Source organism: Maridesulfovibrio bastinii DSM 16055 (genome assembly GCF_000429985.1).
Taxonomy (GTDB): domain Bacteria; phylum Desulfobacterota; class Desulfovibrionia; order Desulfovibrionales; family Desulfovibrionaceae; genus Maridesulfovibrio; species Maridesulfovibrio bastinii.
Map to the genome: position 1 here is coordinate 57,672 of NZ_AUCX01000013.1, position 57,671 is coordinate 115,342.

Here is a 57,671-nt window from a genome sequence, read left to right on the forward strand (position 1 = left end):
AGAGTTAATCATATTAACAAGTTCTTCAGCAGTTGTTCCTGCTGCAATATCAAGGGAGAGACTTTCCCCTGCGTATGAAAGTGTTATAGATGTAGCGTTTGATGCGATAATGTCATCTTCAGATGAAAATGAAATGTCTTCAGCTATCCAGACGTCTTTGCGCGCAAGCTGGCCAATTACTATAGTGTGGGTTCCGGTTTTAGCTCCATCACCTGCTGTTGCGGTTATCTCATCACTTGAAGTTGTCTCTTTGTATGAAAGAAACTCGTCAACTTCATCCATTTCCTGAAGAGTTCCAGAAAGGGTAACCATATTTTCATTAAGAGTTGCAAGAACATCTTTCGCTGTTTCTGCATATTCAAGATCTTCCTCATATGCTTCCTTTTTGTATTCCTGAAGCTCCATGGTCGCATCTATAATGTCATCAAAGTCAGTTCCATTCCCAAGGCCGGAGAAGGTTATTGATCCGGAACTGGTATTGGATGAATATGATAAAACGTCTGAAGAAAGAGAAGAAACTGCCATATTATAAACCTCCTATATATAATCCAGAATACTTTGACTCATAGATTTGGATGCTGAACTTAGCACTGCTTCATATACATATTCAGCCTGATTCAGCTCAATTGACAGTTGCGCTGCATTTATGTCTTCTTCTGAACTGATAGCAGATGCCGTTCTCTCCCTTGCAAGACCAAGACTGCTGACCATGTAATCAACCCTGTTTTCGCGCGCTCCTATTGTCGCAGCTATAGTGTTCAGCTTTTCATTTCCTGAACTGAGTTTTTCAAGATTTTCTTCAACTTTGTCAGTATTGCCTGTCTGCAGGTAAGCAATGGTTTCGCAAATAGATTCAAATAAATTGGGTTCACCATACGAATTTCCATCACTATCCTGACCACCAAAAGCTTCATATCCAACGGTCGTTGCATCTATTGAATAATTTTCAGCAATATTTACAGACATGGCATCATCAGAGCCCTGATATATCATTGTAGTTCTAACTATGAAGGAGCTTCCGGTATCCTCATCTGCTGTAGTGACAACAGTTCCAGAGGCAATCTCAATTGTTGCATCTTCAATCGTTATTGTCGTTTCAGGCGGGACTGAAGTTCCATCTAAGATTCCAGTTTCCCAGGTTGTTCCGCCGTCTGTCGAATATTTATAGTCTAGTGAGTCCGTTCCTACTGTTCCGTCAGAGGTAAATTCTACCATGATCGCACTGTCTATTTCTCCACTCAGGCTAAGCTCACTTGAAGATGGGGAGTCACCAGTAACAGTCACACCGAGACCATATGTGTATGGAGAACTATCAATTGCATCACCTGAAAATATGTATTGATCTCCAGATTTTGTAGCTGATATCGCTACCAGAGAGTCAAGGTATGCCTCCATTTCTTCAGCAATCATATTAAGTTGTGTGTCGCTATAAGTCCCGGTAGAACCTTGTTCAGCTTGTTCCATTAAGGATGTCATAATTTCGCTTGCTTCTATTATCTGGTCGTCAGCTGTACCTAGAAGAGCACTTACTGAGTTTCCGTTATCAATATATCCTGCCAGAGATTCATCATAGCTTCTGAGTTTCATGACTAATCCCATACCCGAAGGGTCGTCAGATGGGGTATTAAGTTTTTTCTGTGAGCTGGATTGTTCGTTAAGATTGTTTAACCGGACCAATGATGAATTCACATTGTTGAGAGACGTTGCGTAAACCTGATTAGTACTTATCCGCATAAGATTTCTCCTTGTCACATCATGTCTAAAATACTGTCGAACATGGTCTGGGTAACGGTGATAATCTGGCATGCAGCCTGATACTGTTGCTGATATTTAGTTAGATTTACGACTTCTTCTTCAACATTAACTCCACTTACAGATTCCTGTTGGTCGTAGTACAGCTGCGCAGCACTGGTATCGCAAGCTATCTGGGTATCGATATTCTGTGCTGACGCACCAACTTTTGAGACGATACTTGATAGATATGAGGACAATGTTTGTGTCGTAGACGATGTTTCAGTATTAATATTAACGGAATTATTAAGCAGAGAACTGATTGATTCAGCTGAAGAGTTGCTGCCGGCCGAGACTGTTCCGTTGTCACCGACTTCTCCACAATTTATGTGGGAAGAATTTTCTTGTATGTATGAATTTACGGTTATATCTGCTGCATTAGATCCTTCGAAGAAGGTATTTATTCCTGCAGCGGCTAAAAAACCGGTAGAATCTGACCCGAATTCAAATGAATAATCGCCTTGGGCCTGAATTTTAAGGGTCCCGTCAGATGTTATTGATGCTGATAAAATTCCTGAAAAATCAGAGTTGATCTGGGATATAATATCATTAAGTGAATCCGTTGAAGCATCAATTGATATAGATGAATTAGAAATTACGGCTCCATCTGAATCATAGGCGTAAATTTCAAATGATCCGTCTTCTATATTTTTATCGTATATAAGCCCGCTGTCAGATAATGCTGCCGTTTGATCTTCAATTGTGTATGTCCCAGTCACAGAAGTGTGGGATTCAAGACCTGCTCCTTGTGAGTGTGCTGAATTGACTTCGTAAATGAGGCCCGATGATAGCGCATCCAGTTCATCTAAAGTTGGCAGTAGATCATCATCCCTGACTTTAAATAGTCCTGCAATACTACCGCCGGTAACCCTGTTGGAGGTATCGTCTCCATTTGAATCAGTAAGCGGAGTACAGTTAACTAATGCCCCTGAGCTTTTTTCCCAGTATAGGCCGGTTTTGGGAACTATAGTGTAGCGGTCTCCGGTTTCATGGTCAGTTGTTCCTCCTGAGAAATAAATTTCAACTCCATCTATCTCTACAGGGGAAGATGAATCTGAGGCAGTGTAGAGAATAGTGTTCCCGTTATCATCTTCCGCCCAGCTGTTTCCTCCATCAAAAGAAACTTTGAATTGAGCTGTTCCGTCTGTTCCGGATGAAACAAACTCGATCATAATTTCTTCACTTGAACTTCCGGAATAATTTATTTCTCCATCATAATCAGAATCAGGCATCAATGAATCATTACTCTGGGATGAAGAATAAGCCAGATGATGGGTTGTTGTTCCGTCTACAAGAGGGAGGCCGTTATCAGTATAAACTGATGTCTGCCCGTTGCTGTTTGTTTCTGTTTCGATGCCAATAAGTTCATCAAGTTCTCTTATTATCTGGGCGCGGCTGGAAACTAGGTCGGTATTGTCTGGGTCTGCAGATATTTGTTTATTCAAACTGGCAAGGGTATCTATGTATTCATTTGCTTCATCGACCTGTGATTGTATCTCATCCTCAATGGTGCTTTTCATTGTTAAGAGTTCGCTGGAAGTAGAGTTCAAAGCATAAACCAACGATTCGGCTTCTCCCAGAAGTGCTTCACGTTCAGCTGTCGAATCAGGATCAGTTGAAAGGTCACTCCATGCATCCAGAAATGCATCAAGTTGTGTTCCTAATCCATCTTCGTCTGATTCGTTTAAAAGTTCTTCCATTTGGGCGAGATAGTCTGCGACAGCTTCATTTCCTGAAAGTGAAGCTGCCGCTGTCAGATATTGTGCTTCCACAAAAGAATCCCAATTAGCTGTTATAGAGCTTATCTCAGCTCCGGTGCCTATGCTGCTTCCTGAAACAGTAATGTTTCCTGTGGAAGAATAATTGGTATCTGTTCTTTGGTATCCGCTTGTCTCTGCATTTGCGATATTGTTGGATGTATTGTTAATAGAAACTTGAGCATTTGCTATTGCCCTTGAACCTATTGTGAAGAGGTTGCTGATCATTTCTTCCTCCAGTCAGTAGCTATCGTTTCAGATTTATTGCTGTCTGGAGAAGGGTGTCAGCTGTCGTTACGACTTTGCTGTTAGCCTGATACGCTGCTTGAATGATAATCAGTCTGGTCATTTCTGATGCCAGATCAACATTTGAAGATTCGAGGGCATTTGATACAACTGAGCCGAATCCGCCTGTCCCTGCTGTCCCTATTATTGCCTGTCCTGATTCCGTCGTTGAGGTGAATAGGTTGCTCCCGTTTGCGACGAGCCCTTCTTTATTTGTAAAATCGGCAAGGGCCAGCTGATAAAGTTCAATTGTCTGACTGTTTGAATAGTTTCCACTGATAATTCCGTTCTCATCTACAGAGACTGAAAGAAGCGATCCTGTTGAATAACCATCCTGAGTTGTACTGTAGGTGGCTGAAGAACTGTCACTATAACTTGTAGTGGCTCCGGTTGTTAGGCTTGAACTGTTGAATGTCGGCAGATCGGAATAGCTGGTTGCAGAAGTGATATCACCGAGAGTTGTCACCCCTGAAGTGGTCGTCCAGCCATCACCGATTGTTGAGCCGGTGTTTGTCATTCCGAAATCTATTGAAATGTCCTGACCGGAAGTGCTTCCGGTAAAGTTGGCATTTACTTCCGTTAGTCCAGCATCGCTGAAATCAGCCAGAACCCAGTTGTCAAGGTCTTTAGGATCGGATGATACCGGTGAGTCCGTAAGAGTGTATGCCGTCTGTGAGATTAACTGTCCCTCTGAATCAAAGGTCAGTGTTCCGGTCATAAGCATACCTGCGGCACTGGTCGTGTTGAGGTCCGTTCCTCCGAATGAACGCATATCTTCTTCCGGATTGCAGGAAACCACGTATTCCCAGACAATATTACCATCAGCATCAACATCCACAGGGTCCATGTAATAGGTAAGATCATGGGAAGTACCATTTTCATCATAAATGGTAATGGTGCTTGAGTAGCTGTATCTTGAGTCGTCAAGTGGAGGATCATCGGTTCCGTCATAAAGCTCAAATTCAGAAGTATACGGATTGGTTGTAACGGCATTGTCGGTACTCTGAGAATTAAGATTCATAGAAACGAAAACTTCACTTGTCGCATTCGGCGGAGATTGGGACTGGTCAAGCTGAATTGTAGTCAATGCTCCAGAAGCAGAACCGTTTTCAACTTCCCATCCCTGAACCTGATTTCCGTATGGATCAACAAGATAACCATCCTTATCAAAATCGAAGTTGCCGGCTCGGGTATAGTATGTTGTCCCCAGATCTGGGTCATAAACTACAAAGTATCCGTCCCCGTTAAGTGCTACATTTGTAGCTGTGCTGGAGTCTTCGTAAGAACCTTGGGTGTAATCAGTGTTTACGGAAGCAACACCTGCTCCGTTACCAACCTGATCGCCACCGCTTCCTGTACTGATTGAAGAGTAAAAAACATCTTCGAATGTTGTGTACGAAGCTTTGAAACCTACAGTGCTTGAGTTTGCAAGATTGTTACTGACGACTGAAGTTGCCTGACTATTGACATTAATTCCGGAAATTCCTGTATATAATGTACTTGTGATACCCATGATAGTTTCCTTATTAAGAGGCTAGAAGGGTTACATCGGTTAGGTTCACTTCCCTGCCGTCTTCAAGAGTGAAGACCACTCCATCATCTTCCTGACTTATCGCGGCAACTGTTCCCTCAGACTCCATCGAAACGTCGACTTCCGCTCCATTGGAGTCGTATGCGAAAGCTTGAAGCGTATAATATCCGTCACTGGTCAAAGCTCCGCTTGCATTTATTTCATCTCCATCAATGGTGAATGTTCCGGAGGAAACGTCCTCGTAATAGTTTGTGGCAACAATATTTCCGTCTGAGTCGTAAATATTTATTCCAAGATTTGCCGCATCTTCACTTAGGGTGATGGTTACGGTTGAATCGATTTCACCATCACTTACTTCTGCTACGCCGCCTTCAGCGGAAACTTTCTGGCCGAGATAACTGGAGCTGTTGATCTTGGACATTGATTGAATTTCAGAAAGTATGGTGTCTAATTTATCGTTAGTACTGGTTTGCTGCTCCAGCATTGAATATTGTGTCATTTGGGAAACCATCTCAGAATTATCAACTGGATCTGTCGGGTCTTGATATTCCATTTGTGTTGTAAGCAAAGTCAGAAAGTCGAGCTGGCTTAAAGTTGTATTGCTGGAAGAATCGGTCGTAGTGGTTGTTGATGAATTGACAGCTTCTACACTCATGATTTTTTCCTCCTTTTGGTGTGAATATCTAGATATTTCCTCAGCTTATTTATTGATTGATGCTTTATGCTTCTGACAGTCCCGGATTTGATTTTTAGCTTGTCTGCTATTTCCACGGATTTAAGGCCTTCAACAAAAGACATCTCAAGAATTTGCGTTTGACGTTGTGTTAGTACACCAGGAGGTATTTTTAGTTTAATATTGTCAGTTTCAACATTTTTATCGATGTATAATTCGTAATATTTGTAGTTATAATTTTTTATTTTACGTAGATAGTCTATTGTTACGGTCCTACTTATTATTGAAATCCAAGTTTTTATTGAACTTTTTTTGTAAGAAAATTTTTTTATGTAATTATTTTTTATAATTTTGAAAGCTATATCTTGAAAAATATCATCAATATCTGATTGATTTAATTTGTATGTATTGTTCTTTAAAAAATAATTAATACAATTTTTAATTGTATATTCATATTTTTTGAAAAATATATTTAAATCGTGACTTATATTTTGATTATCTAATTCTTTATTAATTGTTTTCATAAAGCCTCCTATGCTGTTTAAAAAGCAACAGGCGTGCCTTATAAAGTTTACAACTATAAATTTATAATTAATTTTTCAAAATATAATATTAAATAATATTAATTATAAATTTATATTTTAATTTTTAGTTTGTTTTTTTAACAAAAATTAATGTTGAATATCTTTGAATTGCACAATCAGTGATTTTGAAAATGAGGTTTTGGGTGAAGAGGAATTTTTTTCCTTAGTAATAAAAACTGGACGGAATTTTTTTCAGAATATAAAAAGCCCGCATCAGAATTCACTGATGCGGGCATAAGTTGTTTGTTTAATGGGGTGGATTATCCACCTATCAGAGAGAGAGCCATTTGAGGCAAAGAGTTTGCCTGAGCCAGCATGGACGTTGCAGATTGTGTTATTATCTGCTGTCTTGAGTATTCAGTCATTTCTGTTGCCACGTCGACATCAGATATTTGCGATTCTGCTGAGGATAGGTTTTCGGATTGTATCTGAAGGTTTGAGATAGTTGCATCAAGCCTGTTCTGGAGGGCTCCAAGATTGGCTCTTATCTTATCCTTGGAGACAATAGCCTTGTCGAGAGCAGCCAGAGATTCCTGAGCTGCTTCCTGAGTTGATACAGAGTATCCTGCATTTTCGGTTGACTGATTTCCAACGCCCAAGGCAGAAGCAGTGCACTTCCCGATTTCCACGTCATACTTGTCTTCAGCCGAGTCATTGCCTGTGCCGAAATGGATAGTCAGCGCATTGTCTCCACTTATATTGCCGTTTAAAAGGTAAATGCCGTTAAAGTCAGTTGCGCTTGCTATTCTGGTGATTTCAGATGCCATGGCTTGATATTCTTCATCGATCAAAGCTCGCTGGTCTGAAGTGTATGTTCCGGTAGCAGCCTGCTCAGCAAGTTCCTTCATTCTGATCAGCTTTTCGTCAACTACGGAGAGAGCTCCGTCAGCTGTCTGAATCATTGAAATGCCATCATTAGCATTACGCACACCCTGATTAAGGGTGGATACGTCGGAACGCATAAGTTCTCTGACAGCCAGACCTGCGGCATCGTCAGAAGCACTGTTAATACGAAGTCCGGATGACAGTCTTTCTGTTGAAGTTCCTAATGCGTTGTAGGCATCATTTAGATGTCTTGCTGCCGAATTTGCAATTGAGTTGTTGTTTACTACTAATGCCATAAAAACCTCCATGTAAATGCGTACATCCTTGCACACGAAGAAGAATGACCAATTCAATCCTTCTTTCATCTATTTATACGAAGGTAGTTGTGAAAACGTTTATGTTGATTTTCTATTTTTTATGCGCAGTATTTTTTCCTCTTAACTGTTTTGCGTGATTTCTTAATGTTTCTTAATGTTATTAACCTTTTTTTATATTAAACAGTTTTGCTTATTCCTTCTGAACATATATAGGTCATATAGGAGATTAAACTATGAATAAAATCTTATTGATTGATGATGACCCGGAACTGGGTGAACTTCTGAGTTCTTACCTTGGTGATGAGGGATATGACCTTGAATCATGTTGTACTGCCCAGAGTGGATTGAAAGCTTTTAAAAAGGGAGACCATGATCTTGTGATACTGGATATTATTCTTCCTGACTTAAGTGGACTGAATGTTCTTGGTAAAATTAGGGCGGAATCAAGTGTTCCAGTATTAATGTTAACCGGAAAAGGTGAAGAGGTTGACCGTGTTGTCGGGCTTGAAATGGGAGCCGATGACTATATCTGCAAACCTTTCCCCTTGCGTGAATTGTTAGCCCGAATGAGAGCAGCGCTTCGCAGGGCATTTCCACCACCATTAACTGAAGATCCTTCAGTCCCACCTTTGAAAGGGCAGTTGAGAATCGGAAATATTATCGTAAATCTCGATACTCGCAGTGTTCTTGTTAATGGTGAACCAACTCATTTTACTGCAGCGGAGTATTGTATAATAGAATTGCTTGCCACTAATTGCGGTAAACTTGTTGAAAGAGAAAAATTGATGGAATCAGCACTTGGTCGAAGTGCTGACTTTGACGACTATGTTCTCAATGTCCATATGAGCAACTTAAGAAGAAAGGCCGGTAGTTCTGTAAGTATTAAAACTATCAGAGGACGCGGATATATGATGACCGCCAGAAATCAGGCTGAAGCATGATTAATATGTTCAAGTTTGGATTAGTAATAACTATTCTTATTTATTTAAGTTTTGCTGCAATACCTTGCCGGGCAGCAGGTTCAGATTCTGATTCCAGACTTGAAGATCTTAATCTTGAAGAACTGATGGATGTTGAGGTGGTTTCGCCTTCCAGAAGAAAACAGTCACTTGAAAATATTGCCGGATCTTACACTATCCTCACGGAAGAGGATATCCGGCGTAGTGGAGCGAAAAGTATTCCCGAAGCTTTGCAAACAGTTCCTGGAGTGATTGTAACAAGAACAGATACTGACAAATGGGCAATTGGAATACGTGGATTTAAAGGTGTTTTTAATAGTAAGCAATTAATATTAATTGATAACCGCCCAATAACTTCACCATATTTTGCAGAGGTCCTATGGGGAACTCAAGGTCTGCCTATAGAGATGGTAAAGCAGATAGAGGTGATTCGCGGTCCATGGACGAGCTTATGGGGAGCTGAATCATTCAATGGAGTCATCAATATTATTACTAAGCATGCCAAAGAGCTTGAAGGACTAAAGAGTGTAACTACTGTAGGTTCAGATGGAGTCTCTGAACTTCTAATTGGCGGCAGTAAAATCTCAGATAATGGAAATTTTGCGGTATACGGAAAGGGTGGATATGAAGCAGGAAAAAATTATACTGTTTTTGGACATCCGGAAAAAGGATCAAGAGACTGGACTACAGGGACTGTAGGAGTTCGCGGTGATTGGGAGAATGCCTTTACAGATGAACTTTCTTTTCAGGGTGCAATTTCACATTCCAAAATAACCGAGCAATCTCCTCCCGGCAATCCCTTTTCAGCAGATAGAGATAAAAATGATGTTAATGGGTTTGCCCAGTTTGTCTGGGATAGATCCACAGGAGTTAATTCTGGAATCCAATTTCGTTCCTCATATTCAAGAACTATAGTTACTTTGCAGGATCTTGAAGGCAATTTAAACACATTTGATGGAGAATTGGTATATTCCGGCGTTCAGACAGGAGCTCATCTGATAACCGCCGGTGCCGGAGGCAGATATTTTTGGGAAGAGTTTGAGCAGGGAAAATTTGTTTCTGTCAGGAATGCGAATTTCAGCCGTTTTGATGTCAGTTCATTTTTGCAAGACCGTATAACGCTTATTGAAGATGAACTTTTTCTTACTCTTGGAATGAAGTTGGATTACGTTGAGGATGGTGAAGTTTCACCCCAACCCACCGCCAGATTATTATATACCAAAGATAAGCAGGAATACTGGCTGGCTCTGTCTTATGCCAATAGATATCCTAGTGACTGGGTACATCAGGGACATTATGATGTCATGTATAATGGTTACAGGTATTTTTTAGATTCAACTGCTGATCTTGAAAATGAAGAGCTTACTTCTGTTGAAGCTGGTTACCGAAGAATTTTTGATGACGATCTTAAGATCGATTTGTCAGTTTTCTTTAATAATTATGATCAGATGGTAACAATGTCGTTTGATCCTTCAACAAGAACGGCCAGCCCCGTCAGTTCTTTAGAAGGGATTACTTACGGTTCTGAATTCGCTTTGGACTGGCAGGCTTTGGAATGGTTGATTCTAAGGCCCTCTGTATCCGTTACCTTGCAGGATTTTCCTTCAGTCCCGGGTGATGGGCCTGGTTTCTCACCTCCCCTCAACAGTCCTGTCTACAGTTACAAGCTGCAAGCCATAGCTGCTCTTTCAGATTCATTGGAGTTGGATTTATTTTCTTCATATCTCAATAGCTTGGATGACCGGGATCTTTCAACAGGCTTTGACTTAAGTGCACGTCTCGAATGGAAAGCTTCTGACAAAATATCTTTAGAATTAATAGGCTCAGGACTCCTTAATGGAGTTAATGATGCTAACTATGTAATTACTGAACCTGCTGTCTCAATGAGGCTCACATGGGATTTCTAAGAGGTAGATTAAACCTGCTTGTTTTTCCCGCCGCAGTGGCAGTTTTACTGCTTGTTTCTTTACCGGTATTCGCTGGTATGAACGCTTCTGAAGCTCAATTAAGAGTGCTGTTTATTAAGAAGATAACAAAATATATAAAGTGGCCGGGTGATGAATCTTATTCTAAAAGAAATATGATAACTATTGCCGCTGTCAGAAAAAGTGAGATTGCTAATTATTTTAAGGAAAAAGAACCATTTAAGGTTGTTAGCTGGCCATCAGATAAATGTCAGGTGTTGTTTTTTAATACTGAAAGTTCAAGAGATATAGCTGCTGTTTTAAAAAGAATCTCAGATAGACCTATTTTGACAATCGGTAAAAGTTCACAATTTTTGAAAATGGGTGGGATTATAAATCTAAAAGAATCTGATGGCAGGATTAAATTGCAAGTGAATATATGTGCCGCGCAGAAAGCAGGGTTAAACATCAGCTCAAAATTGTTGAGTTTATCAGAAATTTTTTGTGGAGCTGATCCCAGATGAAAATTTTTAAAGCCAGCATTGGGCGTAAAATAACTGCTGCAATTTTTGGTACAGCTCTTTTTGCCCTTTTGGTCTCAATGATTTTAAGCATTTTGCTTTTATTTATTTCTTATCGGCAGGATAACATTAATAAAGCTAAAATGCTGGCCGATTTGGTGGCAAATTCAGTAAGTCCGGCTTTGGATTTTAAAGATCCCGAAGCAGCTGAGGAAGTTCTGGGGTCACTGGGAATTGTTCCTCATGTCAAATCTGCAGTTGTTTTTACTTCAAATAAGAAAGTATTTGCCAGTTTTGGACATAGACAAGAAAAGCCAATTCGGTTTGAAAGTGCCGTAAAAATTGGTCTTTATGATTTTAGGATAATAAAAACGATTACATCTCAGGGAGAGAACCTTGGCTGGCTTGTAATTAATGCTGATTTTATGGACCAAAACAGCTGGCTTGTTCACACTATTGGGGTCTCTTTTCTTATTTTACTTGTTGTTTCAGCTTCAAGCTATTTATTGGCTTCGTATTTTCGTAAAAAAATAGCCGATCCCATAGGACAGTTGACTGAAACGGTAAAAGAAATTTCGAGTCGTAAAGATTATTCTCAGCGTGTTAATTATATCAGTGACGATGAAATAGGTTTATTGGTTGCGGAATTTAATTTGATGTTTGAAAGAGTTCAGGAGCGTGATGACTGGCTCATAAAGCATAGAGAAATGCTCGAATTAATGGTTGCAAACAGGACAAGAGAAGTTCGCAACAAACATAAAGAGCTTGAAAAAAAGAATGCTCAGCTGGAATTGCAGATAAAGGAGCGAAAAACAGCTGAAATGATAAGAGATGAGGTAGAAAGAATAAATCGTCATGATCTTAAATCTTCACTTAATCTTGTTATCGGGTATCCAGAGTTAATGTTAACTAAAGGTGGAATGACTGCTGAGCAGGAGAAGTATATAAAAAGAATCGCTGCAGCCGGTTACCGTATGCTGGATATGATTCAGTCGCATCTTGATATGTTTAAAATGGAGCAGGGGATTTATTCATTGAAGCTTGCAGGTATTGATCTTGTTGAGCTTCTCTGTTCTCTTGAAGAAGAGATGGCTCTTTTACTGCGCCGTGAACAGACATTTATGAAAATTACCCTGAATGGAAGCGATGTTGATGGGACTGAATTTGTCGAGATTCTCGGTGAGCATATGCTTATGAGGACAATGTTTCGAAATCTTATAAAAAATGCCATTGAAGCAAGCCTGCCGGATCATCCTGTATTGGTAAATATTACCAGAAGTCATTTTATAACTGTTGCTATATCTAACTGTAAGCCTGTTCCAAATGAGATCCGTTCAAGATTTTTCCAAAAATATGTTACACATGGCAAAGAAGACGGTTCAGGTCTTGGGACATACTCTGCGATGCTTATTGCAAAAACACATAATCTGGATATCAGTATGGCCACCTCTGAATCTGACGGTACTGTGATAACTATACAATTTCCTTCCTGCTGACGTTTTTTAGTAAATATTAATAAAAATATACAATATGTTAATATTTTATGGGATATAATTTGCTGCCTTTTTTGCTGAAGCTTGAAGCGGTAATTTTTGCCGCTGAAATTTTAACTTCTCGGCAAGGAGCATTTTATGAGTATATCAGCACTAGGCAGTTTTTCTTCGGGATCAGGACAGTTTATGGAACTGGTAGGCAAGAAGGATAACAATGATAATACCAACTCAATTGAATCTTTTTTAAGTCAGAATGATAGTGATGGTGATAGTCTGCTGACACTTGAAGAATCAGGATTGTTAGATGAGCATTTTGAAAATCTTGATAGCGATGAGGATGGTTATCTTTCTATTGATGAACTTGAACAGTCTGCAGCAGGTGAAAATTCTCAATTAAGTATGTTGGGCCAGCTGAGTGTCTTTTTGCAATCCGGTTCTGATGAGATCGCAGGGTCTATTATTAGTGAGAGTGATTCTGATGGAGATGGAGAAATTTCTTTCGAAGAAAGTGGATTGAGTGAAGATTTATTCAGTATGTTTGATTCAGATTCAGACGGGTCAATTACAAGTGAGGAAATAATTTCAGCAATTCAGGGAGAAGCTACGGATCCAGCTTCTAACATAAGTGCTGATTCATTTTCAGGTGTCTCTTCAGTCTCAACTGCTGATGAAGATTATGACTCTTACGATTTTAATAAAGACGGTGTTGTTACTGCTGACGAACTGAGACAGGCTTTTGAAGCCGGAGATCAATCTCTTTCGGGAGTTTTTGATGATTTAGAAAATGAAAAATCTAAATTGGGAACTCAAAAACAGGATACATTTGCTCAAACAGTTATCAATGCCTATTCAGGACAAAATCAGGATGTGTTTTCCTCCACTAAATCTCTTCTCGTTTGAGAAAGAGCATAGCATTAATTAATGGATACAATTTGATATCAGCTAGATGAAATTCTAGAGATGTAAAAAATGGCTGCTCCCATATTGAGATGGGCAGTCATTTTTTATTAATTATTAATTGACATTGATTCTCATATTCATTAATTTAAATTTCAACAAGTTGATATGAATTTTGAAAGAAGGGAGACTAAAATGTGCGGAATCAGTAAAGTTTTTAAGATTAATAGGTCTGCAATGGAAGCTGCGAATAATGGAAACTACAATTTGGCTATAGAAAGATTGAATGAAGCTTTGAATCTTATACGTTGTGAGTCAAAAAAAGCCCACAGGGCAAAGTTATATATGAATCTGGCTTTGGTACATAATATGTTCGGTGAAATTGAAGAAGCCAGATCAAGTTACCAATTGGCAATTAAGAATCTGAACCCTTTTAACAAGGGGCAGGCCATTTTGATTGGAAGAATCCGTGATCGCATCGACAACATTGCTGCTTAAGTTGTAATTGGTTTATAGTTGTTTATGTAAGATATTAAAGATAAATCAAAATAAAATAATGACGAAAAGAATACATTGTATTTTTTTCGTCATTTGTTTTTTATTCGATGTCATGTCAGATAACTTATTGAAAAAATATATTTTAATTTACATTTTCTTTCATCCTTGTTCTTTAAGGGACTTGACTTTCATGTCAAACTGCCTAAATAATCCCAATTCTTTTGTGGGAAATGAGAACCGATCAAGTTTCCCGCCTAAAATACGAAAGCAATCGCAGCTAGTCGGACTGCGAATATATTTGAGGAGGATGCTTGAATGGATTTTAATATTGAGGAAATTTCTGCCGTCGAAAGGAAAATTGATGTCAGTGTCCCTGCTGAAGAAGTTAACGCAGCATTAGATGCAACTATTGCATTATACAAAGCCCAGACTTCCGTTAAAGGTTTTCGTAAGGGTAAAGTACCAGCTTCTGTTATTCAGTCCAAATACAAAAAACAGATTGTAGATGAAGCAACAACTGACCTTGTAAACTATCATATCAATGACATTATGAATGGTCAGTCTCTTGTTCCTGTTTCAAAGATTGACGTTGATTCAGCTCAGCTCGTACGCGATGAGGATTTTAATTACTCAATCAAGTTTGAAGTTGTTCCTGAGTTTGATACACCTGTGTATCTTGGTCTTGATGTAGAAGAAGAGCGTGCTGAAGTTTCCGATGAGGAACTTAAAGAAGTTGAAAACCGTATGTTGCAGAGCATGGCTGAAATCAAGCCTATTGAAGAAGATCGTCCTGCAAAGGATGACGAACTTGCAAGCATAACTTTCTCTGCTGAAATCGATGGTGAGCCTATTCCCGGTATTCAGGCAGACAATTTTGACCTGCCTCTCGGAGAGGGGCATGCTCTTCCAGAATTTGAAGAGCTTGTAAAGACTCTTAAGCCTGGTGAAAAAGGTGAGAAATTAATTACTTTCCCCGAAGATTTCATCAACACTGATCTTGCCGGTAAAGAAGTTAACATGAAAGTTACCGTGCATGCCGTAAAAGAACGTAAGATGCCGGAATTAACCGATGATATCGTTAAAAAAGCCGGTGGTTTCGAATCTGTTGAAAAAATGCGTGAAATTATTTCCAAAAGCTATCTTGCCAACCGCAAACAGCTCAATAAAAATAACGCATTGACCAAGCTTGTAAAGGGTATCGTTTCAGAGCTTGATTTCCCTCTTCCTCCTTCTCTTTATGAAGATCGCCTCCAGCGTATGGTTGCCGACTATGTTGGACAGATTGAACGTTCCGGACGCAGCCTGGAGTCAACCGGAAAGACTATTGAGGCTCTCAAAGAAGAGTTTCACTCAGAAGCTGAAGAAGCAGTTCGTACTGAGATTTTCCTGCTTTCAGTTGCTAAACGTGAAGAGCTTGCAGTTGAACCTCAGGAAGTTGAAGCAACTCTTCAGAAAATCGCAGCTCAGACCAGACAGGATTTCTCTTCAGTTAAATCTTATTATGAAGAGCATAACCTCCTTATTCCGCTTAGAGACAGACTGCTTGCTGATAAAGCCGGCGAGTTTATCTATGAAAATGCCAATGTTAAAGAAGTTGAACCCGCTCCGGAAGAAAAAGCCGATTAATAGCAGGGGACAAGATTGTATATGCGGCGGCAGGGTTATTATGGCTCTGCCGCCTTTTTGAATTTTTAGGTAGTTTAATAATCTGTTCTTTTTTTATTTTGTATTAAAATCGTTGCAAGCCCTTATTATAAGGCTTGCCTAATCAACTTTTATCTGTTTTTTTTATTCAGAAGGATATTAATTGACAATTTACCCTTGTCGTCTATCATTCTAATGATTAAATTAAATAAAGTTGTTTTATTTTGATGATGTCCGGTCCATCGTGAAAGGTTAATCAGGACCGAATTTTATTTTTTTGTAATAATTATTGCCGGGAGAGATAAATGTCAGGAGCAGTTCCTATTGTTATCGAGACCACTGGACGCACAGAGCGCGCGTACGATATTTATTCACGCCTTCTTAAAGATAGAATCATTCTTCTCGGAAGCGAAATTAATGACTATGTTGCCAGTCTGATTTGCGCGCAGCTTCTCTTTTTAGAATCAGAAGACCCGGAAAAAGAAATTTATATGTATATAAACTCACCCGGCGGGGTTGTTACAGCGGGAATGGCTATATATGATACTATGCAGTACATTTCAGCTCCTGTCTCAACTCTTTGCATGGGACAGGCTGCCAGCATGGCCGCTTTTCTACTCTCCGCAGGTGAAAAAGGTAAGCGTTTTGCATTGCCTAACAGCCGTATCCTGATCCACCAGCCTCTCGGAGGGGCTCAGGGTCAAGCCACTGATATAAACATTCAGGCTCAGGAAATCATGAGACTGAAAAAGACTCTCAATGGTATCATGGCTCAGAATACAGGCAAAAGCATTGAGGAAATTGAAAAGGATACTGACCGTGATCATTTCATGTCTTCTCAGGAAGCCGTGGATTACGGTTTGATTGACGAAATCCTCACCTCGCGCAAAACTCCAGCCAAGGAAGGTTAATTACTGATGAGTAAAGAACATCGGGGTTCTGGACGGGACCTTCATTGCTCTTTCTGCTCCAAGTCTCAGGACGAGGTTCAGCGTCTCATAGCAGGACCGGATGTCTACATTTGTGATGAATGTGTGCAGCTTTGCAATGAGATTATGGCTCAGGAAGCTGTGAGCGAGGAGTTTGATGAAGGAAAACTTCTTCCACCGCAGCAGATTAAAGAGCTTTTAGACGAATATGTTATCGGTCAGGAATATGCCAAAAAGATTTTGGCTGTGGCCGTTCACAATCATTATAAACGTGTATTTTACTCTCTTTCCAATTCTGAAGATCTGGAGATTGATAAAAGTAACATTTTAATGATCGGACCAACTGGTTCCGGTAAGACTCTGCTTGCACAGACTCTTGCCAGAATCCTTAAAGTTCCTTTTGCAATTGCTGACGCTACGACTTTAACCGAGGCAGGTTATGTCGGAGAGGATGTTGAAAATATTCTTGTCCAGTTATTGCAGAATGCAGATTATGATATTGACGCAGCTTCGCGTGGAATTATTTACATCGATGAAATTGATAAAGTTGCCCGCAAGGGAGACAGCCCGTCAATTACAAGAGATGTTTCAGGTGAAGGTGTTCAACAGGCTCTGCTGAAAATTATTGAAGGAACAGAAGCCAATATCCCTCCCAAGGGTGGTAGAAAGCATCCCCAGCAGGAATTTATCAGGATTGATACTTCCAATATCCTTTTTATTCTAGGTGGTGCTTTTATTGGTCTGGATTCAATCGTGCAGCAGCGTATGCAGGGTTCTTCAATAGGCTTTGGTGCCAAAGTTGAATCTAAAAAAGAATCCTCGGCAAGTGATCTTTTCCGTGAAGCCGAGCCTTCTGATTTAGTCAAATTTGGTCTGATTCCGGAGTTTGTAGGACGTATTCCTATTCAGACTTCACTTGAAGAATTGCGCGAAGAAGATCTGGTTAGGATTCTTCAGGAACCTAAAAATGCTTTAGTTAAGCAGTATAAAAAGCTTTTTGAGCTTGATGAAGTTAACCTGACTTTTACTGCTAATTCTCTTAAAGCAATTGCTAAACTCGCAGTTAAGCGCAAAACAGGAGCCAGGGGTCTTAGAAACGTTCTTGAATCTATCATGCTGGATATAATGTACAAACTGCCTTCTCTTGAAGGAGTTAAAGAGTGCGTAATAAATACCAGTGTAGTAGAAAATGGAATGGAGCCTTTGCTTTTCTATCATAACGAAGTTAAAAGCGCATAAGTTTACAACAGGGGTACCCTTTGACTTTAGGGTACCCCTGTTTATTTTTTACGGGTTAGCTCTCCGATTTTGATCAGTGTTCGAATGTGAGTCGTTGCACCAAACTGATATTTGACTGATTGACTTTGTATAAAATAAATTTTTATATATAATAAGACTCTGCGGATTTTCACTTCTTAATGAACGCCTGCACCTGTTCTTCACTAAAAAAATGTTTGTTGTGTTTGACAAAAACGCAAGGAGCTTTATCTATAATATCCTTAGCGGTCTTTTAATTTATGAAGACTGTTACCTACTGAAAAGACAGGAGGATAAATGTCATCCATAGTTTTTGATAGCAACAGCTCACCTGCTGAAAAAAATACCTTCCCTATGATGTCACTCAGGGAAGTCGTCATGTTCCCGCGTTCAATTGTTCCTTTATTTGTAGGTCGTGAATCTTCAATAAAAGCTATTGAGCAGGCCATATCTGATTATGATAAAAAGATTTTTCTAGTAACTCAGAAAACTCCTGAGAAAGAAAAGCCAAATCCTGAAGACTTATACACTACGGGTACTGTAAGTAAAATTCTTCAAATGCTGAGGCTTCCTGACGGGACAATAAAAGTCTTATTTGAAGGCTTGTATCGTGGCTCATGGAATCCTGAGAAAGAAGAAGGTGAATTTGAGGAAAGTTTCCCTCAAGTTGAAGTTGAAAGAGTTGATGATCTGCCAATAGATGATTCTGAGGGAGAGGGACTTGTTCGTGCGGTTCATGAATCTCTAGATGAATTTGGCAAGATAAATAAAAAAATAGCCCCGGAAACAATCTTAGCTATTTCTTCCATTCGCTCTCCCGGTAAACTTGCTGATTCGTTGATGCCCCATCTTAAGGTTGATTATCAGCAAAAGCAGGAAATACTTGAAGAGCTTGTTTCAACTAAGCGTCTGGAAGCTGTATATCAGCTTCTCCTTGGTGAAATAGAGATAGTTTCCATTGAAAAACGCGTTAAAAATCGTGTTAAAGGGCAAATGGAAAAAAATCAGAGAGAATACTATTTGAATGAGCAGCTGAAAGCCATCAATAAGGAGATGGGCCGAGAGGATGATCCTCAGGCTGAAGCTGTCGAACTCGAAAAAGCTCTTGATGAGAAAAAAATTAATGAAGAAGCCAAGGGAAGAATTCTTAAGGAAATAAAAAAACTTCGCCAGATGGCTCCTTCTTCCGCTGAGTACACAGTAGTAAGAAATTATGTTGACTGGGTACTTGATCTTCCGTGGGAGTCCTACAAAGAATCAAAGATCAATATAGCTGAAGCACGCAAAATTCTTGATGAAGATCATTATGGTCTCAAAAAAGCTAAAGAACGGATTCTGGAATATATAGCGGTTGAATCTATAGTTGAAACTTTGAAAGGACCTATACTTTGTTTTGCAGGCCCTCCCGGAGTTGGTAAGACTTCTATTGCCCGTTCTATAGCAAGGGCTATGGATCGTGAATTTGTGCGTATTTCACTTGGTGGCGTTCGCGATGAAGCTGAGATTCGTGGTCATAGAAGGACTTATGTTGGTGCTTTGCCCGGTAAAATTATTCATTCTTTGAGACGCTGCGAACACAGCAATCCAGTTATTTGTCTGGATGAAGTTGATAAAATGAGCACAGATTTCAGGGGTGATCCATCAGCAGCTCTACTTGAAGTTCTTGATCCTGAGCAAAATAGTACTTTTAATGATCATTATCTTGATCTTGATTATGATTTGTCCAAAGTTTTCTTTATAACTACTGCAAATAATTTGCATTCTATCCCATTGCCATTGCAGGATAGAATGGAGATTATTGAACTTCCGGGTTATCTGGAAACTGAAAAGTTGCAGATTGCTAAAAGTTTTCTGCTGCCAAAGCAGGTCGGTGAGCACGGACTTGTACAGGACAATCTCTCTGTATCTGATAATGCAATGCTGGAAATTATCAGGACTTATACCAGAGAAGCGGGCGTTAGAAATCTCGAACGTGAACTTGCCAAGGTTTGTCGTAAGACTGCAATGAAAATGGTTGAGGCTGACGATAAAACCAAGGAATTCCATTTAACGTGTTCTAATTTGACTTCTGTTCTCGGAGTAAAGAAATTCCGTCATGGGGCCAGTGAAGAAAAATCACTGGTAGGTGTGGCTACAGGTCTTGCATACACTCAGGTCGGCGGAGAGATGCTCATGGTTGAAGTATCTTTAATGCCTGGCAAGGGTAATGTAGTGATAACAGGTAAATTGGGTGATGTTATGCAGGAGTCGGCAAGAGCTGCTCTTTCATATATCAGATCACGTTCGGACCTTTTCGGTTTGCGTCCTGATTTTAATGAAAAGATTGATGTGCATGTGCATGTACCGGAAGGAGCTACTCCAAAAGATGGTCCCTCTGCTGGTATTACTCTTTGTACAGCTATTGCTTCTGCTGTTTTGAATATCCCGGTTCGTCACGATCTTGCCATGACCGGTGAAATCACTTTGCGGGGAAGAGTTCTTCCTATCGGTGGTCTGAGAGAAAAACTTCTTGCTGCACATAGAGGTCTCTCAAAAACAGTTCTTATTCCGGCTGACAATGAAAGAGATCTTAAAGAAGTTCCTGATGAAATCTTAAAAGATCTTGAGATCATACCGGTTGAAAATATGGATGAAGTTTTAAGTCATGCTTTATCCGGTGTATCTGAAGAACAATTGTTCCGTGGAAGAGATAAAATTACTCCGATTGCAATGGATTTAATTAAAGAGGAGTTTCAAGTTCCTGCTCATTAGTTAGAATTAATTACGCTAAAAGGCCCGAAATTTTAAAATTTCGGGCCTTTTTTATTATTTGCAGAATGCGTTTTATAGGATGCTAATTAAGTTTACTGGATATATTGTTTATGATCCAGTTTCTATCCCACCATTCTAAGGGGTTGACGGGTAGGCCCGAGCAGAGAACTCCGAAATGCAGGTGATCGCCTCCAGCCATTCCGGTTGCACCGGTTTTTGCTATAATTTGGCCTTTTTTAACAGTATCACCAACTTTGACTTTAAACTGGCTTAAGTGCGCATAAAGGGTTTGTAATCCTAATCCATGGTCAAGAATGATGACATTTCCATATATGCCGAAATCTTCAGCTAGAACAACTTTACCATTGTTAGCTGCAGGAACATCAGCATGTGCTATGCTCGCCAAATCAATTCCAAGATGAGTCTGAAAGTCAATTTTTTTGCCATTGTATATGTAGCTGCGTTGATCTCCGAATCCAGCCCTTGTGGCAGCATTCGGCAGCCTTAAAAAGACTCCGTCAAACAAAAATTCAGGGGAAGTATCAAGACCTATTGTCTTAAGCCTTTCTCTATTAATTTTACGGATGGTTCTGTTAACTTTTAGGAAAGTTTCCAGTGGTGAACTTTTTTCAGGGAAATTGTCTTCAAACTGAGGCATTTTTCTATTTAAGAATCTATCTGATATCCTGATATTATCGTGGCGGTAAATTTTAGGATTAGCGTGGAAATAGAATGAACGGGTCCTTTCGTTTCCAGCTTTATCAGTCGCAATTACAACAGGATTGAAATCCTTTGGAGCTATGTAAAAAGGTATTGCAAAAAGTGAGGCGTACATTCCATCCGGCTGTTTGTATCCTTTGAAAAATAAATCTCCTACCTTAACTCCAGTTTGATCCGGTGTTTCGTTTAACGAATAGAGTATAAGGGAACAGCCGCCTTGAGTAAGGTTGTGAGTAGTTGTCTGGATAGTTATTTTGGGGGCCACAGTATCTAAGGTGTAGTTCCCCTTTGCTATGAATGAATTGCCGCCACCAAAATTAGCAAGAGAAGTATCAACTGCCCAAACAGCTAACTCAAAATTACCCTGTTTGATTTTATCTTTGCCTATTTTGTATGTTTTTTCCCAATTTTTATTTCCCGGTCTTAGTTCTTCAGATGTTAATTGAATTTTTTTATCATTCTGAATGAGTACCACTTTAACGGCTTTAATGTCAGAAATTTTTTCATTCACAGTTACTGATATAGGGGTTTCTGCATTAATATCACCGCTCTCCGGGGAGATGGCAATTTCTGGTGGTACGGTGTCCTTATATAAAAAGTATGCCCCTGTTCCGACTATTCCTAGTATAATTATCAGTAGCAGGAGTGGTACAAATCTGTTTTTCTTTTTAGCCATCATATTTCCTTGTATTTTAATTAGTTATAGAGTTCTAGCAAGTGACTTGAAATAGTCTAGCAAAATTATAGACCATTGTTCAATGGGGTAAAGTAAAACTATCTACTAATACTATAATTAGTATAGATATAATTAATAGAAAGTGGTGTTACATATCGAAAAGGTTGACGCAAGTTGCCCCAGAGTGTACTTCCTGCAGCTAAGTCCATTGTCGTTGTGACTTTAGGATTTCATGTAAGGACAGAGCCTTACCAGCGCCGGCAACAACCAAGGAGGTAGGTATGAGTTTGACCAGGCGTGATTTCGTGAAATTGTGCACAGGTACTGTGGCTGGATTTGGTATTTCCCAAATGTTCAATCCGGAAATTGTGCATGCGCTGAAAAAGTTTGTACCGAATTGTTTCTGGTTGCAGGGACAGGGCTGCACCGGATGTTCTGTATCAATTCTTAACAGCGTCCATCCCTCTATTGCAGAGGTTCTTTTAGAAGCGATCAATCTTGATTTCCATCCCACAATTATGGGGTGTGAGGGCGAACAGGCTTTCTCATATATGTTCGACCAGGCCAAAGAGCAGGCTGGAAAATATGTTCTTATTATTGAAGGCGCAGTACCGGTGGCAGAAGACGGCCACTTTTGTGTACTGGGAGAAATTGAGCATAAAGACTACACAATGCTCGAAACTACCATAAAAATGGCAAAAGACGCCGCTCTGGTTGTTAATGTAGGCACTTGTTCTGCCTACGGTGGTATTCCCGCGGCAAAGGGCAACCTGACTGAATCTAAATCAGTAGGACAGGTGCTTGCTGAAAATGGAGTTAAGACTCCGGTTGTTAATATTCCCGGATGTCCTCCGCATCCTGACTGGATGGTCGGAACTCTTGTAGTTGCCATCAATGCCATTGAGCAGCATGGACTTGAAAAGGGGCTTGCTGAAGTAGTCAAGCTTCTGGACGATGAAGGCCGTCCTGTTCCTTTCTACGGGAAGAATATCCATGACAACTGTCCTTACCTCGATCAGTTCGATCAGGACAATTATGCAGATGTTTTCACCGATAAATCCAAATGTCGCTATGAACTTGGCTGTAAAGGTCCATTGAGCAATTCTGACTGCTTTAAGCGCAAATGGAATGGCGGTGTAAACTGGTGTGTTGAAAACTCTGTTTGTCTAGGCTGTGTTGAACCGGGATTTCCAGATGAGATGTCTCCGTTCTATGAGCCGTGTTAGCTTTTTGGGCTATTGATCGAAAGCAGGAGGAATGCTGCAAATGTCTCAGGCAAGTGATGCAACAAAAGGTAAATTAAAAATTGCCATCGATCCGGTGACCAGAATTGAAGGTCATTTAAAGGCGGAAGTGCTGGTTGAAGGCGGAAAGGTCGTTGACGCATGGCTGTCAGGCGGAATGTATAGAGGGTTTGAAAACATTCTGGTCGGACGTGATCCCCGTGATGCCGCCCAGTTGACACAGAGGTTGTGCGGGGTTTGTCCTACAGCCCATTCAACCGCTTCATGTCGCGCGCTGGATGATGCTTTTGAAGTTAAAGTAACAACTAACGGAAGGGTGACCAGAAATTTAATTTTTGGTGCCAACTATCTGCAATCTCATATACTGCATTTTTATCATCTTGCAGCTCTTGATTTTGTAAGGGGCCCAAGTAAAGCTCCATTTGTTCCTCGTTTTCCGCATCCTGACTTACGTCTGGACGAAAAAACAAATGCTGCAGCAGTTGACCAGTATGTCAAAGCTCTTGAAATCCGTCGAATATGCCATGAAATGGTAGCTATGTTCGGTGGAAAGATGCCACATATCTCCGGTCAGGTGGCAGGTGGAACAACTGAGATTCCTACTGAGGAAAAGCTTAAAGAATATGCCAGCCGTTTTAAAGTTGTGCAGAAGTTTGTTTCTGAAGTTTATGTGCCCACGGTCTATCTTATAGGATCTGTATATAAAGATCTTTTTGATGTCGGTCGCGGTTATAAAAACTGCATGGCTTATGGCGTTTTTCCACTGGATGATGAAGAAAGTGAATTCCTGCTTAAATCAGGTGTTTATATTGACGGTAAAGATGAAAAATTCGATTCGGACTTAATCCGTGAATATGTAAAATACTCCTGGTTTGATGAATCCTGTACTGATCTTCATCCTTCAAAGGGTAAGACAATCCCTCAGGTGCATAAAGACGGCGCATACAGTTTTGTTAAGTCTTCACGGTATAATAAAAAGCCAGTTGAAGTTGGACCTCTTGCCCGTATGTGGGTTCAGAATCCTGACCTCAGCCCTATGGGCAGAAAGCAGCTTAAAGAGCTGTTTGGTATTGAGGCAACTAAGTTCCGCGACCTTGGAGATATGGCATTTTCAATAATGGGACGTCATATCGCAAGAGCTGAAGAAGCGTATATTGTTGCCAATGCAATTGGTGACATCTGGTTGAAAGAAGTGAAACCCGGTGAAGAGACTTATGTTAAGACCAATATCCCGGTTTCTGCCGAAGGACTTGGGCTGACAGAGGCTCCCAGAGGATCGCTTTTACATTATATCAACATCAAGAATTCAGTTACCGCAAATTATCAGTTGATGCCCGCAACATTGTGGAACACAAATCCACGCGATGATATGGGGCAGAGAGGGCCTGTTGAGCAAGCGCTTATAGGGTGCCCGGTTCCCGATGAGAGTAATCCGGTCAACGTGTCCAGGATCATTAGATCCTTTGACCCGTGACTGGGCTGTGCCGTGCACGTGCTGCACGCAGAGACTGGTAAGGAAACTGTAACTATCATAAATGATGGATGTTAAAATTCTATTATCAGAATTTTAGTTTCATAATTTGAATTATCTGACCGTGTTTAACGGCTGGATTGATAAAATTTCTCCCGGATTTAGGTGTTTGGCCGGTTCGGGAGATTTTTTATCCATACTGACTATCAATTCTTTCTGTGAATATATAAAAAGTGATTTATTATAATCATGACCATAAAATTCAGAAGCAGTCAGGGATTTTTTAAATGAAAAAAATTTTAGTTATGGGAGTCGGCAATATCCTTCTGATGGATGAAGGTGCGGGGGTTCATGCCGTTCAAAAATTACAATGTGAGGACTGGCCTGAGAATGTTGAAATTGTTGATGGGGGAACTTTCACTCAGGATATATTCCACATTCTTGAAGGGTACGATTATCTTTTAGTGCTTGATATTGTTCATGCCGGAGGAAATCCGGGGGACATATACGTCTTTTCAGAAGAAGATCTGGTTCAAAATGAAGATCAGAGGCTTTCATTGCACGATGTCGACTTGATTGATTCTTTGAATATGGCTGAAATGGTCGGCAACAGGCCTGTTATGAGGGTGGTTGGTATTGAACCTAAAAAATATACAGACTGGGGCATGGAATTAACACCGGAAGTTCAAAGCAGATTTGATCTTTTTTTGGAAACTGCGCGTAATGAGATAAAAAAATATCTTGATCAGTGTTGATTTTTTGTGCCGACTGGACAGCCATGAACAGCCGGCACTTATTTATTCACTTTGTTCAAGAGCTTCCATAAGATTCAGGGTTAGTTTTAAAAAATCAGCCTCAGTTATAATTCCAACTAGATTTTCACCATTCTCAATTACCGGTAGACATCCATATTTATGGTGCAGCAGTAAATAAGCACATTCTTTTAGTGGTGTGTTCGGTGTAATTGTTTTTACGTCCCTATTCATGATTTCACCGACAGGTATTCCCGCGTCGATTTCTCCCTGAGTTTTTGAATCAATATCCGCAAGTTTAGAAATAGTTGCGGAAAGGAGGTCTCTGTGGGTAAGAAGACCTACGAAAGAGTTCTCTCCCGTAATAATCGGAATATGGCGGATTCTTTTCAGATCCATTATAGACCGTGCTGTTTTTAGCGAATCATTACGGCGGAGGGTAAATAATTCCGTTGACATAAGATCACTGACTTTAAGCATTTTTTCCTCCTTTTTATCATGTTTAAATTTTGCCTTTTGCTGTAGCTATGTCAAGCAATAAGGTTAATCCATATTTTGTAATATTTTTTTTAACAGTAAAAATGTTAAATATGATTTAATTTTTTATTGATTGTGATTTTTTAATGCCTTCACATACATGGATGGAGGTTGACTTGGCTTGTAAAATCTGATTTTCAACTGCTTAAAATATTTCAAAGTACAACTTTCATATTTTGATTGTTGAAGAGCGTTTGTGCTCCGACTGGAATCTAAAAGGGGGTACTGTGCGGATAGATCCAAAGATCCGCAGAGAAAAAATGGTTAAGGAACAGGTTGAGGCCAGAGGTGTGAGTGACCCTGCTGTTCTGGATGCCATGAAAAGAGTTCCGAGGCATTTATTTGTTGAGGAGGCTCTTGCTGCGCGTGCTTATGACGACAATTCGTTGCCTATTGGTGAAGGACAGACTATTTCCCAGCCTTTTATAGTCGGATTTATGACTGAGTTACTACAAATTTCACCGGAACATAAAATTTTGGAAATAGGAACCGGTTCCGGTTATCAGGCGGCAGTTCTGGCCGAGCTTGGTGCTGATGTTTATACAATAGAACGAATTAAAAAACTTTTTATGCGTACCAGAAAGCTCCTGTTTGAAATGAGATATTTCAATATCAGAGTTAAGCTTGATGATGGCACAACCGGTTGGCCAGATGAAGGACCGTTTGACAGAATAATTGTTACTGCTGGAGGCCCTGAGGTTCCACAGAGTCTGATAGATCAGCTTGCTGATCCAGGCAGGATGATTATCCCCGTCGGCTCGGAAAAGCGCAAACAGCGACTCATACTGGTTATAAAAGCAAACGGAGAAGTAATTGAAGAAGACATGGGCGGATGTGCTTTTGTTGATCTTGTGGGAAAACAGGGCTGGTAACAGGATTCAGTGTAAAAAATGTTAAAAAAAGTTTCGCAGGCCTGGAATAGTGGACCTGGACCCAAGTCAGCTAAAGAATATCTGGTTCTTATTCTTAAAGGGTTATGCATGGGAATGGCCGATATTATCCCCGGTGTTTCTGGTGGAACTATGGCCTTTATAACAGGTATTTACGGACAACTGATTGATTCAATTCGTTCCTTTGATTTTGTCTTTTTTAAAAAAGTCCTAACCTTTGATTTTTCCGGAGCCATTGAGAGAGCTCATTTAAAATTTATAATTCCACTGCTTTTTGGAATCTTACTGGCAATGGTTTCCGTTGCTAATATTATTCATTATTTTCTGGTTCAGCATCCTGTTCCGCTCTGGTCCCTCTTTTTCGGGTTGATAGCTGCTTCAATATTTGTCGTTGGTCGCAGGACAGGGACCTTTTCTTATTCCAATTTTTTTATAGGAATGCTTGGTGCTGTTGGAAGCTACTATCTTGTTGGAATGATTCCTGTTACGACCCCGAATGATTTATGGTTTGTTTTTCTTTGCGCCACAGTAGCTATCTGTGCAATGATTTTGCCAGGAATCAGTGGGGCTTTCATATTGCTTTTGCTTGGGAAGTACGAATACATTACCGGGGCTCTTAGAAATCCGGCCTTACCAGGTAATATTACTGTTCTTCTGGTTTTTATTGTCGGCTGTGCCGTTGGAATTTCTTTGTTCTCAAGGGTCCTCCATTATTTTCTGGAAAGATACCATAATGCTACAATAAGTTTGCTTACCGGATTTATGGCTGGGGCTATGCGTAAAGTCTGGCCCTGGAAAGAAGTGTTGGATTCTGTGACGATTCGTGGCAAAGTCCACGTGCTCAGTGAGACAAATGTATTGCCTCCTGCTTTTGACAGTACTTTTTGGTTGGCGGTATTTCTTGCTTTAGTCGGGTTTGCCGCAGTACTATTTCTGGAATGGATGTCATCAGCCAGAAATGGCTGATATATACGGGGTAAATTTTCCCGGATTTGTTTAATCGTTAAAAAGGCAGATTAGAATGAGTTCATGCGGATCATGTTCGAGCGGCAAGGACAATAATGGAGAAAGTGCAGCTCATGCTCTTCAAAATGAGCTGATTTCGTCCACTCTTGCCAAAATCAAATATAAGATTTTTGTAATGAGCGGAAAAGGTGGTGTCGGTAAGAGTTCAGTAGCCGTAAACATTGCTGCAGCTCTTGCTGATAAGAGGTACAAGGTTGGAATACTAGATGTAGATATTCATGGACCCAGCGTACCTCATCTGCTTGGAATAACCGGCCAGCTTGATGTTGAGCGTGGGAATCTGGTTGTCCCTAAAAAGGTTAATGACAATCTTTCGGCAGTTTCTATGGAGTCATTGCTAAAAGACCCAGATCAGGCTGTTTTATGGCGCGGACCCATGAAAACTTCGGCTATCAGACAGTTTATTTCTGATGTACAGTGGGGCGAGCTTGATTTTCTGGTTATTGATTCCCCTCCGGGAACCGGTGACGAGCCTATGACTGTTTTAAAAACAGTTCCTGAATCTCTGGCAGTTGTAGTTACAACTCCTCAGGAAGTTTCATTGGCTGATGTACGTAAGGCTATTAATTTTCTGCAGTATGCAAAAGCAAATATACTTGGTGTCGTAGAAAATATGAGTGGTCTTATCTGTCCTCATTGTAAAGAACGTATTGACCTCTTTAAGAGTGGCGGAGGTAAAGATCTCGCTGAGAAATATGGTCTTCCGTTTTTAGGTGCTGTTCCACTTGATCCCACAACAGTAGTTGCCGGAGATCTTGGACGTCCTGTTGTTATGCTTGAAGAAGCTTCACCAGCTAAAGATGCTTTCAGGGCATTGGCTGATAAAGTCGCTGAAGCAGCAGAAAGCAGCCTTGAGATTGCTTCCAGCTCTCATACATAAAAAAAAGATTCCTGCGGCGGCTGGTTTGCCGCAGGAATCATGTTATAAGGGGTTGACTTTATAAAGCTCAACCATTTATCCCCTTTGGAAATTTGTTTTTGATTTTTACATACATTATAAATTTTTACTGACCGGATTTTAAGATGTTCAACCTTGCCAATTCGCTTACTTTGGGTCGTGTCCTGACAGTACCGGTTATTGTCCTGTTAATGTATTTTCCGAACCATTTTACTGCCTTTCTAGCGGCAGTATTATTTTTTATTGCGTCTGTAACTGATGTTATGGATGGAATAGTTGCCCGTAGACAGAATCAGGTAACAAATTTAGGTAAATTTCTTGATCCGCTCGCAGACAAACTGCTAATCGGGTCTGTGCTTATTATGCTGGTAGAGCTGGGCTGGGTTCCTGCATGGATTACCATCATAATTATATGTAGGGAATTGGCTGTTACCGGTTTGCGTGCAATAGCAATGGAAAAAGGACTTGTACTTGCCGCAGATAAATTCGGTAAAATGAAAACAGTCTGTCAAAGTTTTGCCTTAGGCCCACTTCTCCTTAATTATCAGTATTTTGGGGTAGATTGGCATCGTGTTGGAACATATATACTTTATGTTGCATTGTTTTTGACTGTTTTTTCCGGAGCTAATTATATGTACAACCTTTATAAAATTTGGTTAAGTAATGACCAATAATTAACCAGACCATGAGGTGTTTTAGTTTGGAATGCAGCAAAAACTTATCTGAGCAGGGTCTTATGATCAGGGTGAGCAATTGCCTTGAAACTATCCTTGAGCTTGAAAGTGAGCTAAAGAGACTTGATATGGGAAAAAGTCTTGTGGATGAATTTGATATTCTCAAGGACTTTTTGACCCGTATGAATAATCTCGAAGTCTGTGAAGATGACGTGGTTAGGATTGAGGCTGCAACAGCCAATTTTCTGGAAGAGCTTAAAGAACCACTTTACAGCATTGATATTCCTCAGACTTCATTTATCAGATTGCAGTAGGAGAATTTGTGTTAGGCCGCAGAATCCTGCTTGGTATCTTGATAGTAGTAAACCTTATTCTGATTATTCGCCTTGCCGTAAGCGATCAGGGTATTTTCGGATATAACGATCTTGATGATCGGGTTGATACTCTTCAAGAAAAAATAGAAAAAACAGATGCTCGCAGTCTTGAGTTGAGCAGGGAAATCAGGCGTCTTAAGACCGATAGATCATATCAGGAAAAAGTTATTCGCAGTCGTATGAATTACGTTAAGGATAACGAAATACTATATATTTTCCCAGATTCAGTGGAAAATAACTCTCCGGGAGTCAACTCTGATGCAAAGTAAAATAGAGTGGTATCAGGAAGTACTGGCACTTGAGCCTAGTTCAAAAGTTTTTTTCCCTCTCGCCAGATTATTTGTAGAAATTGGAAGTCTGGAAAAAGCTGTAACCACTCTCAGGATGGGCCTCGATCGTCATCCTGATTATCTTGAAGCCCGGCTTTTACTCGTTGAAACTCTGGTAAGACTGGATCGTGAAGAAGAAGCCAAGGCTGCTATAGATCCACTGACCAGACTTTTTACTACTTATCCTGAATTCTGGAAGCTTTGGGGAGACAGTATTTCCGGCGGTAACAGAGATGTAGCTGCTGCAATTGCTTTTGCCTTCTCAGGACTTCATGGCTCTTCCATGACTTGGTCTGATGTTATGGCTGCCGGAATGGAGTCTTTGACTGGTTTTGATGCCAGCAAAACAGCAAGTAGTAAATGCGATGATTCGAAGCTTGCTGAATTTGAGTCCGGTGACGAAATAGAGCGTGAAATTGAGAATGCTGTTGAAAGCATAAATTGCGGTTGTGATTATGATGATGCAGAGGATTCAGTTGAAATAGATACCTTGAAAACCAGAACGATGGCTGAGGTTCTGGCTTCTCAGGGAGATATTGAAGGCTCCCTTGAAATTTATCGTGATCTTGCATCTCATTGTTCTGATGAAAAGGAGTGCAAGGAGTTACGGACAATAATTTCAAATATTTCTGCGCGACTGGACATTCCTGCTGAAAGCTATACCGATCCTGCATGCTCACCAGAAGATAAAGATGACCCTTATTGTAAGCATGCTAAAAGTAAATTAATGAATACTCTTGAAATTCTTGCCAGCAGGCTTGAAGCTAGAGCTTCAAAATAATTTATAATTTAAGCTGTATATTACATAGTTTTTTAGTTCCTTTTATTTTTATTAATGAGCTGAAACTTAAGTTAAATTTGTTCGGAAATAATATGAAATTCAACTTCCGTGCACGGGTTATCGCTATCACCGTGCTTTGTTTTACGGTTCTTTGTTCTGGCTGTGAATACGGTTCCAAGATCTGGCAGTCTGCTCAGGATTCCGTGGACCCGAATCCTGAAATAACATTAAGTCATGAAGGACTGCAAAATCCGAATGATAATAAGCTTGCCCTGCTGTTTACTCCGGTAGACGAGCAGTTGCTAAAGCTATCTTCGTTTTTGTCTATTGTTGACACTCATCCTGATCAGGAATGGTTCAAATTACTTTTTATGAGGTATCCATGGATCAGCGGAGTCATGACTCTTAATTCTGAAGCAATGGTTTTAATGAAACTTCCTGAAGACGGTATTAAACCTTTTAAGGCCGGCCCACTCATTGAATACGAGGGAGACTGGTCAGAAGTTCGTTTAAAATCATTTATTAATTATACTAAATTCGGTCCTGAACTTTATATGGCAACTCCTTTCTTTAAGGATGCCGAATTCAAGGGACTGGTAGTTGTTCATTTTGATCCACGTGTTCTTTTAAATTTTTGTCCTCGCCCGCAGGATTTGATCATATTTCATCCCGATGGAGGTGGAATATGGACCGGAATGAAAAATCTCGATCGCAAATCATTGTTAAAAATCAAATGGGAAAACCTTCTTGATGAACATGTGCGAGGTATTATTAAAATTGGTAATGATGATTTTGTCTGGTTTTCACGGTATATAGGTGAAACTCAGATTGTTTATCTTACCAAAGCTGTTTCGAAAGAAGATGATGATGAATTCTGGTTTTTTTAATCGGTCTTTTATTGATATCAATTAATTTTAAATTATGCCTTCAATGATTAGTCTGGGATCTTATTTAGACTGAAGGAGGATTAATGACCCAGCAGATAACAGTCACCGAGCACCTGCTTCTACATCAGACACAGATACCCGGTGCGACCGGACGTTTTACTCACTTATTCAACGAGCTTGTCCTGTCCGCCAAAATTATTTCGCGTGAAGTTAACAAGGCCGGGCTGGTTGATGTCCTGGGTTTTACGGGAGAGATAAACGTTCAAGGTGAGGAAGTTAAAAAGCTGGATGAATACGCGAACCGTATTCTCATCCACCGTATGGCCAGATCAGGGGTTCTTTGCGCAATGGCCTCTGAAGAGAACGCTGATATAATAGATATCCCTCATGGCCTCCCTCAGGGTGGTTATATCATTATCTTTGATCCTCTGGATGGATCTTCCAATATTGATGTTAACGTTAACATCGGGACTATTTTTTCTATTCACAGGCGCCTGAGCAAGGAAGGGACTCCCGTTCAATCATCTGATGTTCTTCAGGCTGGAACAGAGCAGGTTGCAGCAGGTTATATCCTTTATGGCTCCTCAACTATGCTTGTTTTTACAACAGGTGATGGTGTTCATGGATTCACATTGGACCCCGGCGTTGGAGAATTCCTGCTGTCACATCCTAACCTCAAAATTCCTGAAAGCGGTAAAATATACTCTATCAACGAGGGATATTGGCCTTATTGGAATGAGGCTACCCGCAAAGTAGTTAAGTATTTTAAATCTGAAGACAATATTAACGGAAAACCATACAGCCTTCGTTATATTGGTTCTCTTGTTGCTGACTTTCATAGAAATCTTATCTATGGCGGGGTTTTTATGTATCCTGCTGATCATCGCGACCCTAAAAAGCCTAGAGGGAAACTGCGCCTGATGTGTGAAGCTTCTCCCATGGCAATGCTTGTGGAGCAGGCCGGAGGCATGGCCACTGACGGAACTAAAAGAATTTTAGATATTGTTCCTGATGATCTGCATCAGAGGGTTCCTCTTTTTATAGGTTCCAAACGTGAAGTCGAAATTATTCGTGAAATATACGAGAGTTGTGAAGAATAATGCTGTGTCTTGGTATAGAGACTTCATGTGATGAAACTGGAGTAGCTCTCGTTCGTGACGGCAGGCTTATCGGTGAAAAATTAGCAACTCAGATTGATGTGCATGCTCTTTTCGGTGGAGTAGTTCCTGAAATTGCTTCACGGGAGCATTTAAAAGTTCTTCCTGCTCTTTTTCGTGCACTAATTGAAGAGTGTTCCATTGAGTTCAGTGAAATTGACAGAATTGCGGTAGCTAGAGGCCCCGGTTTACTAGGGAGCCTGCTTGTCGGTGTTAATTTTGCAAAAGCTCTCTCATTAGCTTCAAATGTAAAAGTTCTGGGTGTTAACCATTTATGGGCGCACCTGCTTTCACCGGGGCTTGAGCAGAACCTTGAATTTCCTTCATTGGGTCTTCTTGTCTCTGGTGGGCATACGCATATTTATAGGATTAACTCTCCTGAATCGTTTGAACTCCTAGGTCGGACCTTGGATGATGCTGCCGGTGAAGCTTTTGACAAGACTGCAAAATTATTAAATTTTCCTTACCCCGGTGGTCGGCTTGTGGATGAGTTTGGTGCCAAGGAAAAACCTGATAAAAGAATGTTTCCTGTACCATACATCCATAATGAAAATCTAGATTTCAGCTTCAGTGGACTTAAAACCTGTGTAGCTAATTATGTGAATCAGAATCCTGAATTAAAAATTGAAGGTATGGTTCTCCCTGAAAATGAAGAGTCTGATTTATCATCAAAAAGAAATATTATGCTCTCTTCATTCAATTACACAGTTGGAGAAACTTTGAAGGTCAAGGTTGGAAGGGCTCTGGAAAAAAATTCAGGAATAAAATCTCTTATTGTTGCCGGAGGAGTCGCTGCAAACTCTGTCGTGCGGAAAGTCATGGCTGACTGCGCCTCAAGGTTTTCTGTACCACTTATTTTACCTCCGCTTAGATTGTGCACTGATAATGCGGCCATGATTGCTTATGCCGGGTATTGCCTGGGCAAACGTGGCTATTATCATGATCTTTCTTTTGAGGCCATTCCGCGCGGACGAGTAGTTCCGACTGACTGGTTGTCAGAATGTTAGACTTGGTCTTTACCTATGGCCTTATAGAAGGTATTCTGGAAGGTGTTTTTCGTATGTGGATACGTCTTGACAGTTTTATTAACGCTATTTATTTTTTATAAGCTGGCCCAAGCGGACATCGATTAAAATGTGTGTTGAATTGTGCCGGACTTGCCCTTTTGGGGTTGAACCACTTAACATAGTGAAAAGAAGGAGATAATCATGGCTCTTCAGGTTACAGACGACAATTTTAAAGAAGAAGTATTGGATTGTGACACCCCCGTTCTGGTTGATTTCTGGGCTCCTTGGTGCGGACCCTGTCGTGCAATGGGACCTGTCATTGATGAACTCTCTGAAGAGTTCGCCGGAAAGGTTAAAATTTGCAAAATGAATGTTGATGATAATCCTTCATCTCCAGGCAAGTATGGTATTCGTGCGATTCCTACCCTCATTCTTTTCAAGAATGGTGAAGTCGCAGATCAGACCACTGGAGCCGTTTCAAAAAGTAGTATCAAGGAAATGATTAACAGCAAGGCTCTGTAAAAAATGAAGTCTTATGACGCGATTGTAATTGGGGGCGGCCCGGCTGGTATGGCCGCCGCCCTCTACCTTGTCAGGTCCGGTGTTAAAACTGTTCTAGTTGAAAAGTTATCACCCGGCGGACAGATGTTGATGACAGAAGAGCTTGAAAATTATCCCGGATTCCCGCGTGGAATAAAGGGATATGAGCTTTGTGATCGTATGGATGAGCATCTGCGTGAATATGATCTTGATCGTATTCTGGATGAAGTAAAAGAAATAAAAGTTGAGGAAGGTAAACATTCCTTGCTGGTTGGTGATGAGTGGATTACCGGAAGAGCTGTTATTTTTGCCAGTGGCGTTACTTTCAGGAAACTGCATGTTCATAACGAGGACAAACTTCTGGGCCGTGGAGTTTCATACTGTGCTATCTGCGATGGTAACTTTTTTAGAGATAAAGTAATTGCAGTTGTCGGTGGCGGAAACTCTGCTCTCGAAGAAGCTCTGTATCTTTCCAGACTCGTTAAGAAAATTTATCTTATCCATCGCAGGGAAGAATTCCGGGGACTTAAATGCTATCAGGATAAATGTTATAAAGATCCTAAAATAGAAATGGTTTTAAATAGCGTTGTTACCAGAGTTCTTGGCGATGATGATGTTAGCGGAGTTGAAGTTCAGAATGTTAAAACAGAAGAGTATTCTGAAATTGATCTGGATGGAGTGTTCATCTTTGTAGGTTTTGATCCGGTTAATAATTTCTTTCCGCCTGAATTGGAACTGGACGAGTGGGGCTTTATCAAGACCGATCAGGAAATGGCCACTAATATACCCGGAATATATGCGGCCGGAGATATAAGGTCCAAAAAATGTCGTCAGGTAGTAACTGCCGTTGGCGACGGCGCAACCGCCGCAACAGCTGCTTTTGCTTATCTGGAACATAATAATGGTTAAGAGTTTATTTCAACTTTTTTTTATTTCAGTACTTTTATTTAATTTAAGTGCCTGTGGCGTTATCGATTATTTTTTCCTGCCGAAACCGGAAGATACAGCACAAGAGCTGTATGAAGCTGGTGTAGATTCCATGGCTGTGAAGGAATATTCAGATGCTGCTGATTATTTTGCAAAATTAAAAGATCGTTATCCTTTCAGCTCTTATACCGTTAAGGCCGAATTGAGTCTCGGGGATGCGTATTTTCTGGGAAAAAGATATGTAGACGCCTCTGAGGCGTATAAAGAATTTTCTGCTTTGCATCCATCCAATAAAGAAATTCCTTATGTTCTTTACCAGATCGGTTTGAGTCATTTCAATCTTTTTAAGTCTATTGATCGTCCTCAAAATCATATTTCAGAGGCTTTAGAATATTTTTATAGAGTTGAAGAGGCTTATCCTGATAGTAAATATGCAACCGCTGCAAAAAAATATATAGTTAAATGCCGTAACAAGCTTGCTGATCATGAACTTTATATTGCTGACTTTTTCTGGCGATCAGAAAAATATGGATCAGCATGGAAAAGATATGCTTATGTAGTACGCAATTTCAAGGATCTTCCAAAAGTCCAGAAATATGCTATGAAGCAGGCTGAGATGTCTTACTATGAATACCAGAAAACGCTTTCGCAAAAAGAACGAGAACGTTTGCAGGGCAGTTGGAAAGAGCTTCTCAACTGGCTATAATTAAACAGTACCATTACTTTCAGGCGGCTTTTCAGTCGCCTTTTTTTTACAAATGAAACAAAAAATATTTTCTTTCCCAGAATGGATAAATGATTGTCAGGTCTCGGATAACTTATTCGGTGATGCTTATGAAAATACTCCGGCACGTTTCAGAGCTTGGATGAAAACTGAAATCGCCAGATTATGGAATATTTATGAGGCAGAATCACCAAGTAATGTCTCATCCAGAAAATCGTGGAACAGCGGTTTTTCTGTAGAACAAACTGAAATTCCTGACGATGTTGTCATACTTGCTTTTGATAGCAAAACGGTCTCTCCTGTGAGGGTATTAGCTGCTTTGGTTCCGGCACTGGTTTCGGGAGTTAAAAATATTATAGCTGCCCATATTGGTGATGGGGAAATTTCTTCATCAGTGCTGGCAGCTTTTGAGCTTTCAGGACAGGAAAGAGTTGTTTCCGTATCTGTTGATTATTTTCAAAATTTGATTGAAGCATGCTGTAGTGATAATTTTTCTACTGTTGTCTTGGATTTGTGCGGGGCGGGGCCTGTAAAAATTGATGCTAAATCAAATATCAAATACTGGCGTAATCCTGAAATTGCTAAAATAGCTTTATGCTCTGAAATAACAGAAGAAATTTATGAATTGATTTCTTTTATTCATCCTGATCTTGATATAATTGAAACCTCTCCAGCTAACTTGGAAGGGTTTTATGTGGCGATTGTTCAAGATGAAGTTTTGCCCGGGGATAAGCCTAAACTTATTTTGAAATCCGGTCATGAAGGATGTTGGGTCTGGCATAGCCTTAACAATTCTATTTTTAAAAGTATTTCTTTTACATTTTCTGACTGATAATTTTCAATAATCAGGAAGGATTACAATGAGTGCGAAAGCGGATTTTTCAGCTAAAAAGCTTGTTTTGTTACGTAATATCGGAGTAATTGCGCATATCGATGCGGGTAAAACAACCGTCACCGAAAGAATGCTTTACTATTCAGGTAAAATTCATCGAATGGGAGAAGTTCATGAAGGTACAGCCACTATGGATTTTATGCCTGAAGAACAGGAACGCGGAATTACTATTTCTTCAGCAGTCACTAGCTGTTTCTGGAACGATAATACTATAAATATAATCGATACTCCCGGACATGTTGATTTCACTATTGAAGTACAAAGGTCTTTAAGAGTTTTGGATGGGGCTGTTGGAGTTTTTTGCGCAGTGGGCGGAGTTGAACCACAGTCTGAAACCGTGTGGAGACAAAGCAGCAGTTATCATGTACCCAAAATAGCATTTATTAATAAAATGGACCGCCTTGGGGCTGACTTTGAATCTGTTTTAAATTCCATGAGAGAAAGGCTGGGCGCCAATGTTATTCCCATACAGATCCCTGATGGCGAAGGTGAAGATTTTTGTGGTGTATTCGATGTTATAAAAATGAAGAAAATCATTTTTGATGCTGATTCGCAGGGTGAGCATTATGAATACTTTGATTTGAGTTCTGAAGAAATGGAAAGGGTTGTCATCTGGCGTGAGCAGATGCTTGAAGGCCTTGCTGAAGTTGATGACGACTTTATGGAGGCTTATCTTGCTGATAGTGAAGTTTCTGAAGAGAAAATCCACATGGCTGTAAGGAAGGCAACATTAAATCTTTCAATTGTCCCGGTTCTGGCCGGATCAGCTTTAAAAAATATTGGTGTGCAGCCTTTAATGGACGCCGTATGTAGATATTTGCCAAGCCCGGTTGATGTTCGTCCTGTTGAAGGTATTTCTCCTGATACAGGAAAGAAAGTTTTAATTGAGTCAAAATTGTCTGCTCCTTTTACAGCTCTTGTTTTTAAAATTTCAATGGATACAGGGCGCAAAGTAGTCCTGATGCGTATTTATTCAGGAAAAATTTCAGCTGGTGATTCGGTCCTCAATGTCACGAGTGGAGAAAATGAGCGTGCCGCAAGACTTTTTCGATTACATGCTGGTAGACGAGAGAAACTGGATGAGGCTGGAGCAGGGGATATTGTTGCAGTCGCTGGAATGAAAAATGCCAGAACAGGAGACACGCTTGCTGATAAGTCTCATCCTGTTATCCTTGAGCAGATAAGTCTTTATAAGCCTGTATTGTCTATGGCAATTGAGCCTCGTAATACAGAAGAAGGAGAGAAGCTTGAAGAGATTTTGGAAAAATATCTTCAGGAAGATCCTACTTTGGAGCTTGTTAAAGATGAGGAAACTGAACAAATCGTTCTATCCGGTATGGGTGAACTTCATCTGGATGTAATACTTGAAAGATTAAAAAGAGAGTATTCTTTGGAGCCGCGTGCGGGGCACCCGCAGGTTGTATATCAGGAAGTTCCGGGACGTTCTGCCAGTGCTTCTGAAGAATTTTGTAAGATTTTAGGCGAAGATACTAATTATGGTTATGTTGAATTGAGTATAGAACCTCTTGAACGTGGAAAAGGCCAGGACATAGTTTTTGAAGTTGATCTTGGAGAATGGCCTGAAGAGTGGATTGACGCTGTTTATGATGGTATCAAAGACGGCCTCGGTGCCGGTCCTCTTAAAGGCTATCCTGTTCAAGATATACGTGTTCGAGTCTTAAATCTGCAGCGTAAAGAATCTGAATCAAGTATAGCCGGTTATCACCTTGCAGCAGGAAGGGCATTGCGTAAATCTTTTGCCGGGGCTGAAATGAAGCTGATGGAACCTATTATGGAAGTAGATGTATCTGTCCCTTCAGATTTTGTTGGGGATGTAATCGGCCTGCTCGGAGCGAAAGGAGCTAAGATTGAAAATATGCTTGACCATGGTCAATCTAAAGTTGTTCAAGCCCTTGCACCATTACGCAGTATGTTTGGCTTTCTGACTGAACTTAGATCGTCCACACAGGGTAGGGCCTCATTTGTAATGCAATTTTTACGATTTGACGTCTTAGAGTAACTTCAATTAAACATTCCCTGTGTTAAAAACTATTATATAGGGTTTTTTGTTTCTTTATAGATAATTTGTTCAAATTTTATCCATAGTTATGTATCTGTTAAGGTAAAAATGTCTAAAACCAAAATTAAAAATCAAAGTCTTAAAAGACTTATCAGATTTTATTATTTGAAGGTAATGAGGATTAATGCCACTCCTCACAAAATAGCTTTGGGTGCTGCATGCGGAGTTTTTGGCGGTTGTTTTCCGTTTATTCCGGGCCTTCCTCTACAAACAGTTATAGCTGTTATCTGTGCCTTTATTACGCGGAGCAGTAAAATAGCTGCTATAATAGCTACATGGATTTCAAATCCTCTGAATTGGCTATTCTTTTATTTTATTCAATATAAAATTGGTACATTTTTGTTGCCTATCACGGTTGATTTTAATCCTGATCAATGGAAAGTGTCTGATTTTATGGCTATAGGCTGGAAAGGTGTTACCATACTTATTTTTGGTGGTTTTATCCTTGGTATTCCGCTTGGAATTATTTCATATTTTGCGGCAAAGTTTTTTATCCAGAGGTATAGAAAGCGCAAGGCCTTAAGGACTCTTGCCAGAAGAAATAAGCTTTAATATATTAAAGAGATATGAATATGAAGCCGATACCTTATTAATAAGGTGTCGGCTTTTTTATAAGTCATACTCTGTGTGGCAAAATAACTTACTGACCGTATATTCTGAATGCTTAATTGCCATATTTTTTTTAAAAGGCTATATTAAAAAAGGTATCAGCTTGGTTTGCTGAAATTTGGCTGTAAAACATGACAGAAGTATAAAATTTTTACTAATTCATATCATAATAAAGCTTTTTGTGACTTTATGTTGAGTTACTGTTTTGTTAAGTTGAAAAAGAGATTGAGTTTTTATGGAATAATTCGGGAATTGTTGTAGATTTTAGGAGTGCTAAATGGCTGATGATATGACAACACAAATATTTAGAGAAGAGGCGTATGACCTTCTCTCTGAATTAGAGTCTTCTTTACTTGAACTTGAAGAAATTCCTGATGATGAAGACGTTATAAATCGTGTTTTCAGAGCATTGCATACAATTAAAGGTTCCGGTGCAATGTTTGGTTTTGACGATATCGCATCCTTTACTCACAGGGTTGAAACTGTTTTTGATATGGTCAGAAATGGAGACCTTGATGTAAATAGGGATTTACTCAGTCTGGCATTGCTTTCACGAGATCATATATTCAAACTACTTGAAAATGGGATTAACGATGAGCTTGAGGCCTCAGGTAACACGATTATTGAAGGTCTTGAGAAAATTGCTGCACAGGACTCTCCTGTTGTAGAAAGTGAAAGTGTGGAGGATCTCTCTGATTCTGAATCAGGACAGCATGATACCCCGGTCGAAAAAACTGATATAGAATTTACTGGATGTTTTTTTAAAATTAAAATTACGCCTGAGGGAAAATCAGAAGTTGCAGCTGAAGACCTGACTCCATTGTTAACAGAATTAAGCAATATTGGTGAAATAAAGTCAGAAGTTATTCATAGCAAAGAAACCTCCGGGGACAGCGGGAATTGGTGGGAAATCATTATTGCAACAGAGTCTGATCAACTGACGATTGAAGAAATTTTCTTTTTTACTGACGTTCCTATTAAAGTGGATGTTACGCAAATTGAAGAGAGTGAGTTTGAGTCTCTTAATCCTGATGATTTAAATCAGGAGCAAGCTGAAGAGGCTGAAATAAAAGAAGATGATGTTACTCCTGATGAAAAATCTGATCCAAGTGAACCAGTTAAGAAAATAGATGAGTCTGTCCAGACAATTGATGATGAGGATAGTGATTCTCATAAGATTGGGGATATCCTTGTAAAAAGAGGTGTCGCATCACCTGATGATGTTAATAGTGCTCTAAAGGAACAAAGACAGAAACGTGAAAAGCGAAAAGCTCATAAGCAGGAAGCTTCATCTTCCATCAGGGTTGCAGCTGAAAAACTCGATTACCTTGTAGACCTTGTTGGTGAATTGGTAATTGTTCAAGCGCAGATAAGTCAGGTTGTAAGCGAAGAAAAAAATCCTGTTCTAACTGCTTTGTCCGAAGAACTTGAGAGGTTGTCAGATGAACTTAGAGATAGCACCCTTGGTATAAGGATGCTGCCTATTGGAACAACTTTCAGTAAATTTAGAAGGTTAGTTCGTGATCTATCTGAAGAATTAGGCAAAGAGATAGAGCTTGAAACGCGTGGAGCTGAAACAGAGCTTGATAAGACAGTCATAGAGCGCCTTAGCGATCCTTTGGTTCATTTGTTACGTAACAGTATTGACCACGGCATTGAAATTCCAGCTGAACGCAAGGCCGCAGGAAAATCCGAACATGGTACTATAACATTGTCAGCTGAACATTCCGGTGGAGAAGTTCTTATAACAATAAGTGATGATGGAAAGGGAATGTCACCGGATGTTATAAAGGCCAAGGCTGCAGAAAAGGGACTTATCTCTGCCGATGAGGAATTGAGTGAGAAAGAGATATTCAATATGATTTTTCTCCCTGGTTTTTCGACAGCTAAGAGTATTACAAGTGTTTCCGGGCGCGGTGTTGGAATGGATGTTGTTAAGAAGGCCATAGACCTTTTGCGCGGAAGCATTGATATTGACAGTACTAAAGGTCAGGGAACTATAATAACTATACGCCTACCTCTAACTCTTGCCATAATTGACGGATTGCAGGTCAGAGTGGAGGATGGGTATTATGTCATACCTTTATCTCTTGTTGAGGAGTGTGTTGAATTAACCAGACAGGATATCGATGAGGCCAACGGTCAACAATTTATTAATCTTCGTGGTGAAATTGTTCCATATATTCGCATAAGAGAATGGTTTGAAATTGAAGGTGAAGCTCCAGACATAGAGCAGATAGTGATTACAGGGGTCGAAGGCAGCAGGATGGGGATTGTTGTTGATACCGTAATCGGTGAACATCAGACCGTAATTAAATCTTTGGGGCGTGTATATCGTGATGTTGATGGAATTTCTGGTGCTACAATCAAGGGAGATGGAACTCTTGCGCTTATTCTGGATGTTCCTAAACTTGTAAGAAGTGTCATTTCTGAAATCAGAGCTTCTAACTGGTAGTATTATGATGAATCATAATAAGTTTGAAAAAACTGAAGATCATACAGGTATTACTCATAATCCCAAATTGGGAGATAAAGAATTTGAAAAGTTCAGTGAGTTTATAAAGCGTGAATTCGGTATTAAAATGCCACCTTCCAAGAAGACAATGCTTGAAGCAAGGCTCCAGAAAAGATTACGCGCTTTGTGTATGAGTAACCACAGTGAGTATTGTAAATTTTTATTCAGCCCTGAAGGTCTGGACTCTGAAATAACTCATTTAATTGATGTTGTTACGACTAATACTACAGATTTTTTCCGTGAGCCAAAGCATTTTGAACTTCTTTTGAGTCAGATTTTACCGGATCTCTTTCAAAGGAATAAAAAGAGCTTGAAAATATGGTCAGCCGGGTGTTCAAGTGGTGAAGAGCCGTATACTCTGGCCATGGTTTTAAGTGAATTTGCCGGCAAGAATAGTTCGTTTGATTTCTCTATTCTGGCAACTGATATTTCAACAGAAATACTCCAGAAAGCTAAAAGAGCCATATACCCCATGAGTAAGGTGGATATAATTCCTATGGCTCTTAAAAAAAAGTATTTACTTAAAAGTAAGGACCATACGAAGAATCTGGTTAGAATTGCTCCGGAATTGAGAAAAAAGGTTGAGTTTAAGCGTCTAAATTTTATGGAGCCTTTCCCTTTTAAGGATATTAAAGATATTATATTCTGCCGTAATGTGGTAATATATTTTGACAGGCCCACGCAGCATCGTTTGTTTAATGAATTTTGTCTGCGACTGGCTCCTGGTGGTTTTTTATTTATCGGGCATTCTGAAAGTATTTCCGGAATGGGACTTCCGGTCAGGCAAGTTGCCCCTACTGTTTATCAAAGGATTTGAAATAGATGAAAAAGAAGATTCAAGTTCTTGTAGTGGATGATTCTGCTCTTGTTCGTCAGGCTTTGCTTAATCTTTTTGAAACAGACCCTGATATTGAAGTCATTGGAACAGCTTCCGACCCTTTTGCGGCAGCAAAAATTATGGAGAAGAAAGTTCCTGATGTTATTACCCTCGATATTGAAATGCCGAGGATGGACGGGCTTACTTTTTTAAGAAAACTTATGAGCCAGCATCCTGTGCCGGTTGTAATCTGTTCTACACTCACAGAAGCCGGTTCTGAAACTTTCATGAAAGCCTTAGAGTTCGGTGCTGTTGAAGTTATTACCAAACCTAAAGTTGGAACGAGAGAATTCTTTGAGGAGTCACGCATAAGGGTTTGTGATGTTGTAAAAGCAGCAGCTCAAGTGAGGCCTAAAAAATTAGGTTCCAGACCCATAGATATAAAGCCCAAGCTGAATGCTGATGCGGTTATTCCGAGTGGAAAGAGTTTTAATTTAAAAACTACTGAAAAAATAGTTCTGGTTGGTGCTTCTACTGGAGGGACTGAGGCTTTGAAAGTATTTTTGGAGTCTTTACCTCTTGATTGTCCGGGTATTGTTATTGTTCAACATATGCCGGAGCATTTTACGGCTGCTTTTTCAAAAAGATTGAACTCAATCTGCCGTATTACCATCAAGGAAGCTGAAAATAATGATACTGTTCTTAGAGGACAGGCTTTAATTGCACCCGGAAACAGTCATATGCTCCTTAAACGTAGTGGGGCACGGTATTATGTCGAAGTTAAAGGTGGACCGCTTGTAAGCAGGCACCGCCCTTCAGTGGATGTTCTATTCAGATCTGGCGCAAGGTACGCTGGTGGGAATGCTGTCGGCGTAATCATGACGGGTATGGGTGACGACGGAGCAAAGGGAATGAAGGAAATGAAGGATAACGGAGCATATTGTATTGCTCAGGATGAAGCTACATCGGTAGTTTTTGGCATGCCACAAGAAGCTATAAAACATGGTGGCGTGGATAAGGTTATGCCATTACAGAATATTGCTGGAGAAGTTGTAAGATTCTGTTCAGTACGCTAGATAAGTAAAAAACGCCGTTCTTTAAAAATAGAACGGCGTTTTTGTTAATTATTTTAGATGAATTTATGATGATCTATGAATGGTTTATTTGTGGCCTTCATTGTGTCTGTAAAAAACGACTTCAACTTTTTCAATTGTAACAAGACCTTCCTTCATAGTTCTGTCCAGAAATTTTTTGAAAGCATTAATTTTTTCTGAAACATCAACAAGTTCAATTATAATAGGGAGATCTTCAGACAATCTTAGAATCTTGGTTGTGTGGACCCGGCTGTTTGCCCCGAAACCCATTGCTCCACGTTTTACCGTAGCTCCTGCAAGTCCTTGTTTTCTTGCTTCTTCAACAATAACTTCATGTAATGGTCTGTGATCTATCCTATCGTCTTCACCAGTATAAACTGTCAATCTCAGTGCTGATTCTGGAAGATTCATTAGTACCTCCTGTTTATTAAAATTGTGTAATAATGTAGTGTCTTGAAATGTTGATTAAATTTAGGAAAAAGCGAGTCTGCCGAGGGCAAGTCCAAGCATGATACACATAAATCCTAGAGCTGTCTGTCCACCCATATTTAGCGCAGCAAGGGTCCATTGCCCATTCTTGACCAGATTCACACTTTCGAACATATATGTTGAAAAGGTTGTAAAAGCCCCCATGAATCCTGTTAAAAGCATAAGCCGTAGTTCGGCTGTCATACCGATTCTGTTTTCAAAAAAACTTGTTACAAAGCCGAATAAAAAACATCCGGCCATGTTTACAGTAAATGTTCCTATCGGGAAGGAACTTCCGACTAACCGTTGCGCAAAGCCTGCAACAAAATATCTGCACATTGTTCCGGCAGCCCCTCCGGCTGCTATATAGAGGTATTTAATCATTTTCTATGAACTCCATTTAATCTTGATACCTTATATAGGTGTTCATAGCATTCAAGTCCACGGGAGAAAAGCACATTGGCTCTGGAAGTTGAACTTAAGTTTATTGATGTTGACCACGAATCTCTTAAAGAAAATCTTAAATCTGTTTCAGCAGAATTTCTCAGCGCGCATTTTGAAAAGAATATTGTATTGGATGATCCCGGAAGGACTCTTTATAAGCGATCAGCTCTTTTAAGGATTAGAGAAGCCGGTAAAACCGTTATGACAGTCAAACGTATACCGTGTTTAATGCCTGAATCAGGTAAGGCAAAAGTTTATGAAGAGTATCAAAGTGAAATTTCCAGTCTTGATGAAATGATCTCCTGCCTTGCCGTATTAGGCTATTATCCTGTTTTCAGATATGAGAAGTTTCGTGAAAAATGGCAGTATGATAACTGTATTATTTGTGTTGATACTCTGCCGTTTGGTTATTTTGTCGAGATTGAAGGTAATGAAGATGATATAATCAGATGCGCCGATGCTCTTGATTTGGACATCAGTACATCAAGTAAGAAAACTTACCATGAACTGAATAGAGAATACCGTGCTCAAAATGGGTATGCTGCTGATGAAAATTTTGTTTTTTCAGATGAACAGCGCTTGCTCTTGCCTATGGGAACATAAAGCATTAGTCTTAGAAAGGCTTGAAAAATGTAGGTTTAATGGTTTTATGATCTCGACAGAGTCACTATTCGTTCTTATTGTTTTGGTGGAACTTGAATAATCAATATTTTTGGTGATACTTTATATGTCTAATTTTTCAGAACAATTTGAATCAGATGTCCTTTTCGAGGACGAAGTGAAGGAACCCAGAAAGTTCAGGGTAATACTTCACAATGATGATTACACATCGATGGAATTTGTAGTTGCTGTCCTTATTAAAGTTTTCAGAAAGACGGAGGAACAGGCCACTGAAATAATGCTCAAGGTTCACAACGACGGTTATGGTGTCTGTGGTATTTATACCGCTGAAGTTGCCGAAACCAAAGTAGAGATTGTGCACCAGCTGGCAAAGCAGGCCGGATTTCCTCTCAAATGTTCGATAGAAGAGGTTTGATGCAATATGCTGAGTAAAGCCCTTGAACAAGCTCTTAATATCGCTGTTAGCGATGTAAGGGAAAAAAACTACGAGTTTCTGACTCTTGAACATCTTTTATATGCGTTTGCTAAAGGTGATTCAGGTGCGGACATACTTTCATCATGCGGAGCTGAAGTTTCAAAGCTTATCAGCCAGCTTGAAAAATTTTTTGATGACAACCTTGAACCATTGCCTGAAGGGGTTGAAACTGAAGTTGTTCAGACTTTAGGAGTAAGGAGAGTCCTTCAGAAAGCCGTCTGGCAGAAAAGAGCCGCTGGAAAAGATGTTGTTGAAATCGGCGATGTCATTGCGGCAATGTTTGAGGAAGAAGATTCTTACGCTGTTTATTTTTTAAAAGTTCATGGCGTTACAAGATTGGATATTCTTGAATATATATCACATGTTTCCAGTGGTGATGATAACTGGGATGAAGGGTTGAATATAAGTCCTTCACCACAGCGTCAGATTGATCCCGGTTCTGGCGGTGGTCCTGAGAAAAATCAAAAAAAATCGGTTCTAGAAGAATTTGCAACAAATCTTACAGCTAAGGCTAAAGACGGTAAAATTGATCCGCTTATCGGTCGTGATAGCGAAATAGAGCGGACATTACAGGTCCTTTCACGCAGGCGCAAAAATAATCCGATTTTTGTAGGCGATCCCGGAGTTGGTAAAACTGCTATGGCTGAGGGATTGGCTAGGCAGATTGTTTCGGGTGAAGTCCCGGAAGCTTTTGCGGATACACAGGTTTTTGCGCTTGATATGGGTGCACTGCTCGCCGGAACAAAATACCGCGGAGACTTTGAGTCACGCCTGAAGGGCGTTCTGGCGGAGATTAAAAATATTCCCGGTGCGGTTCTCTTTGTTGATGAAATTCATACTATCGTCGGGGCTGGTGCAGTCAGCGGCGGTTCAATGGATGCTTCAAATATTTTGAAACCATTTCTGGCCTCTGGTGAGGTAAGGTGTATCGGAGCCACGACTTATGAAGAGTATAAAAATCATTTTGAAAAAGATCGGGCTCTCTCACGCAGATTTCAAAAAATAGACATATCCGAACCAAGCGTAGATGAGACAATAGACATCCTTAAGGGCTTAAAGCCATATTATGAAGAGCACCATCATGTGGTTTATTCTCCGTCATCTTTAAAGGCTGCAGCTGAACTTGCAGACAGACATATCAATGAACGTTTTCTGCCTGATAAGGCTATTGATGTCATTGATGAAGCAGGTGCTTTTTACAATCTAAGTCAGAAAAAACGCAAAAATTCCAGAATAATGATCAGCGATGTTGAGAAGGTTATTGCTAAAATGGCAAGAATTCCTGAACGTCGTATAACTGTTTCAGACAGGGCAAGATTGCAGGATTTAAATGCTACACTTAAATCTGTTGTCTTCGGTCAGGATGAAGCTGTTGATCAGATTACGAAAGCAATACTCCGCTCTAGAGCGGGGATGAAACAGATAGGAAGACCAACCGGAGCTTTTCTGCTTGCCGGGCCGACTGGAGTTGGTAAAACTGAATTAGCAAGACAGTTGGCAGCTTCAATGGGAATCAGCTTTCTGCGTTTTGATATGAGTGAATATATGGAAAAGCATGCTGTTTCCAGATTGATCGGAGCTCCTCCGGGATATGTAGGTTTTGATCAGGGAGGTCTGCTGACAGAAGGCGTCCGCAAGAATCCCCATTGTGTAATCCTTTTTGATGAAATAGAAAAAGCTCATCCTGATGTTTTTAACATTCTGCTTCAGGTAATGGATTATGCGACACTTACTGATAATAATGGTAGAAAAGCAGACTTTAGAAATGTCGTTCTTTTGATGACCTCAAATGCCGGAGCCAGAGAGCTTACCAAGAGCGGTATAGGTTTTGGTGCCAGTGTTAATGGTGCTGAAGACAAAGGTCGCAGTATGAAAGCCGTTGAGAGAATATTCAGTCCTGAATTTAGAAACAGGCTTGATGCTATTGTCTCATTTAATTCACTCGGCAGTAATGTCATGGAAATGATAGTTGATAAGTTTATTGATGAACTTAACCAGCAGCTTGATGAACAAAAAGTTTCAGTCAAACTTGATTCTTCAGCTAGATCGTGGCTTGCTGAAAAAGGGCATGATGCCGCCTACGGGGCCAGACCTATGGCAAGGTTGATTCAAACAAGCATTAAGGATGCCATTGCTGACGAATTACTTTTTGGAAAACTGGTAAAAGGTGGAACTGTCAAAGTCGGTACTAAAAAGTCTTCGGAAGGAATTAAGGAATTAGAATTTAAATTCTCCCAGAAGAGATAAAAAATATCAAAGATAAGGCCCGGGTATGAATTTTCTGCCCGGGCTTTTAATTTATTGCATCTGCTTAGTTAGCCCATCTTACTGGCAGCAATAAGTTTTAATTGAATCTGATACCACAGTGTTAAATATATTTGATATTTTTTAAACTTTCTTGAATAAAATATTAAATTTCAGTATGTTTTATAGTAGTTTGATTTAATATTCGGAGTTTTTAAAGCAATGGTTATTTATCGTTTAATTAAAGAACCTGTTTTTCCTCATCCAGAAGAGTCGGAGCCTGACGGTTTATTAGCTGTAGGAGGGGATTTGTCCCCGGAAAGATTGTTGACAGCTTATTCAACTGGAATTTTCCCATGGTATGATGATCAGTCTCCTATATTATGGTGGTCTCTGGACCCAAGGCTTGTTCTTTTCCCTGATGATCTGCATGTCTCCAAAAAATTGAAGCGTAAAATCCGTAATTCCTGTTACCGGGTAACGCTTGATGAAAATTTTGAAAAGGTCATAGATAACTGTGCTGGAAAAAGTCGCCCTGGGCAGAATGGAACATGGATCATTCCTGAAATGAAAGAAGCCTATATCAAGCTATTCAGGCTTGGTTTTGCACATAGCATAGAAGTTTGGGATGGGAATGAGCTTGCAGGTGGACTGTACGGTGTTTCATTGGGACGCTTTTTTTCAGGTGAATCAATGTTTTTTTTAAAACCGGATGCATCTAAATTTGGTTTTTCTTACCTCGTCCACTTTTTAATTAACAGAGATTTTGATTTTATCGACTGTCAGCAGCCCACAGATCACCTAAAAAGTCTTGGAGCTGTGGAGGTAAAACGCGATAAATTTTTAAGAATGCTGAAAGTCTCTCAGGAACATCCGACTATGCGGGGGAAATGGGAATTTGTAGCGGGAGAATATGAGCTTATCACGCAGGAATTATCTAAATAAAAAATGGTCCCGGATGTTCTCCGGGACCTTCATTTATGTTTATTTGTCTGACGTTTCTACAAGCGGTTTGTGAACACCTAGATTATACATGCCCCTCAAAGCGAAAGGAAGATCGAAGTGGGGGACTTTTTCAAATTTTATGAGACCTATATCTTTTCCTTCGGTTATTCCGGACAATGGAGGAAGACCTGATGGAATAGGAAATTCCATTGGTGTTGATGTGATTCTGGATAATCTTGATGAATAATGCTCCATCAGGTATTTTATTACAGTATCACGTTCTTCCTTTGTAAATGATTCCAGTATAATCTGCTTATCTTTATCTGGATTTATTTTAACGTCTTCCATTATTGGAGGACCAAACAATTGTTTTGTATCAATTGTTTCAGACTCGGAGTCAGACCATTCAGGCCGGAAAAGATGAACTTCAACATCTCTTCTTCCTTTAAAACTTTTAACGGTCATAGATACGGCGTATCCTCTGTTAATAGGAGTATCGCCATCAATTATATCTAGTATAGGCTTCATCAGTAACCTCTTTATAAAGAATGAACCAGTTAGTAGAATATATATGTGAAATTATTATCATAGGTAACTTTTTTTTAAATATCTATCAAGGATTGAACACAAATTACGGTAAATCAAATGGCAGAAAAATTTGAACTTGTCAGTGACTACGAGTTAAAGGGAGACCAGCCAGAGGCAGTGAGTCAGCTTGTGGCCAATATAAGTCAGGGTGTAAAAGATCAGGTCCTCCTTGGGGCTACTGGAACAGGAAAAACGTTTACCATTGCCAATGTTATAAGCAGACTTAATCGTCCTGCCCTTATAATGGCTCCTAATAAAACACTTGCAGCTCAACTTTTTAACGAGTTTAAAACTCTGTTTCCGCATAATGCTGTTGAGTATTTTGTAAGTTATTATGATTACTACCAGCCGGAAGCGTATCTGCCTCATTCTGACACATATATTGAGAAAGATTCTTCTATTAATGATAATATTGATAAATTACGTCACTCTGCGACTCATGCACTTTTGACTCGCAGAGATGTTATAATTGTCGCATCTGTTTCATGTATTTACGGACTTGGATCTCCTGATTTTTATGCCAAGATGATTATACCTATCGAAGAGGGGCAGGAAATCTCAATGGAACATCTCATGGACAGGCTTGTAGAGATTCAATATGAGCGCAATGACTATGATTTTCATCGTGGAACGTTCAGAGTCCGCGGAGATGTTCTGGAATTGATTCCAGCCTATCACCGGGAAAAAGCCTTAAGGATAGAGTTTTTTGGAGATGAGGTTGATTCTATTCTGGAAACAGATCCATTAACAGGTGAAGTTGTAGGGAGAACTAAAAAAACTGTAATATACCCCGGAAGTCACTTTGTTTCTGACAGAGATAACCTGAAGAGGGCTATGGAGGATATAAGAATAGAGCTTGGTGAAAGGCTTCGCGAATTCAAAGCAGAAAATAAACTGGTCGAGGCCCAGCGCATTGAGCAGCGCACAATGCATGATTTGGAGATGATAGAAGAAATTGGATATTGTAATGGGATAGAGAATTATTCACGTCACCTTGACGGTAGAAAAGAAGGTGAACCTCCGGGAACTTTACTGCATTATTTCCCGGAAGATTTTCTGCTTTTTATGGATGAATCGCATATTGCGGTCCCACAGGTTGGCGGTATGTTTAACGGTGACCGTTCAAGAAAGACTACACTTGTTAATTTTGGGTTTCGACTGCCGTCGGCTCTTGATAACCGTCCGCTTAATTTTGAAGAGTTTCAGGAGTGTATTGATCAGGCTGTCTATGTATCTGCTACTCCCGGACCATGGGAAATGGAGCAGTCTCAGGGTATCATAGCGGAGCAGATTATTCGTCCTACAGGCCTGCTTGATCCTGAAGTAGAAGTCAGGGAAGTAAAAGGGCAGATGGATAATCTTCTTGCAGAATGCAAATTGCGCGAAAAGAAAAAAGAAAGGGTGTTGGTCACAACCCTGACGAAGCGAATGGCTGAAGATTTGACTGACTATTTTAATGAAATGGGAGTGAAATCTAAATATCTGCATTCTGATATTGATACCATGGAGCGCATGTCAATAATTCAGGAGCTTAGAAAAGGTGATTTTTCTGTCTTAATAGGGATTAACCTCTTGCGTGAAGGACTCGATATTCCGGAAGTTTCCCTTGTGGCTATCCTTGATGCCGATAAAGAAGGATTTTTGCGGTCAACTCGTTCATTAATACAGACTTTCGGGCGTGCAGCTAGAAACTCTGAAGGACGGGTTATCTTGTACGGTGATAAAGTAACCGATTCCATGAGACGTGCAATGGATGAAACAGCTCGAAGGCGCGAAAAGCAGATCGAATTTAATAAAGAGCACGGCATCATCCCGAAAACCATTACAAAATCTCTGGATAATGTGTTAGGAACATTGTATTCAGATGAATGGAATAATGAGGAGATAAGCATTGCTGCGGATGAAGTTTCTGCATACGGAAATGATCCTAAAAAGCTGGAAAAACATATAAGACAGCTTGAGAGAGACATGAGGGAAGCAGCTAAAGAACTGGAGTTCGAAAAAGCTGCCGGAATCAGAGACAACATCGTCAGATTGAGAGAAAAACTGTTAAGTCTGGGATAGCCTATGAGCAAAAACTCCCTGTTTTCACGTTATATACGTTTAAGACGCCGTTTTGGAGCATTCTGGAGTGTTCTGGCCGGTTTTGTTTTCATTTGTCTTGTCTTTATAAGTGGAATAGCGGGGTATATGTGGGTTGAAGGCTGGAACCTGCTGAACAGCTTCTATATGGTCGTTATTACTCTTTCGACTGTAGGCTTTATGGAGGTTCTCCCCCTGTCAGATAACGGCAGGCTTTTAACCTCTTTACTTATTCTTGGCGGAGTAGGCGGATTTGCATATCTTATCGGGGCTTTTTCGCAGCTTGTGGTTGAAGGAAGGTTGCAGGAGTTTTTAGGGAGACGCAGAATGCAGAAAACAATTGGAAAATTGAGAGATCATTTTATTGTCTGCGGGTATGGAAGAATCGGTGCTATTGTTGCTAAGGAAATATCTGAAAGTGATAATGACGTTGTTGTAATAGAAAGTAATCCTGAAATTATTTCACAGCTTGAAGCCAAAGGTATTTTTTGCGTTGAAGGTGATGCAACAAAGGACAGTGTTCTTAAAAGTGCCGGCCTTGATTATGCAAGATCACTAATTGCTGCCTTGTCAGAGGAAGCTGCTAATGTTTACGTTACACTGACAGCTCGGCAGCTTAACGCGGATCTTACAATTGTTGCCAGAGCAAATGATTCATCGCACATTTCAAGATTGGAATTTGCCGGGGCGGATCGAGTCGTTCTTCCGCACACAATTGGTGGAGTTCGTATGGCGCAGTCAGTATTACGCCCGGCGGTAACGAACTTTTTGGAAATTGCAATGCAGGGAAAGATTGATCTTCAGCTGGAAGAATTATTTGTCACACCTTCATCGGAATTTATTGGGCTTGACCTTGCTGAATCGCAGATAAGACCTAGATTTAATCTAATTATTATCGCTATTAAGAAAAATAATGGAGAAATGGTTTTCAATCCCGGCCCAAATGAAATAATCGAATCCGGTGATACCTTGCTTACGGTTGGAAAAACAAGTGATCTTTCCAACATTAAAGAGAGTCTTTAACCCCAATACAATTTAGAATAGTGACAGATAACACCAGTAGAATACAAGATTTGGTTGCGAAACTTACCCGGCACAATGAAGACTATCGCCGGGGTATGCCGACAATCAGTGATGCTAGATACGATGAGCTTACAGAGGAATTACGGTCATTAGATCCGGAAAATGTTTTTTTAACCAAGGTCGAGCCGGAATCATTCGGGACTAAAAGAGAAGTTCGGCACCCTGTTCCGATGCTCTCAACAGAAAAAGCTTATAAAGAAAGTGATCTTAAAAGATTTGTTGAACGGGTTGAAAAAGAAGCCAGCAGTAATAAAATAAGAAATATAATGTTTAGAGTTACTCCTAAACTCGATGGACTTGCTGCAAGGGATGATGGAAATATCTTTGCTACCAGAGGTAATGGGGAAGTTGGTTATGAAATTTCAAGCGCCTTTGGTAAGGGTTTAATTCCAATAGGTGGCAGAGGGCAGGGCCTTGGAGAAATAGTCTGTAAAAAAAGTTATTTTGAAGAGCATCTTTCAGGCAACTTTGAGCATCCTAGAAATATGGTTGTCGGCATTGTTACTTCTGACAATGTAAATGTGCTTGCAAGACAGGCTTTGCAGGATGAAGCTGTTGTTTTTGTCCCATATTCTCAACTCCCTGAAAAAGTTGTCGATGGAAAAACACTTGTTTCTGAAATGTGGTCAATTACAGATGAACTTGAATCACTAACAGATTATCCCCTTGATGGTATGGTTGCCGAGGTCCTGAATGAAGAGCTTCGCCAGATCATGGGGGCCACAGCTCATCATTATCGTTGGCAGATAGCTATTAAACGTAAAGGTGAGTCAGCAATAACTGTAGTTGAGGATATTCGCTGGCAGGTTGGCAGACTTGGTACAGTTACTCCCGTTATGGAGGTTAAACCGGTCACTGTTTCCGGTGCGACTATAAGTAACGTCACCGCTCACAATGCAGGCATGCTCCGTAACCAATCCATCGGCAGAGGCGCTGAAGTAAGGATTATCCGTTCTGGCGAAGTTATTCCTAAGCTCGAAGAAGTGGTAGTTCCTGCGGATAAAGTTGAATTACCTTCAACCTGTCCTTCGTGTGGAGCTATTCTTTTCTGGCAGAATGATTTCCTTAAATGTCCTGATTATGAGTGCCCTGCAAGAATTGAACAGAGAATAGAGTATTGGTTTAAAACTCTTGGTAATGCTGACTGGTTTGGTAAAAAAACTATCGAGAAACTGGTTGGCAGTGGATATAAAAGTTTAGAATCTATTTATGAAATGGGAGAAGATGACTTTCGGTCTTTAGGGTTTGGTCCGGTTCAATCTTCAAATCTGGCAGAAGCTATTTATATAAGTAGAACCAAAGAGACTGATGATTGGAGATTCCTTGCAGCTCTTGGTATACCCGATCTTGGCAAGGCAGATAGCCGCAAGCTTCTTTCATATTTTCCTATTGAAGATGTAATTAAAATTTCAAGCGATGATTTGGCTGCTATCCACGGATTTGGTGAAATTACCAGCCAGTCAGTCGTCGCTGGAATCGAGCAGATAGCCCTCACAATTCAACATATGCTTGATTTGGGTTTTAACCTTAGAAGGACTCCTCTTATAAGCGAAAGAGAGCAATTGGATAGTCCTGTTAAAGGTAAGGGAATCGTTTTCACGGGTAAGATGGAACATGGAAATAGGGAAGAAATGCAGTCCATGGCCAGATCACTCGGGGCAAATGTTCAAACTTCGGTAACTGGAAAAACAGATATGCTTGTCTGTGGGTTAAAAGTTGGACAGAAAAAAATTGATTCCGCAAAATCTAAAGGCATTCATATTATGAGTGAGAAGGAATACTTAGACCTTCTGAAATAATGAATTTGTATTATCGGCTGTCTTCACGGATGATCAGGCAGTCTGAGAAAGCTTACAGTTAAAAGCAGGAGAAACTTATGACTGATGTAGTTATTATAGGTGCTAAAGGCCGGATGGGAGCAACTCTTGTCCGTTTGACACAGGAAAGTGAGGAATTGAATCTTGCAGCAGTGATGGAGAGATCCGGATGTGAGGATGGTCTTGATTCTTTAGGATGTGTGTGCGGTACAGATGCGAAAGAAGTTCTGACAAGGGTTCCGGGAGCGGTCATTGTGGACTTTACATCACCGCAGGCAACTTTAAATTTATTGGATACCGCAGCTATTACAGGAAATCCTGTAGTTATTGGTACAACCGGGTTTACTCCTGAACAAATCGAGAAAATTAAAGAGTATGCCTGTAAGATACCTGTTTTCATGGCTCCCAACATGAGTGTTGGTATCAATGTGTTACTTAAAATGCTTCCGCAATTAGTCCAAATGCTTGGTCCTGCTTATGATCTGGAAATGACGGAAATTCATCATAATAAAAAGGTTGATGCTCCCAGTGGAACGGCTTTGAAACTGGCTGAATGTTTGGCTCAGGCCAGAGGTCTGGTCTATGACGAAGTCAAGAAGCATGGCCGTGACGGAATTGTTGGTGCCCGCACTAAGGATGAAATAGGTGTGATGGCTGTTCGTGGTGGAGATGTTGTAGGTGATCATACCGTATATTTTCTCGGACCCGGTGAGCGCATTGAAGTTACCCATAGAGCGCATACCAGAGAAACATTTGCGCAGGGAGCTCTAAGAGCTGCAGGATGGCTTTCAGCTTGCAAACCCGGAAAAATATATTCAATGAGTGATATGTTTTAATAATTTGAATTAAAATATAAAAACCGGACATTAGCTAATGTCCGGTTTTTATATTTAATGAGTAAGTTGGAAGAAATATAATTTTATTCTTCCAGAAATTTTTTCATAAATTGGTAGAGATGCTCCATTTCCTCTTCAAGTTCTTTCAGATTTGCTTCAATTACAACTGCGTCATTTTTCAAAGCACTTTTTTCAAGTTTCAAGCATGATTCTCTTACCCGGTCTGCTCCCATTGTAGCTGAGGCGCCTTTGAGAGAATGGGCCAGATATTTAAGTTCTTTGAAATTATTGCTTTTAAAAGCTTCTTTTATTTTTATAACTCGCGCAGGTTCATCCCTAATAAAGACTTCAAAAAGGCGTTTGGTGAAATCTTTCTTAGTGGAAGCCATGGATTCAAGCCAGTTTTGATTGATCGGTTCTATTTTATTCATGCGCTAATAAGTGGCTGGAGTTTGCTTGGTGTGTTGTCTTAGCTGATCTAAACTGTACGACTACGCTTTTAAGTAAAATGTTAAATAGTTAAGGAAGAACTTATACTACTGACAGGATATATAATCTACTATTTTGAATGTTGATTTTTGGGGGCTATGTTCAGCGTTTTCAAAAACAGCTCTTTACTGTAATTATCGGAATTTGTTGTATTAAAACATAGTTGGATAAAATTTCTATTAAGTTAGCATAAAAATGGAATTATTACTAACTTATTGAATCAAATCAAAGTTACAGTGGAAACAGTAATTAGTTATCTAAATTAATGTAATATTTCTCAAACAAAGATGATTTTTTAAGGATATGAGCTGCGGCAGATAGCCAATAATACTTAGGGAACGATTTAAAATTATTAATTATTGTTTCTTGTTAATTGTCTCCTAAGCGATTTGATATTTTAATTTTAAAATCCCGTCCGATTAATCGGGCGGGATTTCAGTTTTATTCCTCTTCCAAGTTTGCTTTTAAAAATAAAGATTTTGAAAGGGCATCGAAGAATTGCTGATAAGGCTTAGGATCGGTTACCGGATAGATATTGTATTGTGCGTTTGCCCTCACAGCTAGTTCGTTTTCACTTTTGGGTCTGATTGTAACAGTCATTTTAAGATTATACCTGTTCAATTTTGTTCCAGATACTGAGCCCAGTGTGCTGTCTGCTTTGTCTATGATAAAGCCAAGGTCTTGCAGGGTAGCTATAACTGTTCGCAATGTGCCTTCACGGTCTGATGTTTCAAAAACTCTGGTTTGCATGGAGCGTAGCTTTAGCTGCGATTCATCAGAGTCTAAAATCTTTTTGTTGCGTCCTGCACAGCCCGCAGCACTGAACATCAATATAAGGGACAAGAATATAATAGTATTTCTGAAATGGTTGCATTTTATCATAAGTTGTGGGCCTCTAAGAATACTGATTTGCTGAGTTTGTCAAAAAATTCTTGGTAGATATTGTCGTCTGTAATTGATTCCATTCGAGTTGCTAAGCGTTGAGTATTATAAATAATTCTTTGGAATGTTACTCGCATAGCCACTTTTCCAGAGGAAAGGAGAGTCTTAAGCTTGGCATCAACCTCGTCACCGAAATGATCAGATAAATTTGTAACAACTGTCTTAATGAGATTTTGCTGAATTTTTCCGTCAAGGCCGCCAGATAGTTCACTGTTAAGAACCTGTTCAGTTTTTTCATGAATTTTTCTAGTCAGTTTTTGGCGGAGTTTGTCAGTGACTTTGTCAGCAACTTCCTTGTTAAAATCTATTGGTCTGGTAACTATGGATACTCGAATCAATTGATCTGAATCTACTGGCATAGCTACACCGGTAAATGCAGCAATAAGGATAGCTCCGGCAA

55 protein-coding genes (2 of these 55 cut by a window edge) are annotated in these 57,671 nt (G+C 40.0%); 40 read left to right on the forward strand and 15 right to left on the reverse strand.

All coding sequences use genetic code 11. The features are described 5' to 3' along the window. From fliD to G496_RS0106930, 7 genes are all read right to left on the reverse strand, one after another. A protein-coding gene (gene fliD, locus G496_RS0106900) for a flagellar filament capping protein FliD (RefSeq protein ID WP_027178640.1) crosses the window boundary here: on the reverse strand, window positions 1–525 show its 5' end (the start). The gene continues 1,239 nt to the left of window position 1, outside the view; only the first 525 of its 1,764 coding nucleotides appear in the window; the start codon lies at window positions 523–525; its stop codon lies beyond the left edge, outside the window. Between the two features lie 12 nt (window positions 526–537). After that, window positions 538–1,734 carry a flagellar hook-associated protein FlgL gene (gene flgL, locus G496_RS0106905; protein WP_027178641.1) on the reverse strand — a complete coding sequence of 399 codons (1,197 nt, stop codon included), beginning with the start codon at window positions 1,732–1,734 and terminating at the stop codon, window positions 538–540. Window positions 1,735–1,748: 14 nt separating this feature from the next. Next, window positions 1,749–3,776: a flagellar hook-associated protein FlgK gene (flgK, locus tag G496_RS0106910; RefSeq protein WP_027178642.1), complete on the reverse strand. Its 2,028-nt coding sequence runs from the start codon at window positions 3,774–3,776 to the stop codon at window positions 1,749–1,751. A gap of 19 nt (window positions 3,777–3,795) precedes the next feature. Beyond that, window positions 3,796–5,346 carry a flagellar hook protein FlgE gene (locus tag G496_RS0106915; protein WP_027178643.1) on the reverse strand — a complete coding sequence of 517 codons (1,551 nt, stop codon included), beginning with the start codon at window positions 5,344–5,346 and terminating at the stop codon, window positions 3,796–3,798. Between the two features lie 13 nt (window positions 5,347–5,359). Next, entirely contained in the window at window positions 5,360–6,019 is a 660-nt protein-coding gene (locus tag G496_RS0106920) for a flagellar hook assembly protein FlgD (RefSeq protein ID WP_027178644.1), read from the reverse strand. Continuing rightward, window positions 6,016–6,561, reverse strand: a complete 546-nt coding sequence (locus G496_RS0106925) for a sigma-70 family RNA polymerase sigma factor (protein ID WP_027178645.1) — start codon at window positions 6,559–6,561, stop codon at window positions 6,016–6,018. Before G496_RS0106925 ends, G496_RS0106920 begins: the two co-directional genes overlap by 4 nt. 320 nt (window positions 6,562–6,881) lie before the next feature. Beyond that, complete coding sequence (locus G496_RS0106930; RefSeq protein ID WP_027178646.1) at window positions 6,882–7,742, reverse strand: flagellin N-terminal helical domain-containing protein; 861 nt, start codon at window positions 7,740–7,742, stop codon at window positions 6,882–6,884. Window positions 7,743–7,996: 254 nt separating this feature from the next. Here G496_RS0106930 and G496_RS0106935 point away from each other — a divergent pair, with 254 nt between their 5' ends. The 10 genes from G496_RS0106935 to lon all read left to right on the forward strand — a co-directional run bounded on the left by G496_RS0106935 (window position 7,997) and on the right by lon (window position 20,616). Next, window positions 7,997–8,704 (forward strand): response regulator transcription factor, encoded by a 708-nt coding sequence (locus tag G496_RS0106935; protein ID WP_027178647.1) that lies wholly within the window; start codon window positions 7,997–7,999, stop codon window positions 8,702–8,704. Window positions 8,705–8,709: 5 nt separating this feature from the next. Then, window positions 8,710–10,629, forward strand: coding sequence for a TonB-dependent receptor plug domain-containing protein (locus tag G496_RS0106940; protein WP_169725740.1), 1,920 nt, complete (start codon window positions 8,710–8,712; stop codon window positions 10,627–10,629). Then, entirely contained in the window at window positions 10,617–11,150 is a 534-nt protein-coding gene (locus G496_RS20495; RefSeq protein ID WP_027178649.1) for a YfiR family protein, read from the forward strand. Before G496_RS0106940 ends, G496_RS20495 begins: the two co-directional genes overlap by 13 nt. Beyond that, the gene (locus G496_RS0106950) at window positions 11,147–12,643 is read left to right on the forward strand and encodes a sensor histidine kinase (RefSeq protein ID WP_027178650.1); all 1,497 of its coding nucleotides are present in this window, start codon (window positions 11,147–11,149) and stop codon (window positions 12,641–12,643) included. The genes G496_RS20495 and G496_RS0106950 overlap by 4 nt, the downstream gene beginning before the upstream one ends. Before the next feature lie 135 nt (window positions 12,644–12,778). Further along, window positions 12,779–13,540: an EF-hand domain-containing protein gene (locus tag G496_RS20500; protein WP_051294888.1), complete on the forward strand. Its 762-nt coding sequence runs from the start codon at window positions 12,779–12,781 to the stop codon at window positions 13,538–13,540. 192 nt (window positions 13,541–13,732) lie between these two features. Further along, entirely contained in the window at window positions 13,733–14,035 is a 303-nt protein-coding gene (locus G496_RS0106960; RefSeq protein ID WP_034632646.1) for a tetratricopeptide repeat protein, read from the forward strand. Window positions 14,036–14,350: 315 nt separating this feature from the next. After that, entirely contained in the window at window positions 14,351–15,661 is a 1,311-nt protein-coding gene (gene tig / locus G496_RS0106965; protein ID WP_027178652.1) for a trigger factor, read from the forward strand. Between the two features lie 323 nt (window positions 15,662–15,984). Beyond that, window positions 15,985–16,590, forward strand: a complete 606-nt coding sequence (gene clpP / locus G496_RS0106970; RefSeq protein WP_027178653.1) for an ATP-dependent Clp endopeptidase proteolytic subunit ClpP — start codon at window positions 15,985–15,987, stop codon at window positions 16,588–16,590. Window positions 16,591–16,596: 6 nt separating this feature from the next. After that, window positions 16,597–17,847: an ATP-dependent Clp protease ATP-binding subunit ClpX gene (gene clpX, locus G496_RS0106975; RefSeq protein ID WP_027178654.1), complete on the forward strand. Its 1,251-nt coding sequence runs from the start codon at window positions 16,597–16,599 to the stop codon at window positions 17,845–17,847. 315 nt (window positions 17,848–18,162) lie between these two features. Then, window positions 18,163–20,616 carry an endopeptidase La gene (gene lon / locus G496_RS0106980; RefSeq protein WP_027178655.1) on the forward strand — a complete coding sequence of 818 codons (2,454 nt, stop codon included), beginning with the start codon at window positions 18,163–18,165 and terminating at the stop codon, window positions 20,614–20,616. Between the two features lie 82 nt (window positions 20,617–20,698). Here the strand turns inward: lon and G496_RS0106985 are convergent, their stop codons facing one another. Continuing rightward, window positions 20,699–22,012: a M23 family metallopeptidase gene (locus tag G496_RS0106985; protein ID WP_027178656.1), complete on the reverse strand. Its 1,314-nt coding sequence runs from the start codon at window positions 22,010–22,012 to the stop codon at window positions 20,699–20,701. 281 nt (window positions 22,013–22,293) lie between these two features. On the opposite strand from G496_RS0106985, the gene hysB reads away from it, so the two are divergent. From hysB to hysD, 3 genes are all read left to right on the forward strand, one after another. Then, window positions 22,294–23,238, forward strand: a complete 945-nt coding sequence (hysB, locus tag G496_RS0106990; protein WP_027178657.1) for a NiFeSe hydrogenase small subunit — start codon at window positions 22,294–22,296, stop codon at window positions 23,236–23,238. A gap of 40 nt (window positions 23,239–23,278) precedes the next feature. Further along, window positions 23,279–24,730, forward strand: coding sequence for a NiFeSe hydrogenase large subunit HysA (hysA, locus tag G496_RS0106995; protein ID WP_027178658.1), 1,452 nt, complete (start codon window positions 23,279–23,281; stop codon window positions 24,728–24,730). 284 nt (window positions 24,731–25,014) lie between these two features. Then, on the forward strand, window positions 25,015–25,482 hold the full coding sequence (gene hysD, locus G496_RS0107000) for a NiFeSe hydrogenase maturation protease (RefSeq protein ID WP_027178659.1): 468 nt from the start codon (window positions 25,015–25,017) through the stop codon (window positions 25,480–25,482). A gap of 42 nt (window positions 25,483–25,524) precedes the next feature. Here hysD and G496_RS0107005 read toward each other — a convergent pair whose 3' ends face one another. Further along, on the reverse strand, window positions 25,525–25,959 hold the full coding sequence (locus tag G496_RS0107005; protein WP_027178660.1) for a CBS domain-containing protein: 435 nt from the start codon (window positions 25,957–25,959) through the stop codon (window positions 25,525–25,527). A gap of 284 nt (window positions 25,960–26,243) precedes the next feature. Between G496_RS0107005 and G496_RS0107010 the strand changes: the two genes are divergently transcribed. From G496_RS0107010 to G496_RS0107100, 19 genes are all read left to right on the forward strand, one after another. Next, complete coding sequence (locus tag G496_RS0107010) at window positions 26,244–26,888, forward strand: protein-L-isoaspartate(D-aspartate) O-methyltransferase (RefSeq protein ID WP_027178661.1); 645 nt, start codon at window positions 26,244–26,246, stop codon at window positions 26,886–26,888. Between the two features lie 18 nt (window positions 26,889–26,906). Next, the gene (locus tag G496_RS0107015; protein ID WP_027178662.1) at window positions 26,907–27,872 is read left to right on the forward strand and encodes a DUF368 domain-containing protein; all 966 of its coding nucleotides are present in this window, start codon (window positions 26,907–26,909) and stop codon (window positions 27,870–27,872) included. Between the two features lie 55 nt (window positions 27,873–27,927). Next, window positions 27,928–28,812, forward strand: coding sequence for an Mrp/NBP35 family ATP-binding protein (locus G496_RS0107020; protein WP_027178663.1), 885 nt, complete (start codon window positions 27,928–27,930; stop codon window positions 28,810–28,812). 143 nt (window positions 28,813–28,955) lie between these two features. Beyond that, complete coding sequence (gene pgsA / locus G496_RS0107025) at window positions 28,956–29,504, forward strand: CDP-diacylglycerol--glycerol-3-phosphate 3-phosphatidyltransferase (protein WP_027178664.1); 549 nt, start codon at window positions 28,956–28,958, stop codon at window positions 29,502–29,504. Between the two features lie 26 nt (window positions 29,505–29,530). Then, on the forward strand, window positions 29,531–29,818 hold the full coding sequence (locus G496_RS19070) for a hypothetical protein (RefSeq protein WP_245577878.1): 288 nt from the start codon (window positions 29,531–29,533) through the stop codon (window positions 29,816–29,818). A gap of 8 nt (window positions 29,819–29,826) precedes the next feature. Further along, entirely contained in the window at window positions 29,827–30,147 is a 321-nt protein-coding gene (locus tag G496_RS0107035; RefSeq protein WP_027178665.1) for an FtsB family cell division protein, read from the forward strand. Continuing rightward, window positions 30,137–30,988 carry a tetratricopeptide repeat protein gene (locus G496_RS0107040; protein WP_027178666.1) on the forward strand — a complete coding sequence of 284 codons (852 nt, stop codon included), beginning with the start codon at window positions 30,137–30,139 and terminating at the stop codon, window positions 30,986–30,988. The genes G496_RS0107035 and G496_RS0107040 overlap by 11 nt, the downstream gene beginning before the upstream one ends. Window positions 30,989–31,080: 92 nt before the next feature. After that, window positions 31,081–31,875 (forward strand): hypothetical protein, encoded by a 795-nt coding sequence (locus tag G496_RS0107045; protein WP_034632649.1) that lies wholly within the window; start codon window positions 31,081–31,083, stop codon window positions 31,873–31,875. 83 nt (window positions 31,876–31,958) lie between these two features. Then, window positions 31,959–32,975 (forward strand): class 1 fructose-bisphosphatase, encoded by a 1,017-nt coding sequence (gene fbp / locus G496_RS0107050; protein ID WP_027178668.1) that lies wholly within the window; start codon window positions 31,959–31,961, stop codon window positions 32,973–32,975. Then, entirely contained in the window at window positions 32,975–34,039 is a 1,065-nt protein-coding gene (gene tsaD, locus G496_RS0107055) for a tRNA (adenosine(37)-N6)-threonylcarbamoyltransferase complex transferase subunit TsaD (RefSeq protein ID WP_027178669.1), read from the forward strand. The genes fbp and tsaD overlap by 1 nt, the downstream gene beginning before the upstream one ends. 201 nt (window positions 34,040–34,240) lie before the next feature. Beyond that, window positions 34,241–34,561 carry a thioredoxin gene (gene trxA, locus G496_RS0107060; RefSeq protein WP_027178670.1) on the forward strand — a complete coding sequence of 107 codons (321 nt, stop codon included), beginning with the start codon at window positions 34,241–34,243 and terminating at the stop codon, window positions 34,559–34,561. Between the two features lie 3 nt (window positions 34,562–34,564). Further along, window positions 34,565–35,488, forward strand: a complete 924-nt coding sequence (gene trxB / locus G496_RS0107065) for a thioredoxin-disulfide reductase (protein WP_027178671.1) — start codon at window positions 34,565–34,567, stop codon at window positions 35,486–35,488. Continuing rightward, window positions 35,481–36,212 (forward strand): outer membrane protein assembly factor BamD, encoded by a 732-nt coding sequence (locus G496_RS0107070; protein WP_027178672.1) that lies wholly within the window; start codon window positions 35,481–35,483, stop codon window positions 36,210–36,212. The genes trxB and G496_RS0107070 overlap by 8 nt, the downstream gene beginning before the upstream one ends. Window positions 36,213–36,264: 52 nt before the next feature. Further along, window positions 36,265–37,062, forward strand: a complete 798-nt coding sequence (locus G496_RS0107075) for a histidinol dehydrogenase (protein WP_027178673.1) — start codon at window positions 36,265–36,267, stop codon at window positions 37,060–37,062. Window positions 37,063–37,090: 28 nt separating this feature from the next. Continuing rightward, the gene (fusA, locus tag G496_RS0107080; protein ID WP_027178674.1) at window positions 37,091–39,142 is read left to right on the forward strand and encodes an elongation factor G; all 2,052 of its coding nucleotides are present in this window, start codon (window positions 37,091–37,093) and stop codon (window positions 39,140–39,142) included. 108 nt (window positions 39,143–39,250) lie between these two features. Continuing rightward, window positions 39,251–39,754 (forward strand): DUF2062 domain-containing protein, encoded by a 504-nt coding sequence (locus G496_RS0107085; protein WP_027178675.1) that lies wholly within the window; start codon window positions 39,251–39,253, stop codon window positions 39,752–39,754. Window positions 39,755–40,088: 334 nt separating this feature from the next. Continuing rightward, the gene (locus G496_RS0107090) at window positions 40,089–42,266 is read left to right on the forward strand and encodes a chemotaxis protein CheA (RefSeq protein WP_027178676.1); all 2,178 of its coding nucleotides are present in this window, start codon (window positions 40,089–40,091) and stop codon (window positions 42,264–42,266) included. Window positions 42,267–42,273: 7 nt separating this feature from the next. Next, complete coding sequence (locus G496_RS0107095) at window positions 42,274–43,143, forward strand: CheR family methyltransferase (protein WP_156900612.1); 870 nt, start codon at window positions 42,274–42,276, stop codon at window positions 43,141–43,143. 5 nt (window positions 43,144–43,148) lie between these two features. Beyond that, window positions 43,149–44,219, forward strand: a complete 1,071-nt coding sequence (locus tag G496_RS0107100) for a protein-glutamate methylesterase/protein-glutamine glutaminase (RefSeq protein WP_027178678.1) — start codon at window positions 43,149–43,151, stop codon at window positions 44,217–44,219. An 84-nt stretch (window positions 44,220–44,303) separates the two neighbouring features. Here the strand turns inward: G496_RS0107100 and G496_RS0107105 are convergent, their stop codons facing one another. Both G496_RS0107105 and crcB read right to left on the reverse strand, forming a co-directional pair. Beyond that, complete coding sequence (locus G496_RS0107105; protein ID WP_027178679.1) at window positions 44,304–44,648, reverse strand: DUF190 domain-containing protein; 345 nt, start codon at window positions 44,646–44,648, stop codon at window positions 44,304–44,306. A gap of 60 nt (window positions 44,649–44,708) precedes the next feature. Next, window positions 44,709–45,089 (reverse strand): fluoride efflux transporter CrcB, encoded by a 381-nt coding sequence (gene crcB, locus G496_RS0107110; protein ID WP_027178680.1) that lies wholly within the window; start codon window positions 45,087–45,089, stop codon window positions 44,709–44,711. A 75-nt stretch (window positions 45,090–45,164) separates the two neighbouring features. On the opposite strand from crcB, the gene G496_RS0107115 reads away from it, so the two are divergent. The 4 genes from G496_RS0107115 (at window position 45,165) to aat (ending at window position 49,434) form a co-directional block, all read left to right on the forward strand. Next, the gene (locus G496_RS0107115; RefSeq protein WP_027178681.1) at window positions 45,165–45,752 is read left to right on the forward strand and encodes a class IV adenylate cyclase; all 588 of its coding nucleotides are present in this window, start codon (window positions 45,165–45,167) and stop codon (window positions 45,750–45,752) included. 124 nt (window positions 45,753–45,876) lie between these two features. Next, window positions 45,877–46,185, forward strand: coding sequence for an ATP-dependent Clp protease adapter ClpS (gene clpS, locus G496_RS0107120; protein WP_027178682.1), 309 nt, complete (start codon window positions 45,877–45,879; stop codon window positions 46,183–46,185). Window positions 46,186–46,191: 6 nt separating this feature from the next. Beyond that, window positions 46,192–48,492: an ATP-dependent Clp protease ATP-binding subunit ClpA gene (gene clpA / locus G496_RS19075; RefSeq protein ID WP_034632655.1), complete on the forward strand. Its 2,301-nt coding sequence runs from the start codon at window positions 46,192–46,194 to the stop codon at window positions 48,490–48,492. A gap of 219 nt (window positions 48,493–48,711) precedes the next feature. Next, window positions 48,712–49,434, forward strand: a complete 723-nt coding sequence (aat, locus tag G496_RS0107130) for a leucyl/phenylalanyl-tRNA--protein transferase (RefSeq protein WP_027178683.1) — start codon at window positions 48,712–48,714, stop codon at window positions 49,432–49,434. A 39-nt stretch (window positions 49,435–49,473) separates the two neighbouring features. On the opposite strand, the gene G496_RS0107135 is transcribed toward aat, so the two are convergent. Then, window positions 49,474–49,962: a hypothetical protein gene (locus G496_RS0107135; protein ID WP_027178684.1), complete on the reverse strand. Its 489-nt coding sequence runs from the start codon at window positions 49,960–49,962 to the stop codon at window positions 49,474–49,476. Between the two features lie 117 nt (window positions 49,963–50,079). Between G496_RS0107135 and uvrB the strand changes: the two genes are divergently transcribed. The 4 genes from uvrB to dapB all read left to right on the forward strand — a co-directional run bounded on the left by uvrB (window position 50,080) and on the right by dapB (window position 55,840). Continuing rightward, window positions 50,080–52,086 carry an excinuclease ABC subunit UvrB gene (gene uvrB / locus G496_RS0107140; RefSeq protein ID WP_027178685.1) on the forward strand — a complete coding sequence of 669 codons (2,007 nt, stop codon included), beginning with the start codon at window positions 50,080–50,082 and terminating at the stop codon, window positions 52,084–52,086. Window positions 52,087–52,089: 3 nt separating this feature from the next. Next, window positions 52,090–53,127 carry a potassium channel family protein gene (locus G496_RS0107145; RefSeq protein WP_027178686.1) on the forward strand — a complete coding sequence of 346 codons (1,038 nt, stop codon included), beginning with the start codon at window positions 52,090–52,092 and terminating at the stop codon, window positions 53,125–53,127. Between the two features lie 50 nt (window positions 53,128–53,177). Next, window positions 53,178–54,986: a helix-hairpin-helix domain-containing protein gene (locus G496_RS0107150; protein ID WP_245577879.1), complete on the forward strand. Its 1,809-nt coding sequence runs from the start codon at window positions 53,178–53,180 to the stop codon at window positions 54,984–54,986. Window positions 54,987–55,063: 77 nt separating this feature from the next. Continuing rightward, the gene (gene dapB, locus G496_RS0107155; protein ID WP_027178688.1) at window positions 55,064–55,840 is read left to right on the forward strand and encodes a 4-hydroxy-tetrahydrodipicolinate reductase; all 777 of its coding nucleotides are present in this window, start codon (window positions 55,064–55,066) and stop codon (window positions 55,838–55,840) included. Between the two features lie 83 nt (window positions 55,841–55,923). Here the strand turns inward: dapB and G496_RS0107160 are convergent, their stop codons facing one another. From G496_RS0107160 to G496_RS19080, 3 genes are all read right to left on the reverse strand, one after another. Beyond that, on the reverse strand, window positions 55,924–56,271 hold the full coding sequence (locus G496_RS0107160) for an Hpt domain-containing protein (RefSeq protein ID WP_027178689.1): 348 nt from the start codon (window positions 56,269–56,271) through the stop codon (window positions 55,924–55,926). 499 nt (window positions 56,272–56,770) lie between these two features. Next, window positions 56,771–57,211 carry a hypothetical protein gene (locus tag G496_RS0107165; RefSeq protein WP_034632661.1) on the reverse strand — a complete coding sequence of 147 codons (441 nt, stop codon included), beginning with the start codon at window positions 57,209–57,211 and terminating at the stop codon, window positions 56,771–56,773. Then, window positions 57,208–57,671 carry the 3' portion of a hypothetical protein gene (locus tag G496_RS19080; RefSeq protein ID WP_027178691.1) on the reverse strand. The gene runs 277 nt beyond the window's last position, so only the last 464 of its 741 coding nucleotides appear in the window; its start codon lies off the right edge, out of view; its stop codon occupies window positions 57,208–57,210. Before G496_RS19080 ends, G496_RS0107165 begins: the two co-directional genes overlap by 4 nt.

Coding starts and splice junctions, on each gene's coding strand:
- flgL (WP_027178641.1), bottom strand. CDS start 1,734: ATGCGGATAAGTACTAATCAGGTTTACGCAACGTCTCTCAACAATGTG.
- flgK (WP_027178642.1), bottom strand. CDS start 3,776: ATGATCAGCAACCTCTTCACAATAGGTTCAAGGGCAATAGCAAATGCT.
- G496_RS0106915 (WP_027178643.1), bottom strand. CDS start 5,346: ATGGGTATCACAAGTACATTATATACAGGAATTTCCGGAATTAATGTC.
- G496_RS0106920 (WP_027178644.1), bottom strand. CDS start 6,019: ATGAGTGTAGAAGCTGTCAATTCATCAACAACCACTACGACCGATTCT.
- G496_RS0106925 (WP_027178645.1), bottom strand. CDS start 6,561: ATGAAAACAATTAATAAAGAATTAGATAATCAAAATATAAGTCACGAT.
- G496_RS0106930 (WP_027178646.1), bottom strand. CDS start 7,742: ATGGCATTAGTAGTAAACAACAACTCAATTGCAAATTCGGCAGCAAGA.
- G496_RS0106935 (WP_027178647.1), top strand. CDS start 7,997: ATGAATAAAATCTTATTGATTGATGATGACCCGGAACTGGGTGAACTT.
- G496_RS0106940 (WP_169725740.1), top strand. CDS start 8,710: ATGTTCAAGTTTGGATTAGTAATAACTATTCTTATTTATTTAAGTTTT.
- G496_RS20495 (WP_027178649.1), top strand. CDS start 10,617: ATGGGATTTCTAAGAGGTAGATTAAACCTGCTTGTTTTTCCCGCCGCA.
- G496_RS0106950 (WP_027178650.1), top strand. CDS start 11,147: ATGAAAATTTTTAAAGCCAGCATTGGGCGTAAAATAACTGCTGCAATT.
- G496_RS20500 (WP_051294888.1), top strand. CDS start 12,779: ATGAGTATATCAGCACTAGGCAGTTTTTCTTCGGGATCAGGACAGTTT.
- G496_RS0106960 (WP_034632646.1), top strand. CDS start 13,733: ATGTGCGGAATCAGTAAAGTTTTTAAGATTAATAGGTCTGCAATGGAA.
- tig (WP_027178652.1), top strand. CDS start 14,351: ATGGATTTTAATATTGAGGAAATTTCTGCCGTCGAAAGGAAAATTGAT.
- clpP (WP_027178653.1), top strand. CDS start 15,985: ATGTCAGGAGCAGTTCCTATTGTTATCGAGACCACTGGACGCACAGAG.
- clpX (WP_027178654.1), top strand. CDS start 16,597: ATGAGTAAAGAACATCGGGGTTCTGGACGGGACCTTCATTGCTCTTTC.
- lon (WP_027178655.1), top strand. CDS start 18,163: ATGTCATCCATAGTTTTTGATAGCAACAGCTCACCTGCTGAAAAAAAT.
- G496_RS0106985 (WP_027178656.1), bottom strand. CDS start 22,012: ATGGCTAAAAAGAAAAACAGATTTGTACCACTCCTGCTACTGATAATT.
- hysB (WP_027178657.1), top strand. CDS start 22,294: ATGAGTTTGACCAGGCGTGATTTCGTGAAATTGTGCACAGGTACTGTG.
- hysA (WP_027178658.1), top strand. CDS start 23,279: ATGTCTCAGGCAAGTGATGCAACAAAAGGTAAATTAAAAATTGCCATC.
- hysD (WP_027178659.1), top strand. CDS start 25,015: ATGAAAAAAATTTTAGTTATGGGAGTCGGCAATATCCTTCTGATGGAT.
- G496_RS0107005 (WP_027178660.1), bottom strand. CDS start 25,959: ATGCTTAAAGTCAGTGATCTTATGTCAACGGAATTATTTACCCTCCGC.
- G496_RS0107015 (WP_027178662.1), top strand. CDS start 26,907: ATGTTAAAAAAAGTTTCGCAGGCCTGGAATAGTGGACCTGGACCCAAG.
- G496_RS0107020 (WP_027178663.1), top strand. CDS start 27,928: ATGAGTTCATGCGGATCATGTTCGAGCGGCAAGGACAATAATGGAGAA.
- pgsA (WP_027178664.1), top strand. CDS start 28,956: ATGTTCAACCTTGCCAATTCGCTTACTTTGGGTCGTGTCCTGACAGTA.
- G496_RS0107040 (WP_027178666.1), top strand. CDS start 30,137: ATGCAAAGTAAAATAGAGTGGTATCAGGAAGTACTGGCACTTGAGCCT.
- G496_RS0107045 (WP_034632649.1), top strand. CDS start 31,081: ATGAAATTCAACTTCCGTGCACGGGTTATCGCTATCACCGTGCTTTGT.
- fbp (WP_027178668.1), top strand. CDS start 31,959: ATGACCCAGCAGATAACAGTCACCGAGCACCTGCTTCTACATCAGACA.
- tsaD (WP_027178669.1), top strand. CDS start 32,975: ATGCTGTGTCTTGGTATAGAGACTTCATGTGATGAAACTGGAGTAGCT.
- trxA (WP_027178670.1), top strand. CDS start 34,241: ATGGCTCTTCAGGTTACAGACGACAATTTTAAAGAAGAAGTATTGGAT.
- trxB (WP_027178671.1), top strand. CDS start 34,565: ATGAAGTCTTATGACGCGATTGTAATTGGGGGCGGCCCGGCTGGTATG.
- G496_RS0107070 (WP_027178672.1), top strand. CDS start 35,481: ATGGTTAAGAGTTTATTTCAACTTTTTTTTATTTCAGTACTTTTATTT.
- G496_RS0107075 (WP_027178673.1), top strand. CDS start 36,265: ATGAAACAAAAAATATTTTCTTTCCCAGAATGGATAAATGATTGTCAG.
- fusA (WP_027178674.1), top strand. CDS start 37,091: ATGAGTGCGAAAGCGGATTTTTCAGCTAAAAAGCTTGTTTTGTTACGT.
- G496_RS0107085 (WP_027178675.1), top strand. CDS start 39,251: ATGTCTAAAACCAAAATTAAAAATCAAAGTCTTAAAAGACTTATCAGA.
- G496_RS0107090 (WP_027178676.1), top strand. CDS start 40,089: ATGGCTGATGATATGACAACACAAATATTTAGAGAAGAGGCGTATGAC.
- G496_RS0107095 (WP_156900612.1), top strand. CDS start 42,274: ATGAATCATAATAAGTTTGAAAAAACTGAAGATCATACAGGTATTACT.
- G496_RS0107100 (WP_027178678.1), top strand. CDS start 43,149: ATGAAAAAGAAGATTCAAGTTCTTGTAGTGGATGATTCTGCTCTTGTT.
- G496_RS0107105 (WP_027178679.1), bottom strand. CDS start 44,648: ATGAATCTTCCAGAATCAGCACTGAGATTGACAGTTTATACTGGTGAA.
- crcB (WP_027178680.1), bottom strand. CDS start 45,089: ATGATTAAATACCTCTATATAGCAGCCGGAGGGGCTGCCGGAACAATG.
- clpS (WP_027178682.1), top strand. CDS start 45,877: ATGTCTAATTTTTCAGAACAATTTGAATCAGATGTCCTTTTCGAGGAC.
- clpA (WP_034632655.1), top strand. CDS start 46,192: ATGCTGAGTAAAGCCCTTGAACAAGCTCTTAATATCGCTGTTAGCGAT.
- aat (WP_027178683.1), top strand. CDS start 48,712: ATGGTTATTTATCGTTTAATTAAAGAACCTGTTTTTCCTCATCCAGAA.
- G496_RS0107135 (WP_027178684.1), bottom strand. CDS start 49,962: ATGAAGCCTATACTAGATATAATTGATGGCGATACTCCTATTAACAGA.
- uvrB (WP_027178685.1), top strand. CDS start 50,080: ATGGCAGAAAAATTTGAACTTGTCAGTGACTACGAGTTAAAGGGAGAC.
- G496_RS0107145 (WP_027178686.1), top strand. CDS start 52,090: ATGAGCAAAAACTCCCTGTTTTCACGTTATATACGTTTAAGACGCCGT.
- dapB (WP_027178688.1), top strand. CDS start 55,064: ATGACTGATGTAGTTATTATAGGTGCTAAAGGCCGGATGGGAGCAACT.
- G496_RS0107160 (WP_027178689.1), bottom strand. CDS start 56,271: ATGAATAAAATAGAACCGATCAATCAAAACTGGCTTGAATCCATGGCT.
- G496_RS0107165 (WP_034632661.1), bottom strand. CDS start 57,211: ATGATAAAATGCAACCATTTCAGAAATACTATTATATTCTTGTCCCTT.